This is a genomic window from Paenibacillus dendrobii (genome assembly GCF_009807035.1).
Taxonomy (GTDB): Bacteria; Bacillota; Bacilli; order Paenibacillales; family Paenibacillaceae; genus Paenibacillus_AQ; species Paenibacillus_AQ dendrobii.
Genome location: NZ_WUBI01000007.1, coordinates 1 through 57,047 on the forward strand (window position 1 = coordinate 1; position 57,047 = coordinate 57,047).

The 57,047-nt window shown below is 49.1% G+C and carries 58 protein-coding genes, 1 rRNA gene and 1 riboswitch; of the genes, 12 read left to right on the forward strand and 47 right to left on the reverse strand.

Going from position 1 to position 57,047, the window contains the following annotated elements:
• Together GRF59_RS27265 and GRF59_RS27270 are read right to left on the reverse strand one after the other, a co-directional pair.
• A 16S ribosomal RNA gene (locus GRF59_RS27265) occupies window positions 1–94 on the reverse strand; the annotation flags it as partial.
• 445 nt (window positions 95–539) lie between these two features.
• Window positions 540–1,418, reverse strand: a complete 879-nt coding sequence (locus GRF59_RS27270) for a nucleotidyltransferase-like protein (protein ID WP_160500890.1) — start codon at window positions 1,416–1,418, stop codon at window positions 540–542.
• A 120-nt stretch (window positions 1,419–1,538) separates the two neighbouring features.
• Here GRF59_RS27270 and GRF59_RS27275 point away from each other — a divergent pair, with 120 nt between their 5' ends.
• Window positions 1,539–1,943 (forward strand): YgzB family protein, encoded by a 405-nt coding sequence (locus GRF59_RS27275; protein WP_160500891.1) that lies wholly within the window; start codon window positions 1,539–1,541, stop codon window positions 1,941–1,943.
• A 64-nt stretch (window positions 1,944–2,007) separates the two neighbouring features.
• On the opposite strand, the gene GRF59_RS27280 is transcribed toward GRF59_RS27275, so the two are convergent.
• The 13 genes from GRF59_RS27280 to uptA all read right to left on the reverse strand — a co-directional run bounded on the left by GRF59_RS27280 (window position 2,008) and on the right by uptA (window position 14,150).
• Entirely contained in the window at window positions 2,008–3,705 is a 1,698-nt protein-coding gene (locus GRF59_RS27280; protein ID WP_160500892.1) for a glycosyl hydrolase family 18 protein, read from the reverse strand.
• Between the two features lie 248 nt (window positions 3,706–3,953).
• Window positions 3,954–4,379 carry a Fur family transcriptional regulator gene (locus tag GRF59_RS27285; protein WP_127605139.1) on the reverse strand — a complete coding sequence of 142 codons (426 nt, stop codon included), beginning with the start codon at window positions 4,377–4,379 and terminating at the stop codon, window positions 3,954–3,956.
• 189 nt (window positions 4,380–4,568) lie between these two features.
• Window positions 4,569–5,837, reverse strand: coding sequence for a DUF4097 family beta strand repeat-containing protein (locus tag GRF59_RS27290; protein ID WP_160500893.1), 1,269 nt, complete (start codon window positions 5,835–5,837; stop codon window positions 4,569–4,571).
• A 30-nt stretch (window positions 5,838–5,867) separates the two neighbouring features.
• A complete protein-coding gene (locus tag GRF59_RS27295) occupies window positions 5,868–6,512 on the reverse strand; it encodes a hypothetical protein (protein WP_237392097.1) in 645 nt (214 codons plus the stop codon).
• 267 nt (window positions 6,513–6,779) lie between these two features.
• Window positions 6,780–7,493 carry an MgtC/SapB family protein gene (locus GRF59_RS27300; protein ID WP_160500894.1) on the reverse strand — a complete coding sequence of 238 codons (714 nt, stop codon included), beginning with the start codon at window positions 7,491–7,493 and terminating at the stop codon, window positions 6,780–6,782.
• 55 nt (window positions 7,494–7,548) lie between these two features.
• Window positions 7,549–8,019: a GNAT family N-acetyltransferase gene (locus GRF59_RS27305; RefSeq protein ID WP_160500895.1), complete on the reverse strand. Its 471-nt coding sequence runs from the start codon at window positions 8,017–8,019 to the stop codon at window positions 7,549–7,551.
• A gap of 174 nt (window positions 8,020–8,193) precedes the next feature.
• Window positions 8,194–9,633 carry an Asp-tRNA(Asn)/Glu-tRNA(Gln) amidotransferase subunit GatB gene (gene gatB, locus GRF59_RS27310; RefSeq protein WP_160500896.1) on the reverse strand — a complete coding sequence of 480 codons (1,440 nt, stop codon included), beginning with the start codon at window positions 9,631–9,633 and terminating at the stop codon, window positions 8,194–8,196.
• A gap of 30 nt (window positions 9,634–9,663) precedes the next feature.
• Window positions 9,664–11,121, reverse strand: a complete 1,458-nt coding sequence (gene gatA / locus GRF59_RS27315; RefSeq protein WP_160500897.1) for an Asp-tRNA(Asn)/Glu-tRNA(Gln) amidotransferase subunit GatA — start codon at window positions 11,119–11,121, stop codon at window positions 9,664–9,666.
• 30 nt (window positions 11,122–11,151) lie between these two features.
• On the reverse strand, window positions 11,152–11,439 hold the full coding sequence (gene gatC, locus GRF59_RS27320) for an Asp-tRNA(Asn)/Glu-tRNA(Gln) amidotransferase subunit GatC (protein ID WP_160500898.1): 288 nt from the start codon (window positions 11,437–11,439) through the stop codon (window positions 11,152–11,154).
• Between the two features lie 145 nt (window positions 11,440–11,584).
• Window positions 11,585–11,965, reverse strand: coding sequence for an ATPase (locus GRF59_RS27325; protein ID WP_160500899.1), 381 nt, complete (start codon window positions 11,963–11,965; stop codon window positions 11,585–11,587).
• A gap of 368 nt (window positions 11,966–12,333) precedes the next feature.
• Window positions 12,334–12,960: an MBL fold metallo-hydrolase gene (locus GRF59_RS27330; RefSeq protein WP_160500900.1), complete on the reverse strand. Its 627-nt coding sequence runs from the start codon at window positions 12,958–12,960 to the stop codon at window positions 12,334–12,336.
• Window positions 12,961–12,966: 6 nt separating this feature from the next.
• On the reverse strand, window positions 12,967–13,533 hold the full coding sequence (locus GRF59_RS27335) for a thioredoxin family protein (RefSeq protein WP_160500901.1): 567 nt from the start codon (window positions 13,531–13,533) through the stop codon (window positions 12,967–12,969).
• Between the two features lie 2 nt (window positions 13,534–13,535).
• On the reverse strand, window positions 13,536–14,150 hold the full coding sequence (gene uptA / locus GRF59_RS27340) for an undecaprenyl phosphate transporter UptA (protein ID WP_160500902.1): 615 nt from the start codon (window positions 14,148–14,150) through the stop codon (window positions 13,536–13,538).
• Window positions 14,151–14,304: 154 nt separating this feature from the next.
• On the opposite strand from uptA, the gene GRF59_RS27345 reads away from it, so the two are divergent.
• Complete coding sequence (locus GRF59_RS27345) at window positions 14,305–14,616, forward strand: dehydrogenase (RefSeq protein ID WP_160500903.1); 312 nt, start codon at window positions 14,305–14,307, stop codon at window positions 14,614–14,616.
• Between the two features lie 32 nt (window positions 14,617–14,648).
• Here the strand turns inward: GRF59_RS27345 and GRF59_RS27350 are convergent, their stop codons facing one another.
• The 5 genes from GRF59_RS27350 to yyaC form a co-directional block, all read right to left on the reverse strand.
• Entirely contained in the window at window positions 14,649–16,784 is a 2,136-nt protein-coding gene (locus tag GRF59_RS27350) for an O-antigen ligase family protein (protein ID WP_160500904.1), read from the reverse strand.
• 24 nt (window positions 16,785–16,808) lie between these two features.
• Window positions 16,809–17,987 carry a class I SAM-dependent methyltransferase gene (locus GRF59_RS27355; RefSeq protein WP_160500905.1) on the reverse strand — a complete coding sequence of 393 codons (1,179 nt, stop codon included), beginning with the start codon at window positions 17,985–17,987 and terminating at the stop codon, window positions 16,809–16,811.
• 45 nt (window positions 17,988–18,032) lie between these two features.
• On the reverse strand, window positions 18,033–18,680 hold the full coding sequence (locus tag GRF59_RS27360; protein ID WP_160500906.1) for a DUF6483 family protein: 648 nt from the start codon (window positions 18,678–18,680) through the stop codon (window positions 18,033–18,035).
• 519 nt (window positions 18,681–19,199) lie between these two features.
• A complete protein-coding gene (locus GRF59_RS27365; RefSeq protein ID WP_160500907.1) occupies window positions 19,200–20,003 on the reverse strand; it encodes an alpha/beta fold hydrolase in 804 nt (267 codons plus the stop codon).
• Between the two features lie 78 nt (window positions 20,004–20,081).
• Entirely contained in the window at window positions 20,082–20,681 is a 600-nt protein-coding gene (gene yyaC / locus GRF59_RS27370) for a spore protease YyaC (protein ID WP_202128913.1), read from the reverse strand.
• 160 nt (window positions 20,682–20,841) lie between these two features.
• Here yyaC and GRF59_RS27375 point away from each other — a divergent pair, with 160 nt between their 5' ends.
• A complete protein-coding gene (locus tag GRF59_RS27375; RefSeq protein WP_160500908.1) occupies window positions 20,842–21,066 on the forward strand; it encodes a DUF1128 domain-containing protein in 225 nt (74 codons plus the stop codon).
• Between the two features lie 101 nt (window positions 21,067–21,167).
• On the opposite strand, the gene GRF59_RS27380 is transcribed toward GRF59_RS27375, so the two are convergent.
• On the reverse strand, window positions 21,168–21,902 hold the full coding sequence (locus GRF59_RS27380) for a pirin family protein (RefSeq protein WP_160500909.1): 735 nt from the start codon (window positions 21,900–21,902) through the stop codon (window positions 21,168–21,170).
• A gap of 232 nt (window positions 21,903–22,134) precedes the next feature.
• A complete protein-coding gene (locus tag GRF59_RS27385; protein ID WP_160500910.1) occupies window positions 22,135–23,136 on the reverse strand; it encodes an asparaginase in 1,002 nt (333 codons plus the stop codon).
• 308 nt (window positions 23,137–23,444) lie between these two features.
• On the opposite strand from GRF59_RS27385, the gene GRF59_RS27390 reads away from it, so the two are divergent.
• The 3 genes from GRF59_RS27390 (at window position 23,445) to GRF59_RS27400 (ending at window position 24,628) form a co-directional block, all read left to right on the forward strand.
• On the forward strand, window positions 23,445–23,702 hold the full coding sequence (locus GRF59_RS27390) for a GlsB/YeaQ/YmgE family stress response membrane protein (protein ID WP_160500911.1): 258 nt from the start codon (window positions 23,445–23,447) through the stop codon (window positions 23,700–23,702).
• Window positions 23,703–23,740: 38 nt separating this feature from the next.
• Window positions 23,741–24,148 carry a YtxH domain-containing protein gene (locus GRF59_RS27395; RefSeq protein WP_160500912.1) on the forward strand — a complete coding sequence of 136 codons (408 nt, stop codon included), beginning with the start codon at window positions 23,741–23,743 and terminating at the stop codon, window positions 24,146–24,148.
• Window positions 24,149–24,301: 153 nt separating this feature from the next.
• Window positions 24,302–24,628 (forward strand): DUF5665 domain-containing protein, encoded by a 327-nt coding sequence (locus GRF59_RS27400; protein WP_160501003.1) that lies wholly within the window; start codon window positions 24,302–24,304, stop codon window positions 24,626–24,628.
• 103 nt (window positions 24,629–24,731) lie between these two features.
• Here the strand turns inward: GRF59_RS27400 and GRF59_RS27405 are convergent, their stop codons facing one another.
• From GRF59_RS27405 to GRF59_RS27455, 11 genes are all read right to left on the reverse strand, one after another.
• On the reverse strand, window positions 24,732–25,709 hold the full coding sequence (locus GRF59_RS27405) for a magnesium transporter CorA family protein (protein ID WP_160500913.1): 978 nt from the start codon (window positions 25,707–25,709) through the stop codon (window positions 24,732–24,734).
• A gap of 155 nt (window positions 25,710–25,864) precedes the next feature.
• A complete protein-coding gene (locus GRF59_RS27410; protein ID WP_160500914.1) occupies window positions 25,865–26,635 on the reverse strand; it encodes a sigma-70 family RNA polymerase sigma factor in 771 nt (256 codons plus the stop codon).
• Window positions 26,632–27,084: an anti-sigma B factor RsbW gene (rsbW, locus tag GRF59_RS27415; protein ID WP_160500915.1), complete on the reverse strand. Its 453-nt coding sequence runs from the start codon at window positions 27,082–27,084 to the stop codon at window positions 26,632–26,634. Before rsbW ends, GRF59_RS27410 begins: the two co-directional genes overlap by 4 nt.
• 18 nt (window positions 27,085–27,102) lie before the next feature.
• On the reverse strand, window positions 27,103–27,441 hold the full coding sequence (locus tag GRF59_RS27420) for an STAS domain-containing protein (RefSeq protein ID WP_160500916.1): 339 nt from the start codon (window positions 27,439–27,441) through the stop codon (window positions 27,103–27,105).
• Window positions 27,442–27,630: 189 nt separating this feature from the next.
• The gene (locus GRF59_RS27425; protein WP_160500917.1) at window positions 27,631–29,313 is read right to left on the reverse strand and encodes a response regulator; all 1,683 of its coding nucleotides are present in this window, start codon (window positions 29,311–29,313) and stop codon (window positions 27,631–27,633) included.
• Window positions 29,314–29,330: 17 nt separating this feature from the next.
• On the reverse strand, window positions 29,331–30,200 hold the full coding sequence (locus GRF59_RS27430) for a CheR family methyltransferase (RefSeq protein WP_160500918.1): 870 nt from the start codon (window positions 30,198–30,200) through the stop codon (window positions 29,331–29,333).
• An 87-nt stretch (window positions 30,201–30,287) separates the two neighbouring features.
• On the reverse strand, window positions 30,288–33,950 hold the full coding sequence (locus GRF59_RS27435; protein ID WP_160500919.1) for a response regulator: 3,663 nt from the start codon (window positions 33,948–33,950) through the stop codon (window positions 30,288–30,290).
• Window positions 33,947–35,119: a PP2C family protein-serine/threonine phosphatase gene (locus tag GRF59_RS27440; protein WP_160500920.1), complete on the reverse strand. Its 1,173-nt coding sequence runs from the start codon at window positions 35,117–35,119 to the stop codon at window positions 33,947–33,949. Before GRF59_RS27440 ends, GRF59_RS27435 begins: the two co-directional genes overlap by 4 nt.
• Before the next feature lie 225 nt (window positions 35,120–35,344).
• A complete protein-coding gene (locus GRF59_RS27445; protein ID WP_160500921.1) occupies window positions 35,345–35,689 on the reverse strand; it encodes a YflT domain-containing protein in 345 nt (114 codons plus the stop codon).
• Between the two features lie 92 nt (window positions 35,690–35,781).
• The gene (locus GRF59_RS27450) at window positions 35,782–36,321 is read right to left on the reverse strand and encodes a hypothetical protein (RefSeq protein ID WP_160500922.1); all 540 of its coding nucleotides are present in this window, start codon (window positions 36,319–36,321) and stop codon (window positions 35,782–35,784) included.
• A gap of 51 nt (window positions 36,322–36,372) precedes the next feature.
• Window positions 36,373–36,870, reverse strand: coding sequence for a DUF948 domain-containing protein (locus tag GRF59_RS27455; protein ID WP_160500923.1), 498 nt, complete (start codon window positions 36,868–36,870; stop codon window positions 36,373–36,375).
• Window positions 36,871–37,173: 303 nt separating this feature from the next.
• On the opposite strand from GRF59_RS27455, the gene GRF59_RS27460 reads away from it, so the two are divergent.
• Complete coding sequence (locus GRF59_RS27460; protein ID WP_127605059.1) at window positions 37,174–37,338, forward strand: DUF1328 domain-containing protein; 165 nt, start codon at window positions 37,174–37,176, stop codon at window positions 37,336–37,338.
• A 122-nt stretch (window positions 37,339–37,460) separates the two neighbouring features.
• Here the strand turns inward: GRF59_RS27460 and GRF59_RS27465 are convergent, their stop codons facing one another.
• Window positions 37,461–38,033: a hypothetical protein gene (locus GRF59_RS27465; protein ID WP_160500924.1), complete on the reverse strand. Its 573-nt coding sequence runs from the start codon at window positions 38,031–38,033 to the stop codon at window positions 37,461–37,463.
• Between the two features lie 156 nt (window positions 38,034–38,189).
• Window positions 38,190–38,843, reverse strand: coding sequence for an SGNH/GDSL hydrolase family protein (locus GRF59_RS27470; protein ID WP_160501004.1), 654 nt, complete (start codon window positions 38,841–38,843; stop codon window positions 38,190–38,192).
• 222 nt (window positions 38,844–39,065) lie between these two features.
• Here GRF59_RS27470 and GRF59_RS27475 point away from each other — a divergent pair, with 222 nt between their 5' ends.
• Window positions 39,066–39,452, forward strand: coding sequence for a hypothetical protein (locus GRF59_RS27475; RefSeq protein ID WP_160500925.1), 387 nt, complete (start codon window positions 39,066–39,068; stop codon window positions 39,450–39,452).
• Window positions 39,453–39,640: 188 nt separating this feature from the next.
• Here the strand turns inward: GRF59_RS27475 and GRF59_RS27480 are convergent, their stop codons facing one another.
• Together GRF59_RS27480 and GRF59_RS27485 are read right to left on the reverse strand one after the other, a co-directional pair.
• Complete coding sequence (locus tag GRF59_RS27480; protein WP_160500926.1) at window positions 39,641–40,507, reverse strand: C40 family peptidase; 867 nt, start codon at window positions 40,505–40,507, stop codon at window positions 39,641–39,643.
• Between the two features lie 188 nt (window positions 40,508–40,695).
• Window positions 40,696–41,607, reverse strand: a complete 912-nt coding sequence (locus GRF59_RS27485; RefSeq protein WP_160500927.1) for a cation diffusion facilitator family transporter — start codon at window positions 41,605–41,607, stop codon at window positions 40,696–40,698.
• A gap of 180 nt (window positions 41,608–41,787) precedes the next feature.
• Here GRF59_RS27485 and GRF59_RS27490 point away from each other — a divergent pair, with 180 nt between their 5' ends.
• The gene (locus tag GRF59_RS27490; RefSeq protein WP_160500928.1) at window positions 41,788–41,973 is read left to right on the forward strand and encodes a hypothetical protein; all 186 of its coding nucleotides are present in this window, start codon (window positions 41,788–41,790) and stop codon (window positions 41,971–41,973) included.
• Between the two features lie 83 nt (window positions 41,974–42,056).
• Here GRF59_RS27490 and GRF59_RS27495 read toward each other — a convergent pair whose 3' ends face one another.
• The 5 genes from GRF59_RS27495 to GRF59_RS27510 all read right to left on the reverse strand — a co-directional run bounded on the left by GRF59_RS27495 (window position 42,057) and on the right by GRF59_RS27510 (window position 47,525).
• Window positions 42,057–43,682 (reverse strand): ABC-F family ATP-binding cassette domain-containing protein, encoded by a 1,626-nt coding sequence (locus tag GRF59_RS27495; protein WP_160500929.1) that lies wholly within the window; start codon window positions 43,680–43,682, stop codon window positions 42,057–42,059.
• Window positions 43,683–43,939: 257 nt separating this feature from the next.
• Complete coding sequence (locus GRF59_RS27500) at window positions 43,940–44,935, reverse strand: MBL fold metallo-hydrolase (RefSeq protein ID WP_160500930.1); 996 nt, start codon at window positions 44,933–44,935, stop codon at window positions 43,940–43,942.
• 103 nt (window positions 44,936–45,038) lie between these two features.
• Complete coding sequence (gene cydS, locus GRF59_RS30335; protein WP_423802987.1) at window positions 45,039–45,143, reverse strand: cytochrome bd oxidase small subunit CydS family protein; 105 nt, start codon at window positions 45,141–45,143, stop codon at window positions 45,039–45,041.
• A 6-nt stretch (window positions 45,144–45,149) separates the two neighbouring features.
• Window positions 45,150–46,181, reverse strand: a complete 1,032-nt coding sequence (locus tag GRF59_RS27505; RefSeq protein ID WP_160500931.1) for a cytochrome d ubiquinol oxidase subunit II — start codon at window positions 46,179–46,181, stop codon at window positions 45,150–45,152.
• Window positions 46,182–47,525, reverse strand: a complete 1,344-nt coding sequence (locus tag GRF59_RS27510; RefSeq protein WP_160500932.1) for a cytochrome ubiquinol oxidase subunit I — start codon at window positions 47,523–47,525, stop codon at window positions 46,182–46,184. It lies immediately after the preceding gene.
• Window positions 47,526–47,832: 307 nt separating this feature from the next.
• Here GRF59_RS27510 and GRF59_RS27515 point away from each other — a divergent pair, with 307 nt between their 5' ends.
• Window positions 47,833–48,969 (forward strand): virulence factor, encoded by a 1,137-nt coding sequence (locus tag GRF59_RS27515; RefSeq protein ID WP_160500933.1) that lies wholly within the window; start codon window positions 47,833–47,835, stop codon window positions 48,967–48,969.
• 119 nt (window positions 48,970–49,088) lie between these two features.
• Window positions 49,089–49,289: riboswitch (Lysine riboswitch) on the forward strand.
• A 136-nt stretch (window positions 49,290–49,425) separates the two neighbouring features.
• On the forward strand, window positions 49,426–50,889 hold the full coding sequence (locus GRF59_RS27520) for an amino acid permease (protein ID WP_160500934.1): 1,464 nt from the start codon (window positions 49,426–49,428) through the stop codon (window positions 50,887–50,889).
• 66 nt (window positions 50,890–50,955) lie between these two features.
• On the opposite strand, the gene GRF59_RS27525 is transcribed toward GRF59_RS27520, so the two are convergent.
• Together GRF59_RS27525 and GRF59_RS27530 are read right to left on the reverse strand one after the other, a co-directional pair.
• Complete coding sequence (locus GRF59_RS27525) at window positions 50,956–52,098, reverse strand: transglutaminase domain-containing protein (protein ID WP_160500935.1); 1,143 nt, start codon at window positions 52,096–52,098, stop codon at window positions 50,956–50,958.
• A gap of 127 nt (window positions 52,099–52,225) precedes the next feature.
• Window positions 52,226–52,861, reverse strand: a complete 636-nt coding sequence (locus GRF59_RS27530; RefSeq protein WP_160500936.1) for a bifunctional 4-hydroxy-2-oxoglutarate aldolase/2-dehydro-3-deoxy-phosphogluconate aldolase — start codon at window positions 52,859–52,861, stop codon at window positions 52,226–52,228.
• A 224-nt stretch (window positions 52,862–53,085) separates the two neighbouring features.
• Here GRF59_RS27530 and GRF59_RS27535 point away from each other — a divergent pair, with 224 nt between their 5' ends.
• The gene (locus GRF59_RS27535) at window positions 53,086–53,274 is read left to right on the forward strand and encodes a hypothetical protein (RefSeq protein WP_423802988.1); all 189 of its coding nucleotides are present in this window, start codon (window positions 53,086–53,088) and stop codon (window positions 53,272–53,274) included.
• A gap of 119 nt (window positions 53,275–53,393) precedes the next feature.
• Here the strand turns inward: GRF59_RS27535 and GRF59_RS27540 are convergent, their stop codons facing one another.
• The 3 genes from GRF59_RS27540 to GRF59_RS27550 form a co-directional block, all read right to left on the reverse strand.
• Window positions 53,394–53,630 carry a glutaredoxin family protein gene (locus GRF59_RS27540; RefSeq protein WP_160500938.1) on the reverse strand — a complete coding sequence of 79 codons (237 nt, stop codon included), beginning with the start codon at window positions 53,628–53,630 and terminating at the stop codon, window positions 53,394–53,396.
• A gap of 58 nt (window positions 53,631–53,688) precedes the next feature.
• Window positions 53,689–54,630: a thioredoxin-disulfide reductase gene (trxB, locus tag GRF59_RS27545; protein ID WP_160500939.1), complete on the reverse strand. Its 942-nt coding sequence runs from the start codon at window positions 54,628–54,630 to the stop codon at window positions 53,689–53,691.
• A 315-nt stretch (window positions 54,631–54,945) separates the two neighbouring features.
• On the reverse strand, window positions 54,946–56,913 hold the full coding sequence (locus GRF59_RS27550; protein ID WP_160500940.1) for a heavy metal translocating P-type ATPase: 1,968 nt from the start codon (window positions 56,911–56,913) through the stop codon (window positions 54,946–54,948).
• Window positions 56,914–57,047: the final 134 nt, after the last annotated feature.

Below are 57,047 nucleotides of genomic sequence, written 5' to 3' on the forward strand. Positions count from 1 at the left end.
CAGAGAAGCAAGCTTCTCATCAAGTCCGCTCGACTTGCATGTATTAGGCACGCCGCCAGCGTTCGTCCTGAGCCAGGATCAAACTCTCCAAGAAAGTTTGTAGCTCATTTTGAAACTGACGAGATTAAAAATCTCATTTGCGCTCCACAGTTCGGGGACCGAACTGCTTTGCGTTTCGACTTCATCACTGAAGTCTGTATCTCACTCGTTGTTCAGTTTTCAAAGATCAAATTCTTCTCGTTTTCGCTACCGCCGTTTATCTCAGCAGCAACTCTTATAATATACCATGCTGCCCATCATTTCGTCAAGCACTTTTTTTCGATCTTTTTTTCAGCTCTACTTTCGAGCCTGTCGAATCCTTAGTTTGAAAAGCTTCTAAGGTTTAATGGGGCGAGTTATAATTTAACACAGATTCCATTGCTGAGTCAACCTCTAACTCAAAGATTATGCAACCTCTTTACGATTCCCACAAATACTTCAACTATACATCAAAAGGGGAGTTCTCCTCCCCTTTTGATGCTGTTGCGTATAACATCGCGTTAATTCGCCAAATATCGAATCACTTGACTTCCGTATCCGGAAGACTCCGACCATACAACGGATTCCTTCACTAAAGATCTATTCACCAGTTTGCGCATAACAAGCGGCAGTTCATTTTTGATCATGATCAAGTCCGGATGATGGATCAGTTCCTCTATGCTCCAAGGCTTGGATTCGCTTCTCAAAATTTGAAGCAGCAGAACGGAACATTCGGCCATCTTCGACATCACTGAAAATTCACAAGCCAACAGCACCAGCTCGACGCGCTGCCGAATGGTCTCCGTACTCTGCGTCAATTCCTCATATAGCTTATGAATGGCCGTATTCAGCTCTTTCACTTGTTCCCAGACTGCCTTATCAGGCAGGACTCCTCGTTCAACAAGCTCAATTCTGGCCCAATGCTTCAGCGAATCCAGCACACATTGATAAGCATCAATAACGTATCCGGCCTGCATGTAGCGTTTGGCTTCAACATATATGCATAGGAACCGCGAAAACTCGTAGAGCATTTTACGGTCCCGAAGGGGCTGTTCAAATTCTATATACTCCCGGCGCAGCGTAGCCAGCCTGCCCTCTTGATCCTGGACAAGTTCACCTTCCATAAAACAGCGGACCAAATCCCCCTTCTCGCCGGCAATAAGCCACCGCTGGAGCGATTCAACCGTAACATGCAGCATCTGACATGGCAGATCACCAATAAGCGTATGCTCTACCGATAATTCTGCATCCTGAGCTTCATGGACAATGAGAACGACGAAATCGAAGTCATGAAGCAAAGATCCATCAAATTTATGGGCTTCCTGACGATAAATAATAGTACCTATGGCATCGACATCAACCGACTCTCCATAAAAAAAAGACAAATTGGACAAATCCATGTCTCCCTCCATGCATTCCTTGGCGAAAAGCGGCCAATTCAGTTATAATATACTTCTACATGTCCATGTAAGTTCCTTCTTTTTTGAATACAACTAATTAATGACAGGAGCTAGCGATCCATGATCTTTAAAACAGCAAAAATCGTTGCCTTCCGCACCTGGGGATTGATGCTTACGATAATCGGCATGGGACTTATGGTCCTCGGTACGGCGGGAATTGTCTTCTGGGGACAAGCCGGCAAAGTCGTCGCGGCCATCGGCCTGGTGATCGGCCTCATCGCCATGATGGGCAGTCTCGCTATTTATTTTTGGGCCGGAATGCTTTCCACAAGCGTTAAGGAGATCGAATGCCCGGAATGTCATAAGCCGACGAAAATGCTCGGTAAAACAGACCGCTGCATGTTCTGTCGAACCATTTTAACCACGGATATCCAGCAGGCGAATATTACAGATGATGAACTGGAAGAACGCCAAAAGCACCAAGAAGCTCAGAGCGCTCCTCAATCGGCAACCCCTCATCACTAAAAGCAAAACCGGCCTTCCAGAAGGGAAGGCCGGTTTTTTTATATCCGTATAAGTGCTGTATGCATTAAGAAGTAATATCCTTGAGTACATTCCAAGCTTCTTCAGTACCAAAACTGCGGGTCCACGAGGCAACGCCACCCAAATTGAGCTCTTTAGCCAGCTTTACCCTTTCCTTAAGCGATGTCGCATCCTCGATCCATATCTTCTTCAGAACGCCATCTTCCTTGTACTCAACGTAGTTTTGTTTGACGTCCTCCAGATACTTCGGTTTTAACTTCTTCTCTGTCAGGATATCGTTAACTGTTTTCATACCCACCGCTTTAGAGGAGACCTTCGTTTTGCCGTCTTTGACTTCTTCCGACCAGATCCGGGTATACAGCGGGATGGCCAAAATAAGTTTCTCGGATGGAACCGCATCTTCCTCCAATATCTTACGGACGGCTGCTTCTGACCACGGGAGCGATGAAACGGATCCGGCATTCGGGCTGGATGCCCAGTGCTCATCGTACGCCATCAATACAATAAAGTCCGCCGTTTCTCCCAGTGAGCGCCGGTCCAAAAAGCGCGACCACATTTCACTGCCGGATTTCGGCGTTACATCCACCGATACAATCAGGCCCATAGCCCGGGCGAGCGGCTTCAGTTCGCGAACGAACTGTGATACGTTCTCCCCGTCTTTTGTTTTCACATTTTCAAAATCCAGGTTAATGCCATCCAGGTGATACATTTTCGCAAATTGAAGCGTCTGGTTGATCGTATTCAATCTGGTTTCATACGTAGCCATCGCACTAGTGGTGATATCGGGATCAAAGCTGTTATTGAGCAGCCCCCACACGTCCATTCCGCGGGCATGGGCTTTTGTAACATAGGCCGTATCCGCATTGCTCCGGACATTGCCTTCCCCGTCAATAATACTAAACCAAGTCGGACTCACGACATTGACTCCGGTCAACTGATCCATTACCGAAGGGTCGGGTTTTTTCTGATAAACGGCCTCCCAGGCCAAATTCACCGGTTTCCCTTCCCAACTACGCTGCGCAGGGGTAGGCTCTTCCGGTAATACATCCACTGTTTTCTTTTCCCCAAGGGTCACTTTGGATTTCGGCACATAACCTGCATATCCATTATCCATCTGAACGAAATACCACGATTCCTCTGTATCCCAGACCCTTAAGGATGTTCCTCCAGGCATGTCCGCCAAGATGGGCTCATGCTTGGATGGACCCTTGCGAAGAGATGTTTTCGAATCTGCTGCACCGTTCACTTCAGCCATTTGAATGGTGTCTCCGGCCTTCATCAACAATACGGCTCCCGTTTCCGGATCCTCGTGAACAGCAATGCCGTACATTTCCTTAAGCGGCTGTATCGGCATATAAAGCAATTTATTCTTTTCTTCAGGCGCAAAACGGAGCTGAACCTGCTTGTTGTTCAATTGGGCTTCCGTCTCTCCTGTTTGCAAATGCATGACTTGCGCGGGTGTCGTCAGAATCAACGACTGAGTTCCCTTTTCATATCGGATATTGGGATCTACCGTCTTTTGAAGAACAGGAAGCGGCAGCTTCAACTGCTCACCAGACTCGGCGGCAGACTCCTCCAGCAGTTTTCCTTTTGCAAATATAGGCTTGTCCAGCCCATTCCAATCCGGCTTTTCATGCAAGGGATTCGGAAGAAGCTCAGTTACGGTTACATAGGCTCCGGCTGCGATCAAACATAATCCAAGCACGATGGCAAAACGCCTTTTCGCCGTGGATCGACGGTTCATGCTTCGTCTACTTCTAGTCAAAGGCCAATCCTCCGTTATCATAATGTGTCATTTCCTTGATCAAACCGTCTCTCAACATGCTTATCGCAGAAGGGCAGACCGCTTATGTCTCAAAATACTGCTTAGCGTATAATAGGAGAGCGAAACTGCCCGTTTCATGAATTTGTGCGTCTTAAGCAAAAAAACGTGGGAAACCCTCGACAGGAATCCGCACGTTTTATCAAAACAGACCGCATGAAACGGATGCATTACTTATTTTTGCAACTGCTGCAAATTCCGTATAGTTCCATACGCAGACCCTGAATCTGAAAGCCTGTGCTTTTCTCAGCAGTGTGTTCTACATCCTCAAGGGAAGGATAACTAAAATCCTCAATCTTGCCGCATTTCTGGCAAATGACATGAAAGTGATCCGATACATTCGCATCAAATCGGCTTGAATTATCTCCATAAGTCAGCTCATGAACCATACCGGCTTCAATCAGCATCTTCAAATTATTATATACGGTTGCTACACTCATGCTCGGAAATTTAGGCTCGAGCGCACGATAGATCTCATCCGCAGTTGGATGGCTCATGGAATCCATGAGATAAGCCAGTATCGCATGACGCTGGGGCGTAATCCGAACACCATTCGTTTTCAGTTGTTCCAATGCATGCTCGACTCGCGTTGCCATCTTACCCACCGCCTTATCATTTAAACAAAAATTTCTCGGATCATGGACTGGGCCTCTTGGCTTACATCCCGGGTTCAATCCATAATTTCTAGTTCATTATATATAACTTATTTTACGTTCATCATTTCAACTTTGTCAACGAAAGGCCGCATCTTGATAAAACCTGGAATTCGCAGGTATGACAGATCTTCAATATTTATTCACATTCAAATCACTGTTGCCTTCGATATGAACCTTGTATTCCCCAAGGCCTACCGCGCCCGTGATGTTCTTTTTATCCACCGTAAATTCCGGGAATTGATTGCGGATATCGCCGTAACTGATTATACCGTCCATTTCATAGCTCCCCTCCTCAGGAAGGTTGAGGGTGAGTTCTCCCACTGCACTATATATATCCCAGTTGCCTTCTACCAGGCTGGAACGGGCGGTTATGCCGCCGTTCAGCGACTCCGCCTTGAAGTCAGAGCGGATTTCGTCTACATAAATGTTCCCGTTTTTGGTACGCGCATCTATTTTCCCCATGGCCCGGATGACGGACAGATTCCCCACCTGGGTCGTGAGTGTAGCGGAATCTGAAACATCAACAGCCTGCATATTTCCCTGGTTCGTGCTCAGATCAACCGATCCCGTAACGTTAAAAGCATTCACTTTCCCGTTTAACGTACTCCCTTTAATATCCCCGGAAACATGATCCAGATTCAGTTCCCCGCTCGCTGTCTCCATGGATATCTGCTTAATGGCATCCACATGCTGCAGTTTGATACCGCCGTTCATCGTGCGAAGCGACAGATCAAAGCGACGGTCCTCCGGCAGTGTAATCGTAAGATTCATCCGAGGCTGCCTTTTACCGGATTGTCCATAGGGCTTGCCTTTTGTTTGAATGGTAATATTGCTGTCGCCGCTGACTTCCAAAGAAGATTCGCGTCCAATGACATCCGCTTCAGGACCGGTAATCTGGTCGACCCAAATCTCTGCCTGGACATCGATATTTTCCACCGGGCCGCGCTCCACCAAGATATCTCCGTTAATATTCTCCACGTTGATGCTTTGCGTATCCATTGACACCGGAACCGCAATCACGTCCTTGCCTACGCTGTTTCCCTCCTGCTCACTGTAATCTACGCCGGCGGCAGTCAGGTTCAAACTCACCTTATTCCATAAGTGCAAATAATGCTTCTGTTCCGTTACGATAAATACGGATGCTGACAAGACGACAGCCAACAGGATTCCGCGCAGATCAAGCTGAAACCGTCGGCCTGTTCCTTTGGATTTCCACGAAAAGAGATAAAGCACCAAATACTCCAATCCCCAAAGTACAGCTATGAGCGGCCACCATTTCAACAAGAGCAGCAGATGCTCGGTACCATGCAGCGCATCGTCAAGAAGCAGCACGCCTGTTGTGATCATCAGCAGGACGGCTGTAAATCTCCCAACCCGCATTCTCCGTTTGCGATTCATGATATCCCCCCGTTCACCTTGCAGATACGATCATCCTTCTTCCGGCAGCTTTTTTTCCAATCTGCGCTGTCTCAACAGAATCCATATTTCCCTGGTTCCTGCCCAGAGTCCGGCGGCGATCAGTACACCCGCAACGATCAATTTACCGTAGTGTTCCATGTAAAATTGAAGCCAGCGCGGCTTCTGATAAAAAACAAACATTAAAGCTCCGCCCACAATGAGCATGATTCCGAAAAAAGCGCTGCGCTCCACCGTAAATGGATTTCGGTATGGGGCTTGTTCCTCTGTGCCGCCCTGTCCGGATGTTCTTACCCTGCGATAGATCACATAATCCGACGCTTGAAGTACATCGTACACATTGTAAAAGTAAGCCACCGGAATAACTAGAGCCAGCAGAATCAATAAAGGCACGTTGATCTGCATCCCGATGGAAGAAAAGTAGAGAAGCGCCGAAGCATCCAAAAGAAGTGTAAAAATAAAAGCAATGCCTTTACGGTATAACCCAAGATATATATGCCCGAGGCCTGGAATAATCGCAGCCAGGAAGCCGGCGATGAATTTGCGTTTTCTGGAAAAGAGACGCCGGGTACGGACTTCAGCAACCGTCTTTCTTCGCATTGTATCACCGCTCTTCGCAGCTTTTTCCGATCCGCCGGTCCGTCTGACGCTGTGCATTCTTCCAGCCCCTTTCCCTAAATGATCTATCAAGTGCATTGAAATCGTTTTCTTTATTCCAATCAGATTAATGGTTATTCTGATATATCCTCATAATGCTGTGCAGTACGAGCTGTATCCACCTTTTTCTCACGTAATCATTCCACTTTGTTCAATCTATTCTGATAGTACCCTAAATTGCAGGGACAATAACAGGTAAATATCTGGATGTTCGTCCAGCCGCAACAAAAAAACTCCCGATATTCCGGGAGTTTCTGAAGCGTTACTTCAATCAATGGAGACCATGGAAATCCCCTCGAGCTTACGAATCCGGGAAGCCAAAGCCAGTGGGTCAAAGGCCCTTTTGCTCAGTACATTCAATGAGATTTCCAGCGTAGTTGAAGGCGGCTGAAGCTCTCCATACGCCACATTGCTCCGCTCGTTGACAATCGCCTTTTTCACCGTGATCCCCTCCCCCTCCAGCAATCCTGATATGGATTCCAGAAGCTGAGGCTCCGAAATGGCATAAACTGTAACCAGATGAAGCTTGCTGCCGCGGATATATCGCTGCTCCAACTTGTTAAACACAACCAGCGTTAGAAGGATCAAGAATGTGGCTGCAATGGAAGCGAAATAAAAACCTGCGCCGATGGAGAGTCCGACAGCAGCAATCACCCATACGGATGCGGCTGTTGTCAGTCCCGTAATAGATTTGCCCGTGAAAAGAATCGTGCCGGCGCCCAAAAAGCCGATGCCCGTGATGACCGCAGAAGCCAGCCGCGCTGGATCGATCCGAATGTTAACTTCATGTACAAACTCTGAAAATCCATAAATGGACAGCATGATGATCAACGTCGAGCCCATACACACCAGAATGTGGGTTCGAAGCCCGGCTGCATGGTTGGAACGTTCCCGCTCCAAACCTACAAGTCCCCCAAGCAGAACGGACAACAGCAGCCGCAGTAAAATATGTACATTATCTATATACCATGGATCCGCCAAAAGCATATCTCTCCCTATTATGCAATCCGCAGCCTTAAGGCAGGGTCATTCGTGATCAAGCGGATGGATCCGCCCGTCTGTGAAACGTGGTTAACTCAACACCCGGTGCGACCTCAAAGGTATCGAAAGGTACGAAGCCGAATTTGAGGTAAAGAGCCACCGCAGGTTCGTTCTTCGCTCCAGTTGACACGATAAAGAGCGAAGTGTCGGGATGATCCTCCAGTACATGGCGGATCAAGCTTCCCGCAATCCCCTTGCGGAAATGATCCGGGTGAACCATCATCCGCATCAGAGTCAGCGAACCCTTGGCTTCTTCCTTGGTTGCGACCGCTCCGATCAGGTCCCCTTCTTCATTTAAGCATCCATAAAAAATTTCGCCGCAGTTCTTCAGGGTTTCATGCGTATCAAGCAGTGGCGGTATATCGTAAAAACCGATTTTTTCGGCTTCCAGTCGATATGCGATATGTTGAAGCCGCCAAATTTGATCGATCATGTCCTCGTCCTGCAATGAAAGCTTGGTAATCATAGGCATCCCCCTTTTCAGGCTATACGCCATGTATCCAAAAAAGACCATGGGAACACAAAATCCCCCCACAAAAAAGAACCTTAGCACCGGTGTATCGCAGGGCCTCACCCATCAATTCTGTAATATCAAAAAGGGCCTGTCCGGCGGACAAGCCCCAAGAACCGTTCCTCTTGCTTATTGTGCAAGCACTTCTTCCAGCAATTTGTTAACCATCGCCGGATTGGCTTTGCCTCTGCTCTCTTTCATGACTTGGCCCACCAGGAAACCGATGGCCTTTTGCTTACCAGCTTTGTAATCCTCTACGGATTGCGGATTGGCAGCAACCACCTGTTCGACGATCGTTTTAATCGCACCCTCGTCACTGATTTGAACCAAACCCTTCTCCTCAACAATTTGCTGCGGAAGCTTGCCGCTTTCGAGCATTTCCTTGAAGACGGTCTTGGCAATTTTGGTGCTGATCGTTCCCTTTTCAATAAGGCCGATCATCTCGCCCAGTCCCTGCCCGGTAAGTTTCACTTCCGAGAGCTCGAGGTTGCTGCTGTTCAGATAGCCGAGGAGCTCGCCCATCATCCAGTTGGATACGGTTTTGGCGTCCTTCGTATATTTCAGGCTGTCCTCGAACAGATCCGCAAGTGGTTTGGACGAAGTAATGACCTCCGCATCATAGCTTGGGAGACCGTATTCAGTGGTGTAACGCTCTTTGCGGGCATCCGGCAGCTCGGGTATCGTCTCACGGATGCGGTTCTTCCATTCCTCATCAATGTATACCTTAACCAGATCCGGGTCCGGGAAATACCGGTAATCATGTGCTTCTTCCTTGCCGCGCATTGAAAGAGTTTTCCCCTGCGATTCATCCCAGCGGCGTGTTTCTTGTACGACAACGCCACCGTCATCCAGAATTTCAGCCTGCCGGTATTCTTCATACTCCAGACCCTTCAGCACCCCGCGGAAGGAGTTCATGTTTTTCAGCTCGGCGCGTGTACCCAATTCCTTCTGTTCATAGGGACGAATACTGATATTCGCATCGCAGCGCATGGATCCCTCTTCCATTTTCACATCCGACACTTCGCAGTACTGCATAATGGCGCGCAGTTTCTCCAGGTAAGCACGGGCTTCTTCCGGAGAGGAAATATCAGGCTCCGACACGATTTCCACGAGCGGCGTTCCGACACGGTTAAAGTCCACCAGTGACGCATATCCTCCGTCGATATGCGTCAGCTTGCCCGCATCTTCCTCCAGATGGAGACGGGTAATACCGATCCGTTTGGTTTTGCCGTCGACTTCAATGTCAATCCAGCCGTTCTGCCCGATAGGCTGATCGAATTGGGAGATTTGATAAGCTTTCGGTGAATCGGGATAAAAATAGTTTTTGCGGTCAAATTTGCTGACATCTGCAATTTCACAGTTAATCGCCATCGCTGCCTTGATCGCGTATTCCACGGCCTGCTTGTTCAGAACCGGCAAAACTCCGGGATGCCCCAGGCAAATTGGACAAGTGTGAGTATTGGGCGGAGCTCCGAACTCGGTTGAACAGCCGCAAAAGATTTTGGAATGGGTGCGCAGTTCAACGTGGACTTCGAGTCCAATCACAGTTTCGTATTTTGATGATGACATATTTTACATTCCCTCCTTTTCCAGCCGATTCTACAGGTTTGGCCGCTGTTTATGATATTCGGTGTTTTGTTCGAAGGCCTGAGCCACGCGCAGCACCGTTGCTTCATCAAAGGCTTTGCCGATAATTTGTAATCCGACAGGCAGACCTTCCGCAAAACCACAAGGTACGCTGATCGCTGGAACACCCGCAAGGCTTACCGGAATGGTCAAAATATCGTTCAGATACATGGTCAGCGGATTATCTACTTGCGCTCCCAGCTTAAAGGCTGTTGTTGGCGCCGTAGGTCCGATGATCACATCATATTTTTCAAACACCTGATCGAAATCACGCTTGATCAAGGTACGTGCTTTCTGTGCTTTCAGATAAAAAGCGTCATAATAGCCGGAGCTTAGGGCATACGTGCCAAGCATAATCCGACGTTTCACCTCAGGACCAAAGCCTTGGCTGCGGGATTCGAGATACAGATCCAGCAAGTTGCCGGACTGTCCTGCACGTACGCCATAACGCACACCGTCGAAACGAGCAAGGTTGGAGGATGCCTCAGAAGAAGCCAGCAGATAGTAAGCGGCCACCGCATATTCTGTATTAGGCAGGGATACCTCTTCGATCACAGCGCCCATGCCTTCCAGCACTTTCAGGGCTGCTTGTACTTTCTCTTTGACAGCCGCGTCGACGCCTTCTCCCATATATTCTTTAGGAACCGCGACACGAAGGCCTTTGACCTCACCAGTCAACGCGCTTAAGTAATCCGGGATCTCTACATTAGCGGAAGTCGAGTCCATGTTGTCATAGCCGGCAATAGCCTGCAAAACATAGGCAGCGTCTTCCACGTTTTTCGTCACCGGACCGATTTGATCCAGCGATGAGGCGAAGGCAACAAGGCCAAAACGGGATACCAGACCGTAGGTTGGCTTCAAGCCGACAACCCCGCAGTAGGAAGCCGGCTGGCGGATGGAACCGCCTGTGTCCGAACCAAGGGCAAAATAAGCTTCGCCTGCAGCAACGGAAGCCGCAGAACCGCCGCTCGATCCGCCGGGAACACGTTCTAAATCCCATGGATTATGCACCGGATGAAAGCTCGAGTTCTCATTGGAACCGCCCATGGCGAATTCGTCCATGTTCAACTTACCGATCGTTACTGCATCCGCATCACGAAGCTTTTGCACAACCGTAGCGTCATATACAGGATTGAAGTTGGAGAGAAACTGACTCGCACAGGTTGTGCGAATACCCTCCGTCACGATATTGTCCTTAATGCCGACCGGCAGTCCGAACAGTAATCCACGCTGCTCACCGGAAGACAGTTTGTCATCCAATCGGCGGGCAGTGGTTTTAGCCCCTTCTTCATTCAGGGTCAGATATGCGCCAATCCGGGCGTCACGCTCGGAAATCACGCGCAATGTGTCCTCAACAAGCTCCGTAACTGACAATTCCTTATCATGAAGCTTGCTATGTATCTCTTTCAGGTTTTGATTTAACAGGCTCAATTGCCGCTCCTCCTTTCAAGATGGAACATCCTATTCAAGTACAGCCGGAACCTTAAATTGTCCGTCTTCTTCATCCGGAGCGTTCGCCATAACCTTCTCGATCGGCAGGCTTTCCCGCTCCACATCTTCACGCATTACGTTGCTGACTGGCAGTACATGGGTCGTTGGTTCGACACCGTCGGTATCGAGCTCATTCAATTTTTCGGCATATTGTAAAATAGCGTTCAGCTGCTCGGTGAACATCTGCTCTTCCTCCGTGCTCAAATTGAGCCGGGCAAGCTTGGCCACATGCTGAACGTCTTTATTGGTGATGCTCATAATTCAAATTCCTCCTTATTCCTTCTTATGTTTAAAGGATTAAAGCCTCAGGATAACGTTTCTAATTATATTGTAGAACCTGTGACAATTCAATCCATGGCTGAGTCATATAAGTACAAAAAGAGCCGGCACTAGGCCGACTCTTCTAAATCCAGGCTCGCAAGTTGACTTGCTTAATGAATTCCGCCTGTGAAAGCACCTCAGGTGCTGACTCTTCTTCTTCATCTTGCTCAAGCTCGCCGTTCATCACTTGATGAAACAGCTTCTCGTTATATGTCGCAAGGGCGTAATCGATCAGCGCTTCCCGCGTGGTCATCTCCACTTCATGCTGAATGAGCAGTTCTTCAGGCTGAACATCACCCGATGGCACGAAAAAATTCCGGTTAATCTTAGGCACCCGGATCACATAATCAAACGCATTATCCGGGTTCCGGTCATAGGCAATCAGATAACCGTATTCCCCTATAGGAAGGTTCTGCTCAAAGGCGTCCGCGACGATTACAATCTTTTCCCCTAATTGCAGCATCGTCTACCTCCTAGATGTCTGTCATTGTCTGTATAGTCTACTAAAAAAAAATAGGCCTGTCTACGGAAATACATCGAAAAACAAGCAAAAAGACACAAATCCGCGAAACTGCAACCTAAAATCTGATAGTTTCGGAAAAAACAGAATAGTCCATGTCTCCTACTTCCAATCTTCTTCCTACATATCCACCAAAAACAGTCCTTTTTCCTGAATGAAAAAAGAACGCAAACCGGGATGAATCCACAGCTTGCGTGCTTCGCGAATGTAAATGTAACATTAAATTAACATCATTGTATCAAGGCTGATTCGGCTTGTCCAGCCTTTTTCCTCGATTTCTGTCGAGAAATGCATTCCTCGAAGAAAGGAATCTAGGAAACATAAGGATTATGGAGTCGCTCATATCCGATTGTTGTCTTTGGACCGTGGCCCGGATATACCTTGACCTCATCTTTAAAGGTATACAGCTTATTCTGAATGGAATCGATCAGATCCCGCTCGCGTCCTCCATACAGATCCGTTCTTCCCACGCCAAGTTTGAATAAGACATCCCCGGAGAAGAGATCATCCCCGCAAAGAAAACTCACGCTCCCCGGCGAATGACCCGGAGTGTGGTACACCGTAAAGGTGTGTCCAATGAGTTCCAGCTTCTGTCCTTCACCTAGACTATACTCCGCGGGGGCCGTTACGAGCGGCCGTGATACCTCCGGCCAATTCTGCGATCCGTTCATTTTCGGATTCTCAAGCCACTCCGCCTCCAGATCATGGAGATAGACCGGGCAATTCTTCAGCTTCCGGATTTCGTCCACGCCCCCCATATGATCGAAATGGGCATGCGTCAGCAGAATGGCTTCAATCTCAAGCGGCTGTATCTTCTTGATCAGAGCACCGGGATTCATTCCTGGATCGATAATGACCGCCCGTCCGGAATCCTCTCCTGTCAGCAGGTAAGCATTCGTCTGCAACGGACCAAGACAGAAGGTTTGCACATTCAGCATGTTCGATTAAAACCCCGAAATCAGTTCACGCAGTTCTTTGATAATGACTGCATGATGATCGGTTCCTTCCCCGTATGCTGCGATGAGTTCCTTCCGGCATTCAGTCATTTTCTCCTGGTAATCCGGAGCCTCACGATCAGGATTCTCCTGTTTGAATCGGACCATGACCTGCTGAACATGCTCCGGACGCGGTCCCCATTTACCCAATACATAACCGCCCGTATCAGTAAAAATCACAACCGGCACGCTACGCCCGCCCATCGTTAGAAATTGATCCATCACGTCAAAGTTCTCTTCGAGGATCAATACTTCGGTCGGAATGTCAGCAGTCTCAAGCGCGTGGAATACGACAGGCACATTGCGCACTACATCTCCGCACCAATCTGCTGCCAGAATCAATACGCGCAGGTCATCTCTGAATTTCAAACTTTCGAAAAATTCGCGGTCACTTTCATTTTCCCAAGCGAACTGTTCGTAGCCGGACTTGAACTCTTCCTGATTTTTTGTCATCCCATCGATAAACTGCTGCGGGGAAATCCCCGTATCCAGCTTGTCTGCCAAATGAATAGCCATTTTTATTTCGTCCCCCTTCTGGATTTTGCTTTCACCATCTTGATCACAAAATACACAATTAACAGCGCAAGCGCAATCAGTAAAATTGGTGTTATATAAGGTGCCGCTTTCTCATCAACATGCTCCCACTGGTCTCCAAGAATGTATCCGAGGTATACAAACAATACCGACCAGGGAATGATCGCAAGCGTCGTAAGCATAATAAAACGCCACACATTCATCTTCGAGATGCCCGCAGGAATTGAAATGGCATGGCGTACGACCGGAATGAACCGTGCCGTGAAAATAACGCCCGTGCCGTATTTGGTAAACCATTTTTCCGCATAATCGATATGCTTCTTATGAATAAAAATATATTTTCCGTATTTCTCAAGCACAGGTCTGCCGCCATAGCGGCCAATCCAGTAGACGAACAGCTGCGCGATCACGCCGCCGACGACTCCGAACAGCACGGCTCCTATAAAGTTGATATGCCCGGAGGATACCAAGAAGCCTCCGAAAGCCAGTACAATTTCGCTGGGAATAACCTCAATCATAAGTCCCAGCATGATTCCGAAATAACCCAGACTTTGAATCCAATGAAACAATTGACTGATGATATCCGATATAAAATGCACTCTGGCCCCTCTTTCTATATGTACTTTTTCGTTCCTATCCAAAATCTATTCTAGCACAGGAGCGGACATGACTTCTACTTGCGCCCAATTGCTCCGGGCAGGTGTCTTCACCGAGGCCAGGCGCATATGGTGTGGAATAAAGGAGGTAGGTCAAATGCCGCCGATTTCACAGAAAAAAGATGCTCCGCTGCCTTCGGCCCGCGGTATCCGCAGAGCCTGCAACAAAGAACTATACCGGACGGTCAAGCGCATTAAAGTATACGTTCCCGATGAAGCCATCCGTGAGGGAGAAGCGCTGTATTACCGCAAGGTTATCGGGAATCTGATCTGGATTCATGAAAACCGCAGCAACCGGAAATTGCTGTGTGACTGGTGGGATGAGGCCGTCCGCGCCGAGCTTGCCGAGCTTTGGAAGGTTGACGAGAACCATCTTGGCAAAGCTTTTCGGGAGGCTTTCGGCGGTTAAGCCCGAAAGAAGGCCAAAAGCTCAATATTCCATTATTGGTCTGAGGAGAGCGGCATGGATCGCTCAAGTCGCGCGAGCTGACTGCCCCACTCCTTCGCCTCGCCCGTCAATCGAAAATTCCGGTCATTGCGAATGAACGCACCGCGATGATCCGCAGCCAGGTGCACATATTCATGGTAGAGTGCAAGCCCGGCCCGGACGATTCGGCGGGCTTCCTTTACGTTCCCTGCCGACAGCTTACTCTTCGCAAGTTTGAACAGCCGCTCCAAGCTCTTGGTCTGCTCCTCCGCGTTGTATTTGTCACGGCTAAAGCCTTGCCCCGCCCAGTAAGCGGCTGCGCGGGCATCTCCGCGCTTGACCGCATTGTCCGCAAGAGCAAACGCCAGGCCGGGATGCCCCGGAGAATAAGACAAGCTTCGCAGAAGCAACGCTTCGGCATCGCGGGGCGGCAGTTCCTGCGCCAAATCAAGCGCTGTTCCCACATCCGCGGGATTCCACGTAAGGGAGGAGCGCAGAAGTGCGATGCTTTTCGCCCGATCCGTCTCATGAAGGGCTTCTTGATGCAATCGGTAGCCTGCTTCTCCCCTGCAGGAAAGCAAGATTCCCGTGCCGCATATCACGATCCAAAGTATGAACAACAGATGCGATCCGTGAACAACCCGGCTGAATGAGGCACCAGCCAAAGGAAAAATGGGTCGGGATTTCGCAGCCGCAGCCGCCCCCTCTTGACTATGGAATGTCCGTTCCCTGTCCGCTGAATGAAACGATATTCCCCAAGCGACTAGCAACAACATTAGCAGCCAGACCAACCCAAAGCTCCAATCCATGTCAGCGACGCTGTGCAAGACAAAGACGCCAAACACCGGCAGCAGCTCGCGGCGGCAGCGGTACAGCAGACATCCAGCCGCTCCAAGCAGCAGAAACGTCAGCAGCATTCCGAGTATGCCTATATTCAGCAGTATATCCAGATATCCGCTGTGCACCTGGCTGCCCACATATGGATTGGATTGCACGGCCCGGTAAGAAAGCCGCCAGGTCTCTCCGCCCTGCCCAAACCATGGCGCTTGCCGAATCAACCGCCAGGCATCGCGGTATATGGCACCGCGCGCGGAGACGGTGCTGAAGTTCCTGACGATGCGCTCCTGCGCCGTCAGAAACACTGCGGCCGTACCTGCGGCCGCAAGTACGCCGCCTGCCGTCCAAGCCAGGCGGCGATGGCCCGCCGCCCCGCTGCGCGCGAGGCGGCTTAACCCATGGCCGGCCAGGATGCTGCCGGCCCACACCCCGGCCAGCGCGAGCAGGCCGGGCCAAGGCTGTACCGCCAGCGTGGCAGATGCCAGCTGGCGGTACAGCACGGCCGCGCCGGCCAGGGGCGCGGCCGCGTACAGGAGCGGCGCCAGCATGCGACGCCGCTCGAGGGCAAGGCCGGCGGCCAGAGCTACGCCGGCCGCAAGCCATGCGCCGCGCGACTCGCTGAGGAGAAGCGCGGCGGCGTATGGAAGCAGCTGGAGTGCGCCTCGCAGCAGGCGGGCCCCTCCGGCAGCGGGAAGCTGCCGGAACATGGCACTCAGTGCAAACAGCCGCTCCAGCAGGAAAGCGGCCATCAACATGCCAAATGTATTCGGATACTCCAGAAGTCCAGCGAGCCTCGCGCCTGTCGCACTGATTCCCGGGTTCGATGTATGGGCGATGGCATAAGGCATGGACAGTACGCCATAAACTGCAAGCAGCGCCGAACCGCATAGCAATCCTCCCACCGTATGCCAGGCGGCAGCCAAGATCATTTTCCCTTCCTTACGCCGGGCCATCGTAACCGCAGATACGGTAAAAAGACCGTAAAGCCCCCAGCGCAGCAGCTGGTTCACACTCCCTTGTACGGATAGGGAGCCCAGCAGCCAGTGGGCGGCATAAACGGCCATAAGTAAAAACGGGCTGACAAGCAACACACATTCAGGCAAGGAGCGGCAAGCTTCCAAAGCAATGCTCTTTCCTGCCCGCGAAGTCATGCGGCGCATCAGGACGAAAACTCCCGCAAGGAAGCAAAGCAGTCCATATCCGATCCAGACCGGATATACATCTGCCGTAAAATAAAAGCCGGATTTCAGACAAGAAACCAATAGCACAGCAATCAGCGCGGCCTCTCCCGTTCTCTGAACCCAACGTATCACGCTCTGCCTCCTAACTTCTTTTCATCATTCCGAATCCACCGACGCCGGCAGCAAATCTGCACAAGCCTTTTCCAAATATGGCTTCGCGTTCAGAAAATCGCGAAACGCGGTATACTCGCGCCACAATTGCTCCTTGCGATCGCTTTGTCCTTTGACAGCTCTAATCAGAATATTCTTCGGCGTATGCTCCAGATCGATGAACTCAAGAAGCTGCGTTTTGTAACCGAGAATGTCCAGCAATTTGGCACGAATGCCGTCTGTTGCCAGCGCGGAAAAACGCTCCTTCAAGATCCCATGCGAAAGCAGCGGTTCCATGACCGGACTTTCAACCTGCGCGAACAGCTCATGCTGGCAGCAAGGCACCGAAAGAATGACCGAGGCATTCCAGCGTACTGCTTTTTCCAAAGCGGCATCCGTTGCCGTATCGCAAGCATGGAGGGTAACCACCATATCGACTTGTTCAAGCTCGTTATAATCGGCTATATCCCCGACAAGAAAACGCAGATTGCTGTAATTCAGCCGGCTTGCCAGCTGATTGCAATGTTCTATGACGTCCGCTTTCAGGTCCAATCCCACAACGTTCAGCGTTCTGCGTTCCTGAATGGTTAGATAATGATACAGCGCGAAGGTCAGGTAGGACTTACCGCATCCAAAGTCGACAATCGTGAGCGGACGGCCTTCCGGCAGCGAAGGAAGCACATCCTCCACCATCTCAAGAAACCGGTTGATCTGTCTGAATTTATCGTATTTGCGAGCATGTACTTTGCCCTGTTCATTCATGATCCCCAGCTCAACAAGGAATGAAATCGGATGGCCTTCCTCCAGCACATACTGCTTCTTGCGGTTATGCGCCAGGTCAGCGCTTGTTTTGGAAGGGGATTTGGTAAGGATCGACACCTTATATTTTTTGCTGATCAGAATTTGATAGTCGGCATCCGGCGTACAAATCATCCCCTGGCGGAAAGTCTGCTCGAACAGCTTCACGATCACCTCTTCTGCTTCCTCGGCCGGTATGTTTTGATGCACAACTTTATTCGGATGCACATAGGCAAACTGATAATGTATCTTCTTCTTCAGCTCCACGGGCTTAATCTGTACCTTCGTGTAGGATACACCCTCACGTTTGCGGAGCTGGCTGAGTGTAGCCGTAATTAACGTTGTTTCTTCTGTTATGTCATGGATGAGTTTACGTAAAGATTCCAAGAGAGTACATCTCACTTTCCCATATATTCGAGGGCGAAGCTCCCCCTATACTTTCCGCTGCAGCTCCTCCATGCCCTCTTCCACCTCAGAGCGGGGAAGGCCGCCTGCCTCAAGTTCGTCATCGCTTCGCATCAATATTTTATGATAGAAGGACAGGCCTTCTTCTTCGGTCATTTCACGTTGCTCCAAAAGGCGAAATAGCGCATTCTCCGCTTCGGCATAATGACCGCGGTTCTCTTCGTAGTCCAGCAGCAGCTTGTCCGTTTTGGCAGGAAGTCTGTAAGTTTTAATCTGTTCCTTCAATGCTTCCACGCGTTCCGGCAGCTTCAGTATCGAATGGTCCGCTCCATGCAAATCGGCATAAAGATACAAATGCAGGGATTTCATGAGACGCGTCAATCCCTCATCCTTCCGGTCCATATCCAGGTATATGCCTCCCTCTTCCTCAAGGAGCCTCGCGATGCTCTGCAGTTTATCCGCCTCGACGCCGCCCCCCAACCGAAACATATCTATCATATCTTCAACGGACAGCGAATTCAAAAGCTTCGAGTTCAGCCGGAAATTTTTGCTTAACAGATCATCGATTTCCCATAGAGCCTCAACATATTTCTTTTGCTGCTTGAGGCCAAACACCTTCCCCACCATTTCAACCATGTCTTCTACCATTTGTAATAAATAGTCTTTCCGGAACATAACACTTCTCAACCCTTTCCCGTAAAAATACCTTTGTTGATCCAGGTTCAAATTTTGGTTGGTTTATACTGGACAAACGCATGTTATTCCGGCCTTCCGTCCGTATGGCTGTTTGTGGAGATGGTTATAGACGTACTTTTTTTCAATCCTTTAAAAAGACAGACCGTCTTATGCTCCTTATATCTTAAGATATTCGGCAGGCCAAAGCTAGCGCTCTCCAATACACGCTTTCAAAAAACAACGACTTTAAGCACCATCTGAGACAAAACTGAGGACGGGAAGTTACCACTCCATAACGATTTTGGCGATGAATTGCTTTGGTGATTATGTGGAAGCAACTTTAATTTGGATTATTAAAAGGCTGTCCCCTGGTCAATGGACCCGGGACAGCCTTTTCTCAGCATAGCATTATTCAACTTCGTTTGTTACAGCTCACATTCCATTTCCGCGAAAACAAGTTTCCGGATTTCTTGTTCATCCCATGAAGCTGTAACAGGATGAATGATCTTATTCAGCGCATTAATGATCCTCTTTAATGGAGGACTGCTCCAAAAAATCCCGGATCACTTTAGCCAGTTCATCCGGCGCTTCCATCATGCTCATATGTCCCGCACCGGCAATCGTTGCCTTGGTAATATTGGGATGATCAGCAGTAAATACTTTTTCCGCCGGAATCACCTGATCCTTTTCCCCGGCCACAAGCAATACCGGCAGCGTGGATGCGGAGATAACATCTCGGCGGTCCGGACGCTCACGCATGGCAAGCGCTACGCCGGCAGCTCCCTGAGGAGGCGTCATGTAACCAATCTCCTTGGCCTTCACAATCAGCTCTTCATGAGCTTTGGCATTCTCCGGTGCGAACAGACCCGGAACCAATCCGTCGATAAAAGCGGTAATGCCGTCGGACTGAATGGTGCTTACCGCCTTCAGACGCTTTTCCTTGCCTGCCTCGTCATCAGGATAACCCGTGGAATGAACCAGTCCGAAGCCATTCAGGCGGGAGGCATAACGCTGCGTAAAAGAGAGCGTAACGTATCCGCCCATTGAGTGACCCAGCATGGTAACCTTGGGCAAGTCCAGCTCATCCAACAGCTTGAGGACATCATCTGCCATCTGCTCGATGGAATAAGCTCCAAGCGGAGCATCCGAATGTCCATGTCCGCGCAGATCGGGTACGATGCAGCGGTAGCTGTCGGACAAAAGCGGCACGACTTTCTCCCAGTACTCGGAGTTACCGCAAAAGCCGTGCAAAAGTACGATTGGTTCCCCTTGTCCTTGTTCGGCATAGCAAAGCGTATATCCATCGCAAAGTACTTTTTCCATGATGATATCCTTCTTTCTTTATATCGAATTTATTGGGTCTGCCATTTCTGTTCTGCATTCAGGATTAACCTGAAATCGTCAATTATGTATATTATTAAGCCAAAGGCCAGCCGTTGAAACGGGGCTTCTCTTATCTTCGGAAAGTAGGCCGAACGCATCTGCAGCGGATGTGGCGATTTGCCCGGCCATGGTCATGACATGAAAAAGGGACGTCATCTGCAGTGTGGCATAAGGCTTGGGGCCCTTAACATTGACGACCGCAGCGACACTATAATGGCCAACGGCCGGCAATGCGTGTCCGACAGATTGGGCTGGCAGCAGCGGTTCATCCGAAACCAGAAAGCTTCCCACGGACAGAGCTTGTCCCAGGCAGGCATCTACGGCGACGACGATATGGTTCTCGGGAATAGCCGTAATGCATGCCTCCAGGCTTGCCGCATCACAAGGTGCGGACATCGTCCCGACGACATGAGGAAACCCATAAGAACAAAGTGCACTGCCCGTCAGCGGGCCGAGTGCATCTCCTGTAGAACGGTCTGTCCCAATACATAGAAAGGTAATTCGATCCAAACTGTAGCGGCTCCGGATATCCGCAAAAAAATCGCGGAGTCCATCAGCATGAATTTTTTGGCAGCTTCCGCCTTTCCCGCGAATGAGATGGGGATCTTGAATAGACAAGGCTTACGCCCCTCCCTGCTGCCTGCTGCAGCGTTTTTCTTTTGATTTTACTGCAAAATGGCCGTCAATAAAAATCATTTTCCTGAATTGTGGGAAAAGACGTGCTACAATGGTTACAACTTGTCTTAAGAATAGAATTCGGAAAGGATGAACCGTCCCCATGGACCTGTCCCAAAAAAGCGCTGAAAATATTGAATATATGATTGAACAAATTAAAACCAAGCTGAGAATGGCCAGTGGTGCGGCCATGAACGCCTCCGCTTTTTCGGTCGATCAATATGAAGATATCCGCGATGTTTATGAGCTTGTCATGAACAAATCGAATTTAAGTATCTCCGAAGTCGAAGCTCTGGTTTCCGAACTTGGCCGGCTGCGCAGCAAGTAAGACTGCTTCATCACGATTCAAAAAGCCCCCTGATCTTCTCTTTCGTTCGTGCTTGTACGAAGAGTGAAGCATCAGGGGGCTTTTCATTATGGCAACTCATCCTAGGGGATATCCACAAGCACAAACTCCGCGTCGCCTTCGCTGCTTGTCCCTTTGATATGAAGAAGTTCGCAGTTATTTCGGATGCGGGCAGCATCACCCGGTTCAAGCTGAAACGTACCATCATTACAATCTATTTCCAGGTTGCCGGTAATCAGGAACAGATACGTTCTTCTTTCATCTTTTTGCTCAAATACGATCTCCTGCCCTGTTTCCAGGATAGGGATGTAGAGCGTAATATCCGATTGGATTTCCAGCAACTCTTCTGAACCCTGATTGTTCATTCTCCCCGTAACGATGGGCTCGAGTTTATTCATACGCTCCTCTCTGGAAAAGGAATGGGATTTCCATGACGGCGTTAATCCCGGCTCGGTCGGCAAAAACCACATCTGCATAAAACGGACCGGCGCATCATCGGAAGGATTCGTCTCCGAGTGATTGATCCCCGTACCGGCACTCATGACCTGTACGGTACCCTCCGGAAGCCGCGTCACATTGCCAAGATCATCATTATGCTCAAGGGTACCTGATATGACATAGCTGATAATTTCCAAATCATGATGAGGATGTTTCTTAAAGCCTTGTTTCGGACTTAACTGGTTATCGTTATGTGCGAGCAGACAGCCAAAATGCGCATTGCTTGGATCATCGTAGTCGGCAAAAGAAAAGCTGAATTCGCTGTGGATCCATTCTTTCTCCGATGTATGACGTTCCGCTGAAGTCACTACTTTAATCATTTTACATCCACCTCCATGAACAACTTTTTTGGGTATGCTTAATCTTGAATATGTAATTCTTACCCCCAACTTTTATGGCCTAATCAGTTCTTTGGTGCGAAGATAAAACAAAAGCCTCCCCTTCATGTTCCGGGGAGACTGCATTTCTTCCATATATGGGCCGGTACAAAAACCGGATGATTAGCATGACATATTTACCAGCAGCACGTCATGGAAGGAAGCCTCCTGGCTTTCATGATTTCAGCTGAAATACCGTTTCGGCTAAGCCGACCTTCTTGCCTGCGTCATTATAGATATCATGTGTAAAAGCTTCCCTGATTTGTTCGATTAAGTCGCGGTTGCTGTATCCGATTTGGGACAAAATCGCTTCAACGATCCATCCCCACTCTTCCTCTGAGCCATCCAGCACTTTAAACGCAATACCCAGGCGTTCTTTTTTCAGACCGAAGCAATATACTCCCTTAAATCCGCCCTTGGCTACAATATTGGTATCTTGCAAAATCAGCGAATCGATGCGACCGGTGCCTCCAACCATCTCGGGATAACGGTTCATGGCTTGAGTAATGGTGATTACCGCTTCTTTTGTGGCTTTGTCTTCAATACGTTCCGGGCACGCCAGCTTGGCATACGCAGTAGCCATGGCTGAGAGCGGCAGCGCAAACACGGGAAATCCGCATCCATCCGTTCCCAAGCCGACCTGCTGCGGTTCGAGGCCACACATCATCGACACCGTTTCGATAATTTCCTGCTGCACGGGATGCTCCGGTTCCGCATACCCCTCAAGCGGGTAGCCTTTCATTTTGCAGTAAGCAAGCACGCCAAGATGTTTGCCGGAACAATTATGGTACAAGCGCTGTCTGCTCCCGTTGTGACGAAGAACCTCTTCCTTGCTTTCTTCATTCAGCGGATAACTCGGTGCGCAAACGAGCTCTGATTCCGATAGCCCTGTCTTCTTCATGATGCTCTTCAGCACTTCGACATGGTTCGGCTCAGCCAGATGGGAGGCCGTCATGATCGCGATTTCTTTCTCGCTTAGCCCATAATGGGAAGCAATGCCTCCACGAATCGCACTTATGGCCTGAAGAGGCTTTGCGGCCGAACGAGTAAACGTAACAAAATTCGGATCACCCGCGGAAGCCTTTATTTCCCCCTGATCATTAACGATGCATATATGTCCATGATGCGCGCACTCCATGATGCCCGCTCGATATTCCTTGACTAGCAACGATTCCATTGACCCATCTCTCCTTATAACTTATCGCTTATCCATCATACAACTTATTTTGGGGAGTATAAAGGCTGCCTTATTGAAGAATAAGCAAATGAACCTCCGACGAATGTACATGTTTTCACTTTTGTAAAGTCGATAATATACCGATTTCCCAATGTTTTTAACTGCTATAGTATATTATTCTACTACTTTCATTCATTTACTCCCGATATCACATTTCTTGTTTCAGCAATTCTCCTCCCGTTTAAATACGAAGTAAGCAAGACAAGCAATACATCATCTTCATCCTAACAGAAAGGGAGGCGATCGTAATGTGGGCAATCATTATCACCATTGTCATGGCCATCATCATTGGCATTATCGGTGACGCTCTGGTTGGACATGAAATGCCGGGCGGTATCCTCGGCGCCATGGTCGCTGGTTTTGTAGGCGCCTGGGTCGGAGCTTGGCTGTTCGGAGACTGGGGCCCTCATCTCGGAAACTTCGCTGTGATCCCCGCCATTCTGGGAACTGCGATATTCGTATTCCTTCTCGGCCTCATTAGCAGATTGTTTACACGTTCTACCTAATCATAAATATATTAACTATGAATAAGGAGTGATTTTAGATGAATAAAGCAGAAACGGAATACCCAGTTCAAAGCAGCAGTACGTTCTTCAAAGGTGCACTCATCGGTGGATTGATCGGAGCAGCAGCGGCATTATTGTTCGCTCCGAAACCAGGGCGGGAGCTTCGCGGTGATTTGACTGACAAAATTAGCACGATGACTGATAAAACGAAAGAAGTTGCATGCGTCGTTGGCGAAAAGGCTACTGATTTGGCTAAATCGGTATCTTCCAAAACCACAGAGCTTGCCAAATCGGTCAACGAAGGCAAAAACAGCATCATGGAAAGCGTGAAGCAGGCTTCTGCTGACGTATCGGATGATGTGAAGGACGCTTCCAAGGATCTTAAAGACGCTTCGGAAGACGCTTCCCGAGACGTCCGCAAAGAAATGAATAAGACATCTTACTAAATAGGTTGAACTAAACGAACGTAACACTGGCAAGGCAACTTAGTTCGCTCTATACCGGATGAACTATTCACGAAAACAGCCAGCTTACCAAGCTGGCTGTTTTTGTGCCAAGACTACTATGGCCGGCGCCGCTGCCGGAGAAAGCAGGGATGAATCGTGAGCAAAGCAAACCCGTATAACGTGGATGAACATCCATTCGAGTTAAGACATGAAGTCAAGAGGCTGAATAAACGCTTGGACCAGATTGCCGATTCACTCGAAAAATCACAGGTGAAGGATATTATCGAAAACTATTCCAGCCCCAAAAAAAGAATCATCTCGAATTTCACTTCAGGCTTGGCACGCGGTCTCGGCCTATCCTTGGGTACATTCGTTGTCCTAGGTCTTCTCGGGTATATTCTGAGTCTGTTTGTCAGCATGCCGGTCATTGGCGATTACATAGCCAACCTTCAGCAATATATTGATGCTTACAAAAAATAAGCCGAAATGGTCCCTTCCTCCGACCGTTAGAACCACGTTTAAAAAAGCCTGAAAAGATCTGATTGTTCAGAATCCTCAGGCTTTTTTATGATTAGACGAGCCATCATATCTTTGAATCTTTGGCTTTCACTCTGAGCAGATCCCCCGTCCAGCCCTTTCGGTGCATCCACCAGTACATCCCGCCGGAAAAGAGAAGCGTTCCCAGCATGACGCCGATAAATCCCCAAGGCGTTTTAATGGCTGGCAAGTTGTCAAAATTCATCCCCCAAATGGCTCCCACCACGGTAGCCGGCGTGAAGATCGCCGTCAGGATCGTGAGCGTCTTCATAATTTCATTGCCGCGGAAAGCCGAGACCGCATCGTCGATGGCAATCAGTGTATCAATCTCGTCTTCATAATGTCGAAATGCCCGGTCCATCCGCTCCATCCGGTATACCAGCTGCATAAAAGGGCGGCTATTATTCAGCTTGTCCAGATATCCTTCTTTGGCAGCGGCCAGGAATTCCTCGAATGGAGTGAACATATTGCTCCAATATAACAGGACAAACCGCGAACTCAGGATTTTATCCATCAGGTTCCGTTGATTATCCATCTCCATGGCTCGCTCTATTTCACGCAAATTAGCTTCGAAGAGGTCCAGTCCCAGGTGGAAATAATGAAGAAGGGTCCGAGCCAGCACAAACATGCCATCCACCGCATTTTGGCATTGATGCAGCATCGCGGTCCGTTCTTTGGTGCCCATAATTTCTCTCGTATTCTTGTCCAGATTAATCGTCACCAGCACGTCATTCTGGACAAAAAAGTGAAGCCGGTCCACATGGCTGCTGTCCGTAACCGCATCCTGAACGGAATAGGGAAGCGTTCCGAAGATGACGGCATCGACTCCGTCGGGAAAACGGACCGACATATAGTTTTCACCAACCTTTGGAATCACGCGTATCCACTCTTCCATTAACGGAAATTGTTCCTGCAGATCCCTCAGTTCATGACAAGTCAGGTCCTCAATGAAGATATCGTACCACTTCCATTGACCCTCAAAGGATAATATCTGATTCAAACCTGCCTGCGAAGCTTCGTTCATCGCCCGTTCTCCCTTCCCACTTCAAAGTAAAATGTACATTACCATCCGTATATTCTTCCACCATAAAAGGACACGCAGCATTTTCTCAAAGGAGAAGATGGCGTGTCCTTACGAACTTCCGGTCATGAGCACGAAACAATCAGGAAGCTTGTCCATCATATGGATGAATTAGACATAATTTCTTTCAGCTTTTCGGTTGCTCTCTTCTGAATTCTCGATACGCTCATCTGCGAAACGCCCAGCTTCTGGGCAATGGAACGCTGCGACTCGCCATCTTGAAAAGCTAGCAGAAGCACTTTCTGCTCCTGTTCCTTCAACTGGCTCAATGCCTGCTGCAAATCCATTCTTTTCTCCACAGAATCATAATCGTTAACATCGGAGCTAATCAGCTCACCAAGCGTGGCTCCTGTCTCTTCTTGCGAGAGAGGAGAATCCAGAGAAACGTAGTGGTAGCATTCGCGTCCTGCGAGCACTTCTACCGTTTCTTCAACAGACAGATCAAGGAATTCAGCGATCTCATTCACATTCGGCGAACGTTCCAGCTTGACGGTCAATTCGTCAATCGCATGCTGAACGAGCGCTCCTTTTTCCTTAATCCGCCGCGGAACCTGGATATACCAGGATTTATCACGCAGGAAGTTTTTCATGTGGCCAATCATGCTCTTCATCGCATAGGGTTCAAAAGGAATTCCCAGGCTAATATCGTATTGCTGAAGCAGACGAATGAGAGCCATTTGGCCAACTTGATACAAATCCTCGTATAAATCCGGACGGTTGCGGGCAATTTTGCCGGCAGCCATTTTAACCATAGGTTCATATTTTTTGATTAGAACGGTAGCGATTTCGTTGTCTTTGGTCTGCTGGTATTCCCAGATCAAACCGACAGCCTCGCTCATGGACTCAGGGGGAGTCACGTTATCGTTCATACCTTTTCCTCACTTCTCATGAGGCGTTTCGACATCACAACTTTAGTTCCACGCCCAGTCTGATTCTCAATGCTAACATCGTCCATGAGAGCTTCCATCAGGTAGAAACCAAGTCCGCCAATTTCCACATCATGCAGCTCTTTATCATGAAGAGTCACTCGGTTGCTGTTTGGGGTGACGCGTTCAAAACTTTCCCCTTCATCCGAAACCGTAATAGACAATAAGTCCCGATTCACTTCAAAAACAACTTCCACCATACCGTCCTGCTGGTTATAAGCATAAAGCACCGAGTTATTGCATGCTTCCGATACGGCTACCTTCATGTCCTCGATATCTTCATAGGAAAAACCCATCTTGGAGGCAATTCCATACAAGTTCAGTCTGACAATATCCACATAATCAGCTTGGGCTGGTAGAGTAATAACGACTCTTTGAACTTCAGCATTCATACTTTCTTCGATCCTTTCCTATTGGGAATTCTCATTAGGGGCAAAAAACTTGGCAATACCCGTCATGTCAAACAGTTTTTGAATTTGGGCAGGAACCTCATCCACAACAAAGCGGGCATTCATCCCGTGTCTTGCTTTCAGAATGGACAACAGGATACCGATGCCCGTGCTATCGATGTATTTCAAATCCCTCATGTTAATAATCAAATCAAGATCAGAATCCCCGATGAGCGGTTCCATCACAAGCCTGAAATCGGGAGCAACCGATAAATCAAGTTCTCCACTTAAATACACGGTGCAAGATCCTTCATTTCGTTCTGTCGTTGCATTGAACTTTTCGTTTCTATTTGTATTCATAGACATTCTCTCCCGATAAATAAATTGGACTAAGAACAGATGAACCTTCTCCTGTTGGAAACAACGTGGAGTTCAGGAGATGCAGGATAATCCTTAGTTCATTTTATATAATTGTTTTCTTTATCAAATAACCCTTAAACCATAGGGTTGAATCACAATTAGCGACGATATTTCCGAGGTAATGTTTTCCTAGGCCTGATTCATCTTCACATCCGGTGTTTGCAGGGTTTCACGAGACATAGGAATGGGATAGCGGGTCAACAGCTTCTTAACGCTGCTCATCTTGACCGGCTTACTGATGTAGTCATCCATCCCCGCTTCTTCGCAGCGGTTTTGAATCCCTTCCATCACGTTGGCGGTCATCGCAATGATGATCGGCTGGCGGCCTGAAGCCCTCTGCTGCTTGCGTATGAGCGCTGTAGCCTCCAGTCCGTCCATCACCGGCATTTGCAGATCCATGAAAATAAATGGATAGCCCGCGCCTGCTTGCGCCTTCTCTACGGCCTGTTTACCATCCTCTGCCACGTCCGCTTTCAGACCCAGCTTGCCCAGCATGCTAACCATCAGCTTCTGATTCACCGGATGATCGTCTACTACAAGGACATCCGGTGGGGCATTTTGATCCCGATTCACATGCAAACGAAGTTCATCGCTGCGGCCGCTCAGACTTTCATCCTGTTCCGGCTCCTTCACGACAATATTGAAAATAAAGGTGGCTCCCCTTTCTTCCAAAGAGTCCACGCGGATATCCCCTCCCATCATCTCGACGAGCGATTTGCAAATGGCAAGGCCCAATCCGGTGCCGCCGTATTTTCGAGTCATAGAAGAATCCAGCTGGGAAAAGGGCTTGAACAGGCGATCCAGCTTATCCGCGGAAATGCCGATACCGGTATCTTTGACAGCAAATTCGATGTTAATGGAATCCTCCGACTGTTCGCGGGATGAAACCATGAGATACACGCCGCCCTGATGGGTAAATTTAAGCGCGTTGGCAATCAGATTAATCAATACCTGGCGTAGTCTTGCCATATCTCCAAAGACCACATGAGGAATATGCTCTTCAATGAAATACACCAGCTCCAGGTTCTTTTTGCCAGCCTCAACGGAAAACAGACTGAACACTTCCTGAATGCAATTCTGAAGGTCGAAGGGGTGCTCCTCCAGCTCCATTTTGCCGGATTCCATCTTGGTAAAATCCAGAATATCGTTAATCACCGTCACGAGCGCATCGGCGCTTCTGCGGATGATCTCGGCGTATTCCGTTTGCTCTTCCTTCAAATCCGTCTCCATGAGCAGATCCACCATGCCAATAACCCCATTCATCGGGGTTCGGATTTCATGGCTCATCATCGCCAAAAATTCCGTCTTGGCCTTGGCGGCGATTTCCGCCGCTTCCTTCGCTTGAACCAGCTCGTGATTTATTTTCTCCAGTTCCTGCGTTTTTTGCTGAAGCAGCATCGACTGGGTCTTATGCTTTTTATTGGTCAGGTACATTTCGACGAAGCCTTCGATTTTTGATTTCAGAATTTGCGGAATAAAAGGCTTGACCATATAGTCAATGGCACCCGCGGAGTAACCCGCGAACAAGTGCTCCGCCTCTTTGCTGTTTGCCGAAATAAAGATAATCGGAATGTCCTTCGTCTTGTCCCTTGCCTTTATTAGTTTGGCCGTTTCAATCCCATCCATGCCTGGCATTTGCACATCCAGGACGATCACGGCAAATTCATCTTTCAGGAGGCAGCGCAGCGCTTCTTCACCCGACGTCGCCTTCACCAAATTGTACTGCTCACTCTCCAGCACGGCTTCCAGGGCAAGCAAATTCTCCGGACGGTCATCTACCAACAATATATGAATCGGTTCTTGAACCCCCATGGAATCCTCCCATAACTCTATTTAATCTTCCGGTAAATTTTCTCCACCCGGTCCAGCGGTTCGTAGCAATCACTGTATTCCGTAAATTGAATAGATTCTTTCGATCCGAGAACCAAGATGCCGAATCGGCTTAAGCTTTCATGGAATAGTCCATGCACTTGGTCCCGAAGCGTGTCATTGAAATAGATCATCACATTACGGCAGAATATAACGTTAAATTCATTAAAGGACCGGTCTGTAGCCAAGTTATGCTCCGCAAAAATGATGTTTTTTTGCAAAAACGGCTTGAAAATAACCGAATTGTATTTGGCTGTATAGTATTCTGAAAAGGAGCGGGTTCCTCCCGCTTCAATGTAGTTCTTCGTATACAATTTCATTTTCTCAATTCCGAATATCCCTTGCTTGGCAATCTCCAGCGAACGGTCGTTCATATCTGTCGCATAAATCCTCGACTTCTCATACAACCCCTCTTCATGCAGCAAGATAGCCATGGAATATACCTCTTCTCCTGTCGAGCAGCCCGCATGCCATATCCGGATGTACGGATAGGTGCGAAGCAGAGGCACGATCTTTTTCCGGAATGTCATAAAGAGTCCCGGGTCCCTAAACATTTCCGTCACAGGTATCGACAGATTGTGAACCATGCGTTCAAATACGGGTCTCTGATGAAGCACTTTCTCCTGCAATGCAGATATATTCTTTAAATTTTCCGAATGGATAAAATGCCATATTCGCCTCCGTAAGGAAGGAAGCGCATAGTTTCGGAAATCATAGCCGTATAAACGATGGACGCCTTGCAGCAACAGTTCCAGTTCGATATCCTCACGCTCCCGGTCTCCTGCTTCCGGTAAGCTGTCATCATAATCATCTGATATGCAAAAATCCATTCATGTTCCCCCTGATTTATTTCCTACTTACGAGACTTACATCCAACTTTTGATTCGATATTTCTATCTATTACCCCAAAACCGGGTTTACGAATACAGCCAAACGCGCATTAGTGAAAGAAGCTGCTCCGTTTGGATCGGTTTTTTAACATAATCCGATGCACCGGCTTCAATACACTTCGAACGATCTTCCTTCATGGCCTTGGCGGTCAGGGCGATAATCGGGAGCTTGTGGAATTCTGGATTCTGGCGGATCAGGCGCATGGCCTCATACCCATCCATCTCCGGCATCATCATATCCATCAGGACAAGGTCAAAGTGCTTGCCGCTGTTAAGGATCTCTATCGCTTCCCGGCCGTTCTCCGCAAAGGTTACCTCCATATCATATCCCTCCAGTACGCTGGAGAGCGCAAAAACATTACGGATATCGTCATCCACAAGCAGGATTCGTTTACCTTCAAACAAAACCTCTTTATTATGCAGCTTTTGCAAAATCTTGCGTTTGTCCTCCGGAAGATTCGCCTCAACCCGGTGCAAGAACAGCGTGGTCTCATCCAGCAGCCGTTCAGGGGATTTCACGTCTTTGATAATGATGGATTCGGCATACTTGCGCAGCTGCATTTCCTCTTTGCTGTCGAGATCCTTCCCTGTATAGATAATAATCGGGAGATCCTCGAGCTCTTCATCCTTCTGAATTTGATCCAGCAGCTCAAATCCGGTCATATCGCTCAGCATCAAATCCAGAACCATGCTGTCATACCGCTGGTTGCGCAGCTCGTGCAGAGCCTCTCTTCCCGTCGATACCGCCGTAATGGCCACGTCATCATGGTCGATTAACTCGATAATGGAGTTTCGCTGAATCTCGTCATCCTCCACGATCAGCAGATGCTTCACCGAGTTATCCGTATACGATTCAATATGCGAGAATGCTTTTTCCAGCGCCGATTTGGAAGATGGCTTCTTCAAATAGGCGATGGCCCCCATTTTCAGTCCTTGCTTCACTTCATCCACTACCGAAACAATATGGACCGGAATATGGCGCGTGGCCGATTGGCTCTTCAGCTCGCCCAGAATCGACCAGCCGTCCATGACCGGAAGCTGAATGTCCAGAATAATCGCATCGGGCAGGTATGACTGAGCCATTTTCAGGCCGACATCCCCCTGACTGGCCACAAGCGCTTTGTATCCGCGTCCTCTGGCCATATCCAGCAGGATATTCGCGAAGTTGACATCATCTTCGATAATGAGCAGTACTTTATCCTTATCGGCAATATGATTCCGGTCATCCTCCATTGGGACTGGAGCCGGACCATCGTTTTGTACTGTTTCTTTCTTCTTTTTCGTATTCTCTGTATCTTCATCCAATAAAAGTTCGGAGGAAGCTGCAGCCTCGGCGTGGGCAACCCCGGCATCAGCATTCGATGTTAAAGGCAAGTATAGCGTAAAGCAGCTGCCCTCTCCTTCGGCCGACTGCACCTGAATGCCTCCGCCAAGCAATCTGGACAGTTCGCGGCTAATGGATAAGCCAAGCCCCGTACCGCCGTATTTGCGGCTTGTGGTGCCATCCACCTGCTGGAAGGCTTCAAAAATAAGATCGGTCTTATCCTTCGGAATGCCGATGCCCGTGTCCTTCACGTCTACAGCCAGGTATGGCTTATTAGGGTCCAAATAAGAAGGCAGCTTCGTAGAATCGGCCCGTTTGACGCTGAACGTTACGGAGCCCTTCGTTGTGAATTTAAAAGCGTTGGACAGGAGATTACGAATGATCTGCTTCACCCTGTGGCCATCCGTTTCAATCGATTCAGGAAGTTCCTCTTCAAAATAAACCTTCAGCGCGACTTGTTTTTTGTTCGCCATCGGCATGAAGTTTTGGTGTACAAAGCTCTTCCACTCCTGAATCTGGACATCCTCTTGATTGACTTCCATCTTGCCGGCATCCACCTTGGACAGATCCAGAATTTCATCGATCATCTTCAGCAGATCCGCGCCGGACATGTAGATCGTGTGAGCATATTCGGTTTGCTTGTCACTCAGATTGCCATCCTTGTTCTCAGCCAGCAGCTGCGAAAGGATCAGCAGACTGTTCAGCGGTGTCCGCAGCTCGTGGGACATATTCGCCAAAAATTCCGATTTATACTTGCTGGTAACCGCCAGCTGCATAGCCTGTTGTTCCAGCCTCGATTTGGCATCCTCAACTTCAATATTCTTCTCTTCAAGCTGCTGCATCTGCTCTTCCAGTGCGCGCGTTTTGGCGATCAGTTCGGTATTGAAATGCTCCAATTCCTCCTGCTGCCGCTGCAGCAAATCCTCGGAGTTCTTGAGCGCTTCGGTTTGTTCTTCCAGATTCTCGTTCGAACGTCTCAGTTCCTCCTGCTGCGTCTGAAGCTCCTCGGACTGGCATTGAAGCTCTTCGGTCAGCGCCTGCGATTCGCGCAATAGTTCTTCCACCCGCAGTCTGCGGTTGATATTGTTAATCACAATCCCCAAATTCATGGCTAGCTGGGAGAACAGCTGCTGCTGCAGCTCCGTGAACGGTCCAAATGCAGCCATTTCGATAACACCCAGCAGTTCATCTTCAAATACGACCGGATGAATCATCAGATGAGCAGGTTTGGTTTCACCAAACGCGGAAGAAACGGACAAATAATTCTCTGGAACCTCTGTCGTGATCGGCTTGCGGTCCAGCGCGCTCTGCCCGATCAGCCCTTCCCCAACCTCCAGCTTTTCTCTGGATGATCGTTCTCCTTCACCGGCGTAGGTGCCGTTGAGAACCAGTTTGTTCGGCTCTTTATCTTCATCATGAATATAGATTGCCCCATACGTTCCACCCAATACAGGCGTGAATTCGCTAATAAAAGCTTGCGAAACCTGCTGTCTTGAATTCATGCCGCGGAGCAGATCGGTTATGCGGCTTACGTTGGAATTCAGCCAGTTTTGATCCTTTTGAGCTTGCAAATACGTCAGTTCCAGCTGCTGCTTCTCTTCCAGATCTTCGGCCATTTCTTTGAATACACGAGCGATCTGACCAATCTCGTCCTTGGATTTCACCTTAATGCGGCGGATCGTTTTAATCCGGCCTTTACCAAAGCTGCTAATCATCATGGATACCACGTTCAAGCCTTTGGTGATACTTGGAATCACCCACATAATCACGGCTAGCCCCAGCAGCAAACCGACAATCATAATTACCGTCGTCACCTGAATGGAACGGTTATAGTTTGCTTTAGCATCCTTTATTTCACTATCGATCTGCAGATCCTGATATGAAGCAAGCTCGTTCATGCTGTTCAGGGCTTCGACCTGAAGGGACAATCCGTCCGTATTGCGATATGTGTTGGATTGTTCCCATAAGCCTTGGGATGCTAACAAAATTTGCTTTTCCTCGTACTGCTTGTATCCGTTCCAGGCACTTTGAACCCGACTCAGCATCTGCTTCTCGTCGGGAGAATCGCTGCTGGCAATCAGCTTGTTCAAGTTCTGTTCCCCGTTATCGATCATATCTTGTATTTGCTGTTTGCTGTCCGTCAAAGATTGTTCTTTGTTCAGCATAATGTTCACCAGTATCCGGGACACGTTATTCACTTCCGCCCGCACACCGCTTGAATATCTAACTTTCAGATATCTCTCCTGATAAATTTGGTCCAGCTGCTTGTTCATGTAATTTAAACGGTCATAGCCAACCATCGTGAGTGCGATGAGAATAACCATCATAGCGCCGAAACCGATGACGAGCTTGGATTTTAATTTCATTCAGCAGCCTCCCCCTCTTTTAAAGATATCCATACCAGGCACTTGTCGTCTTCCCGCTCCTGAGTGCCGTTATCCTCAAAAAATGCCTTGAACATTTTATCTTCATCCCAGCGGTGGGAATCTTTTAAATGACTGATCAGAAAGTTAACCTGATCCTCATGATCTCCTTGAACGATTTCAAGCAGTCCATCCGTATACAATGCAATGTGCCCTTCCCCTTCGTAATAAAGCGTCTGGGGTTCAATATCCATCTTGTCAAATAGACCTACCGGACAGCAGGCCTTGTCAAGCATCAGCACTTGTTCGTTTTGTTGGAAAAACAAAGCCGGCGGGTGCCCGGCATTCACATAGTCGATTCTCTTCACGACGGTATCCACGACCAAATAAATAGCCGTAAAATAATACTGGACAAGTTGATTTTCGATATACAGCTGATTAAATCTGCGGTTTAATTCCTGAATGACTTTCTCGGGCTCCACATACGTCGTGACCGTATCCTTCAACACGGATGCAATGAACATGGTGAACAACGAGGAAGATATGCCGTGGCCCATCATATCCAGCAAAATCACGCCGTACCTTCCGCCCCCGAGCGGATACCAGGCATACAAATCACCTGCAAGCTCGGCGGATGGCTGGTAGATGGCGTGAACTTCGAACGTTTCATCTTCGATCGCCGGGCTGAGCACCGCATTCTGAACAAGCGCAGCCAGCTTCAGCTCATCCTGGATTCGCTGATCGCGCTCCTTATGCCAATCATTTTCCTTTTTTAAGCGGAGTGCAAGCCGGATTCTCGCCATTAGTTCCACTTTATTGATAGGTTTCGTGACGTAATCGACGGCACCGGCATCCAGCGCCTCCGCCAGCTTCTTGGAGTCTCCTACTGCCGTAACCATGATGATCGGAATATCCTTCAAATGCTCGAGCCGCTGAATCAATCGGCAGGCTTCGATCCCGTCCATTTCCGGCATCATCATGTCGAGCAGAATCAAATCAATATTTACATGCTTGGCCTGTTTCGGTTCACTGGCATAGCCTTCTACGCCCAAAAGTTCAAACATTCCCCTGGCAGACGAAGCGGTTTCTATATCGCGGTAGTTTTCCTTTTTCAGAATTTCCCGAATAATAATGACATTCGTCGGATTGTCGTCAACGATTAATATTCTCATAACACTCTCCTTACGATTCTATGAATTTGAGTTTTATGAAATCTCTCTCTATATACTATATAACATATACCGTAGATTTTTCAGCCACAAACTCCATTTAGTAGTTGGAACGAGGGGCAGTAAAACCCACCTGTTCCAAAAACATAGATAAGGAATGGGACAGACGGGTCCCATTCCTTATCTATATTTTTGCATCATATCCAACCTATAGCACGCATTGGAATCTTATGCTTTTTTCGCAATGACAAGAACTTTACCGAGGTCCAGTTCCTTCTCGTAAAACTGGGCTTCCGCTTCTGTAAAGCCCATGGAAGTAATTTTGGCGCGAAGCTCGTCGCCACGTGAACGGAACAAATTAGCCAGAGCATCAAACATGCCTTCTTCTTTCAAGCCAATCTGATCCGCATCGGCCGTTTCGGCAATCCGTTCCGAACGGTCACCGTCATGGGCCAGAACAAATATATCGTCATAAACATATCCGTTGCTGCGGAGCTGGTTCACTTCCTCGACAGCCTGAACTCCGTTCTCCACGACTTTCGCATACGATTTTGCATTGGTTGATGAATTCATGGTTCTCACTCTCCTCATATATTTGTAATCTCGCTCATGTACTTTTTAACCTAGGGAGCCGGCTCTGAAACGCGGTTCCATGAACTTCCACGTCACTCCGTGGTACTGTCGAAAAAGTCGACGCCTTCAAGCGCCCCCGTGTCCGAATTGGTATATACCTTAATGGCATGATAGCCTCTGATAAAGACATTCCCATCTTCGGCCACAAACTGCGGCTTGCCAAACGTACGCTCAAGATCCGCCTTTTTCAGAGGTACCCAGGCTCCATTCACCTGCATTTTACCGGAATCCGCGGCAATATGAACGTAATCCACGACGTCTTCGCATACGCCGATCACGGCATCTTTATAATGATACTCATGACAGCCCGTCAAGCGGTCTTGCGTAACCTGAAGCGGTTTCCCTTTTTTGGCGAGCACGTCTTTCTTCGTATCATTCAGGGAGATGCCGTTCATTGTATCAAACCTGCTCATGGATACTTGAGCCCGTGAAGCACTCTTCTGAGCGAAATGGACGACCGCCTGCCGAACCGCAGGCTCCGCTGAGTGAAGCTGGGCGGTATCAGGCTGAACGGCGGACATGGAGGACAAGGGAGAAAGCACACCTAACAGTAACGCAAAGATTTCAAACATTTTTTCTCACCCTTTCTGCAGTCTTTCAATCAGCCTTGTTACCTGCTCAGCTTAGTGGCGGAATTTCTGCCAAATGGTAGCAGCGACATCCGCATACTTCATCCAGTTGGAGCCGGATTTCCCTTTGCTTTCATACGTAGAAGCGTAGGATTGAAGCGTACGCTCTTCAGCGGTTGAAGTAGACGGAAGGGCAGCATGCTGATTGGCGTTTACTCTGGGACTTGTCTGCTTGAATTTTTGAATCATGGTTGTGGATGCCTGTTTGGCGGCAAGTGTCACTTCGCTCAGGACCTCGCCCAAATTTTTAACCGAGTTCATCACCGGATCGATTTGTTTCATCTTGTGCTGGACGTCCACGGTAATATCGCTGGCATGTCTAACGATTTGCTTGACTTCATATCCGAGTTCATCAATCGTTTGCTGAACCTCCTGCAGTGTCTGCGTCGTTTTCTCCAGAGAATCTTTTGCAGCCAGAAGGGTCTTGATCAAATAAACGACCAGTACGGCAAAAGCAACAGCGATGATGGCAATACTTATTCCTACGAGCATTGCAAAACCTCTCTTTCTATATAGATTGAACGGCCGATTCTCCTTCAATAGGAAAGCTGCACGCTCAGTCCATATGTATCGTTTTTGATGTCCTGATATGCCTTAGTTACCCTATCCTCCAAAACCCGAAACAAGGCTTATTTTACCGCTAGCAGGAGTTGTTTCATTTCATTTTGGCAAGGTTAAAGAAACATACAGGACGGGGCGGACAAGACTTCCGCCGGGTATCCTCTTCTCATGACAGACTGGAAGCTAAGGGATACCGTGAACCATCCAAATTATATGAAAGCATGGTGATTCAAGATGTTGAAATGGTCAATTATCTTTCTGATCGTTGCAATTGTCGCAGGTATATTTGGATTCTTTAATATCGTAGCAGCGGCAGCAACCATCGCCAAAGTATTGTTCTTTATCTTCCTGGTGCTCTTTATTATTTCCCTCTTCACCGGCCGCAGCCGAACGCTTTAACGAGGTTAAGAAACCGATACCCCTAAAAAAAGAGATATTCAAAAGGTTAGAATTATAAAAAAACCAAGCGCTACTTCCTGTAGCGCTTGGTTTTTTTATGTTCTTTGAAGCTTGCTGCCCGTCTATTTCAACAACAGGGACGGCAGCGATAGCCAGTCGAGCTTAAAGGTCAGCCGAACCCCGTCCTGCAGAAACTCCATATGATCTACCGTCAGCATATCCGGCAAATGGTCTTTCAGAGGTACGGTGATGGTCCCCAGTCCAAAGCGTTCCGCCGGCACTTGGATGGCTTTGACCCGCGTGGACTGATGATGCAGCTCCAGTATGCTGCCGTTTGCTTCCATATTAAATTTCAGTTCGGCGCCAAATGGAATCAATCCTTCCCACTTGCCGTTGATATCTGCCGTGACCTCTTGGCCGTTAAAATGAAAATCCGAACCGGTGACGGTAATCTGCTGCGGAATATCTCCCATATGCTTAAGCAGTTCCTTTTTCGCAAGCTCGTTTAATTCACTTCCGCTCAGCGTAATTTCCGGCTTGCGGGTCTTCAGCATTTGCAGCGCCTTAGCCTTCACGTCGATTTCCTTATAATTCATATCCAGCTTTTGATCAGGAGAAATATACCAGATCCCGATGCCACATCCAATGACGACAAGCACCACCAGTGTGATCACGAACCGAAGCAGTACTTTCATATTCCGCCTCCTCTCACCCTCATATTCTCCTATTATACTGAAATCGGCAGCGAATAACGAATAGGCAGGCAAAATGGCGGACTTCAGCGAACGAACATGAAAAAGGCCCCTTCTCTACCGAGAAGCAGGCCGTTGGATCAACCATTTATTCGAATTTTAGACGAAACCGTGTTTCTGGACGACTTCAAGCCAGCGTCTTGCAATCACATCATGCCCAGCGCCTGTCGGATGCACGCCATCATAGAGCCAATATATAGGCTCCGCTCTTTGTGCCGCTTCATCAAAAGCATCCTGCAGCGGGACGAAAATGGCTCCGAACTCATCGGCGAGTTTGCGGACAATCCCTTGGTATCTCCCCACCAGTTCTTTCCATCCACTCCATTTCTCTTCCGTTGCCGATCCCTTAAGCACGAAAGGTTCGCACAGAATCAGACGGGTATCAGGAAGAACTTCCCTTGTCTCCTCCAGCAAATGCCTGTAAGCTCTTTCAAAACGGTCCGTGGCGCCGCTCGGTTCCCCCGACATCGTTCTCCAGGCATCGTTTACACCAATCAGGATGCTGATGACGTCCGGATTCAGACTGAATGCATCTTCATTCCATCGAGCGTATAGATCGGAAACCCGGTTGCCGCTGATTCCACGGTTAATGAACAACGGATTCTTTTCCGCGTTGTCGTTCGATAGCCTGGCGGAAATGAGATATACATAGCTTTGCCCGATAAAATGTTTTTGATGTAGCCCTCTATCCCGGTTTGCATCCGTAATGGAATCACCCTGGAACAAAATTACCGCATTCTCTTTCGCGATCATCTGCATCACTCGACTTTCAGATAGGATTATGAAGAATTTTACTATTCATTATACTCGAATATACGACGAATTTTGATAATCTTCCAAAATCTTTATACTTATGCTGCATGGCTTCATGGGAGAATTATCCTATAATTTGCAGAATGTGTTGGTTCAATTTACCAAGCAAAGGTTATTTGTAGTGTAGAAACAACAGAACATAAACCAAGGAGGAACACTCATATGAAAAAAATAGTTACCTTTGCAGCAGCTTTCGGAATCATGGCTTCCATGGGAACCGCGGTATTTGCCGATGCAGATACGACCACGACAACAGAAACTCCAGCTTCAACCGTTTCAGGAACATCCGTAACTGTTGCTGATCCTGTTAAACTGGTGGATGAACCCATCATCAAGGCGGATCAAACGGAAACGCTGAGCAATGTACCGCTCATTCTTACCGAGAATACGATGTTCTATTTCGAGCCGGGCGGTAAAATTGCTAATATGCTAGCTCCCCAGGTCGTGTACGCTACCGGCAACCGTGTCACGGACATCCTTGGCAACGGCGAATGGGTTGAAATCTACACCTGGATCGGAACATCTTGGATACATGTAGGGGCAATGTAAGACCTTTAGCTTTAGAAATAGAATGAACTAAAGAATTTCGTTGCTCAAGCTGATGACTTTAGTTCCTTCTATACATAACAGCATGAGCCGACATCATGTAAAACCGATCTAACGATCGTAAACAAAATGAGATTCTACTTATTGCCAGAACAAAGGGACCGGAATTCCTCCGGTCCCTTTTCTGATGACTATTTAAGCACGCTGCCGCCATACAAAAAGCGAAGCTTCCAAGCGTTGCTAAAGTCGGTCACCACGACACCGCCCGCTTTCTCGGAATACGTGTGAAGCAATTTGCCGTCCCCGAGGTACACCGCTACATGAGTAATCCGTTCCTGATCCGGGTTAATCCCTTGGTATGACGAAACATTGGACCCTTCATAATTCTTGAAAAATACGAGGTCTCCCCTTTTGAGGTTATCGACATTATACACCGCATCGCCGTGTTCCTTGATCCATGTTCCTTGCTGACGGGAATCCGCGGGAAGAACGATCTTTGCCGCTTCCTTGAAGATTTGACGGGTGAATGCCGAGCAATCAAACGTGTTGGTCTGATTCCGGTCCGAGCCATATTCGTATGGAGTGCCCAAATACTTCATGCCTGTCTGAATAACCTGTTCGATGATGGCATTCGCATTGGAGCCTGCCGGCGGTGTTACCGGAGCAGGATTTACGGCATTAGAACCGGAACCGTTATCCGGCCTAGAAGGTGAACTGGAACCTGTTCCCGAACCGGATTTCACGGTTATGTATTGATCGGCGGTACTGGTATAGCCCACCTTTCCTGTCGATGTTTTTATTTTATAGAAATAAGTCGTGCTCTTTTCGAGTATTGTAACTTCTTCTCCGTTCTTTAAATATCCCAGCACTTCACTCGACATGGATGGCTTGTCCCTTAATTTGACGCTCCCCTGGATCACTCCGGTTTGGGAAGCTACACTCTTTTGCGTAATCACCGAAGCAGCTTCAGCTTTGGGCCCTGCAGGCAGTATGATAGCAGCCGAGACCGCCGCCGAAACGAGCAGGCATCCAAGCAAGCTTCTCTTGATGTTAATCATGTAATTCCTCCTTGTGATGACTGATATTGAGTTATCTGTCCCCATTATAGTCAGAAGGCCGGATCTTCCATATGATCCTTTTCTCACAAAAAAACTTCGGATTTAGCGAAATGCAGGTCTAAAGTCTCAATACCCCCTTTATTTACGCTTTCTGGAACAAAAAAAGAGGGCATGCCTGGGCACACTCTCTACTTCTTAACGCTATGATGATGCCTTTCCGGTTCCAATATATCCAAATCCTTGGGCTCCACATGAACATGAACGTTCATAATATTCTGTATGTCCGTCAGACGTTCCTCGATTTCGTCACTGATCCGGTGGCCTTCAATAATACTTAGATGGGGATCAACCTCAATCACCACATCGACCAGGACATGATTGCCGTGAACCCTTGCTTTAACATCCTTGATGCCTTCCACGCCTGGAGTGCGGCCGATGGCGCTGCGCAAATCCTTCAGCTCCGCCTGATCGAATCCGTCCGTCAGACGATAGGTGGAGTCTCTGAAGATATCCCACGCTGTCTTACAAATCAGCAGGCCGACAACAAAAGCTGCAGCCACATCAAGCCATGGCAGTCCAAACTGCGCACCAACGATGCCAACCGCGGCTCCGATACTGACCAAGGCATCGGAGAAATTATCCTTGGCAGCAGCCATAAGCGCCTGATTGTTGATTTGTTGTGCCAGCCTCTTATTGTACCGGTATACGCCGTACATACAAACCGCACATACGACTGCGACCCCGGCCGCCCATAAGTTCGGTTCAGCTTCCTTGCCGGCAAACAATGAACGTACCGCCTCAACCAGGACCTGAATACCGACCATAGCCATAATGAATGAAGCAATCAGAGCGGCAACCGTTTCTGCCCGGAAGTGCCCGTAAGCATGGTCAGAATCCGGTGGTTTTCGGGATATGCGCAGTCCAATCAGCACTGCCAGCGACGCCACAATGTCCGTCACATTATTAAACCCGTCCGCAAGCAGCGCACTCGATGCGAACAGATACCCACTGACCAGTTTAAAGGCGGAGAGGATCAGATAGGCCGTAATGCTGACCCAGGCTCCTCGCTCCCCTTTTCGTATATCATCATATATATCCACGTTCCGAAGCCACCTTTTCAGCAGGGTTCCTAAAAGTACTTACCCATCCTAGCAAATGCGACCCGTGTAGGTCTAGAGAAACATAGTTGCCAGCGGCAAAGAGGTTTTGTCCCTTCCATCTCTTGTGGGGAACCACAAAAAAAGATAGAATAAGGACACAACCTAAAGGGAGGGCTACCCATGTCCGAAAATAACAATTCCAAAAAGGTCAACCTTGCTGATGCTATCCGTGCGAAGCTGGATCAAAAGAAACAGCAATCCGGTTCGCAAAAGCCCGGCGGATTCCAAAGCAATTCACCGCATGCAATGAAAAGCCAAAACAATAAAAAACCAAACAATCAACGCCGCCGTACCGGAGGATCATAGATCACTATCGGTTCCAAGGCACGAAAAAGCTGCTCCCCTCACTCGGGAAGCAGCTTTTTTCATTAAATGTGATATCGATCGGCTTACAAGCCGTTCGGATACATTTTTTCACGGAGGCCTTTGACTTCATCACTCTCAAGATACTCGTCATAGGTCATGGATTTGTCGATGATGCCGGTTGGCGTAATCTCGATAATGCGGTTCGCGATCGTCTGAATGAACTGATGGTCATGCGATGTGAACAGAATAGTTCCGTCGAAATCGATGAGTCCGTTATTCAGCGCCGTGATCGACTCCAGATCCAAGTGGTTGGTTGGCTCGTCAAGCAGCAGCACGTTGGCGCCGTTCAGCATCATCTTGGCGAGCATGCAGCGTACTTTCTCTCCCCCGGAGAGAACGCTGGCTTTCTTCAAGGCTTCTTCCCCAGAGAAGAGCATCCGGCCGAGGAATCCGCGCAGGAAGGTTTCGTCTTGATCCTTGGAGTACTGGCGCAGCCACTCAACCAGGTTCAGATCCACCCCATCGAAATATTCGGAGTTATCTTTCGGGAAATAAGCTTGAGTCGTGGTTACGCCCCAAGAGAATTCACCCGCTTCAGGTTCTGTACGACCCATCAACACTTCGAACAGCAAGGACTTCGGCAGACCGTTCGGACCTACCAAAGCGATCTTGTCACCCTTGTTGACGATGAAACTCAATTCATCCAGAACTTTTTCTCCTTCGATAGACTTGCTAAGACGATCAACGGTCAACAGCTGCTTGCCCGCCTCACGCTCCGGCTTGAAGTGCAGGAACGGATATTTCCGGTTTGAAGGACGAAGATCGTCCAACGTAATTTTGTCGAGCTGCTTCTTACGGGAAGTAGCCTGCTTCGATTTGGAAGCGTTCGCCGAGAAGCGCTGGATAAATGCCTGCAGCTCCTTGATCTTCTCTTCCTTTTTCTTGTTGGCATCACGCTGGAGCTCAAGCGCCAGTTTACTGGATTCATACCAGAAGTCGTAGTTGCCGACATACATCTGAATTTTGCCGAAATCGATATCCGCAATATGCGTACATACCTTATTTAGGAAGTGACGGTCATGGGATACAACAATAACGGTGCCTTCATAATCCATCAAGAAGTTCTCAAGCCACTGAATCGATTCGAGGTCCAAGTGGTTGGTAGGCTCGTCAAGCAGCAGGTTATTCGGACGGCCGAACAGTGCCTGAGCCAGGAGCACGCGGACCTTCTCGTTGCCGCTTAGCTCTTCCATTTTCTTGTCGTGCATCTCGCGCGAAATACCAAGTCCGATCAAGAGTGCAGCCGCATCCGGCTCAGCGTCCCAGCCGTTCAGCTCAGCAAATTCACCTTCAAGCTCGCCTGCACGAAGGCCATCCTCTTCAGAGAAGTCGGATTTGGCATACAAAGCGTCCTTCTCTTTCATGATGTCATACAGACGGCTGTGTCCCATAATAACGGTTTCGAGAACCGGATATTCGTCATATTCAAAATGGTTCTGCTTCAGGACGGCCATCCGTTCGCCCGGTGTCATGTGAACTTCGCCCATGTTGGCTTCGATTTCACCGGATAGAATTTTGAGGAAGGTCGATTTACCGGCGCCGTTGGCACCGATCAGACCGTAGCAGTTGCCCGGTGTAAATTTTATATTTACATCTTCAAAAAGTGCGCGCTTTCCATAACGGAGCGTCACGCCGCTTGTACTGATCATTAAGCATTACCATCCCTTTCACAATAGGCTTCAGCACATTATAGCACAAAAAAAACGTCTTATCGACGTATCTTCACAGATGACAGACCGCTTTTAGCTGTTGTTTTTCTTGCGATATGAGGATGCCGTCTCGTTCCGAAGCGATTTCTTTCTGATGCCATCAGAAAACGTCCTATCAATCCATTGCCGCAGATGCAACCGGATAGGACGTTTTACGTTCATGCATAACATTCCTGATGGAAAAAATAGAGCAAGAGCTACTCTCCGGCCTTCCGCCGCTCGGGATGAATCCGCAGGGTTTCCCCGTACTTCAGCACTTTCAAGCGATCTTCCTCGATGCCTAGCCGCACCCGCTCAGCCTCCATCCGGTCCAGCGCCTCGCGCGCCGTATCATCCGCCAGCCGAAATGTTCCATAATGCATCGGAATCATAGTCTCTGCCCGGACGTCCAGAAAGGCCTGCATGGCTTCTTCCGGATTCACATGCTGTGAGGTCATGAACCACTCCGGCTCATACGCTCCGATGGGCATCATCGCGACATGGATGTGATACCTTTTGCCGATATCCTTAAAGCCGGGGAAATAACCGCTATCGCCAGCAAAATATAGGTTCGGCGGCAGCAGTTCCATCTCCGCCCCTTCCTCCTTCGCATCCAACTGTACGGCATTCGCGGGCTCCAGAATATACCCTCCCCAGTGCGAGGTATTCGTATCGAAAGGAGTCCTGCGCGTCCAATGCTGCGTAGGCACAAAGGATATTCTCACGTTGCGGATGACCGTATGGTCCCACCACTTGAGCTCAAGGCAGTTATGGAAGCCTTTGCGGACCATCTTCTTTTTCAGCCCCACCGGTACGATCAGCGTCGTTCCCGCATTGTATAACCTGCGTATGGAAGCCAGATGCATATGGTCATAGTGGGAGTGCGAGATCAGAATGACGTCGACGGGAGGCACTTCCCCGATTTCGATCCCCGGCTCTCCCAACCTGCGCTCAAATCCCATCCGTTTAGCCCATACCGGGTCGGTCAGGATGTTGAGCCCTTCATATTGAATAAAAAAAGTCGAATGTCCGATCCATGTAATGGAGGTATCCAGACGGTTCGCATGCAGATAGTCAAGCTCAGGTGGTACATTGGGCACTTGAAAGGAATAGTCTTTTTTCTTCTGTTTGCGTTCCTGGCGCCACTGCTTGAATTGCTTTAATGTGTGGTCCGTGTTGACGTTGTCCATATTGTCGTAGCGAATTTTGGGCAAGAGCTCCCCCTCCTTCTCATACAATCCGTTATTTCATTTTACCCTGAATGAAACCCGGTGTACCAGCAGGAGAATCGGCGCATTCCCAAGTACTGCCCGCCCGTCACTCATCACTCGGATCCTTGTATTTTACTATATAGATGGCCAAAAACAGGATCGAAGCGATCACAATCCCCATCGGCGCAATGAATATCGAGAAGTCCTCCACGATCCGTCACCCTTTCTTGGCAGAGCTGCCGCGGATGTATTTGGCATCAAACAGAAAGAGACGCATGATCAAAACCAGCGAAGGGACAAGCACAATCAGTCCCAGTACAAAAGCCGTGATCAGCGCGATTGCCATCGTGTCATTCGTGAAATTTTCATAGATGCTGATCTGCTTGTACAGCACATAAGGCAGATGGGATCGACCATACCCAAACCAAGCAAAAGCAAACTGCAGCATGACCATAATGAAGGACCATCCCAGATGCTTCTTGCGCCATACGAGATACACAGCGATCAGGAAGCAGAGGAACGATATCACAAACATCCATGCATGATCCAGCATCCGTTGAAAGTGTTCCGGGTTCTGCCGGTTGATCTCGAAAAATGCCAGCAACGAAGCAGCTATTGTCGGACCGCTCCAGACTAGGGCATACCTGCGCAAAATCTCAAACGCTCCCTCATCCCTGCTCTTGTTCGCGTAAAAGCTTAAGAACATCGCGGATATGTACAGCACGCTGACAAGCGCCAGCAGAATCACGGACCAGGTATACGGATTGGTAAAAAAGTCGACCCAGCCAATCACAACCTTGCCCTCCCGGACCGTAATGATGCCTCCCTCCGAAATCGCCAGTATAGTCGATAGCGCAGCCGGAATCAGGATACCTGTTGCCCCGTACAAAGCCATGTAGATTTTATTGTTCTCCTTGCTGCTGCCGTATGTATTAAACGCATAGTAGACCCCTCGGAGAGCGAGCAGCACGATCACCAGGCTCCCGGGAACAAGCAGAGCCGTACCGTAGTAATAAGCCGCATCCGGAAAAAATCCGATCAAACCGATATAAAAAAACACCAGAAAAACGTTGGTAACCTCCCACACCGGTGAAAGATAACGCTGAATGATATTGTGCACCTTGTTCTCGTGCCCGAGTACCACGCTGTAGAAGCTGAAAAAGCCCGCCCCGAAATCAATCGAGGCCACGATCATGTATCCGAACAAAAAAACCCACAGTACGGTGATGCCTACAATTTCGTAGCTCACTTAAGGCTCAGCTCCTTCCATTCCCAGTGCTCTCATCTCTTCAACGGCATCCTTATTGCGAAAAAGCTTGCTCAGCACCTTGACGCAGGAAAAGCATAATACCAGATACAATAGAATGAAGAGCACCAGCATCCAGCCTACGTAATCCGCTGTCGTTGCAGCTTCGGTCACCTTCATGTATCCGCGCATGATCCATGGCTGACGCCCCACCTCCGCATACATCCAGCCAACTTCTATCGCTGCAAAAGAGAGCGGGCCAAGCGCCATAATGCCGATCAGCAGCCACTTTGGATAACCCTTCCTGCCCGGCAGCCATTTTCGCAGCATATAGAGCAGCGGAATCACGACCAGCAATCCCCCGAGCGTCACCATCGTGTCAAAATAATAATGGATCGAAAGCGGCGGACGCTCATCCTCAGGGAATTCATTCAGGCCAATGACCTCCGTGTTGGGGGCATTGCCGGCAAGGATACTGAGTGCATAAGGGATTCTCAGCCCGTAGCGAACTTCATTGTTATCGTCCAGTACGCCGCCGTACACCAAGGTCGCATAAGGCCGGGTTTCAAAATGCCACTCTCCCGCGGCAAGCTTCTCCGGTTGGTACTTGGCCAAATATTTGCCGGAAAAATCCCCGATAATCGCGGTGGCCACCGCAAACACAAACGTGGAAACCACGGTCAGCTTTAATGCTTTTTTGAAATAAACATGCTTCTGGCCCCGAAGGATACTGAATGCGGCAATCCCGCCAAGAACCCCCGCGCACAAGGTGTAGGAAGATACCAGTACATGCGCCACTTTGGTCGGTGCGGCTGTATTCAGCATGGCGGCAATGGGATTAATATCCGTTAAAACCCCATTCGCCAACGTAAACCCCTGCGGCGCATTCATAAAGGAGTTGACCATGGTGATAAACATAGCCGACGCCGATGAACCGAGGGCTACAGGTATGAGCAGCAGCAGATGCGTCCCTTTGTTCTTGAACCGGTCCCACGTGTATAAATAAATGCCCAGAAAAATAGCCTCCACGAAAAAAGCAAAGGTTTCCATAAACAACGGCAGTGCAATCGCCTGCCCCGCAACGCGTATAAAGGTTGGCCATAGGAGGCTGAGCTGGAGTCCGATCGATGTACCTGTCACCACGCCCACTGCCACTGTAATTACGAACCCTCTGGCCCAACGCCTGGCAAGCAGCGTATAATGCGGATCATTGGTGCGTATGCCCCGCCACTCGGCCAGCGCGATCATGACCGGAATTCCGACGCCAAGAGAGGCAAAAATAATATGAACGAACAATGTAAGACCGGTTAAAATCCGGCTCAGCAGAACGGGATCGAGTGAAGACATTCATTCATCAGCTCCTTCAGCATGTTCGGAATACCTAACCGAAATAGTCCATATATCGCATGAAGCCTTTGACTGCGCCGTAAAGGCAGACCGCGGCAACAATGACGCAGATGATAACCAGAACCCTCTCCTGCTTCTTGAACAATCGTGGATTCCCTCCCGGCTTCGGGTAATGATTTGCAGTACTGGCACGTTCGTAAACAGTTTGGCTTAAAAATCCTGTTCATATCCAACTCGTTTTTTTTGTTTAGGTGCAAAGTAATGTACACTATAATGAGGTAAGAAATTGATAAGGAGGTTTCTTTTCATGAAAATTAAATTCATAGAACCAACGCCGAGCCCGAACTCCATGAAGCTTCATCTCGATGAAAGCCTGGAGAGCGGAATTCGCAAAACATATACGCTCGACAATGAGCGGTCCGCTCCATCATGGATTCGGGAAATGCTTCATATTGAAGGGGTGAAAAGCGTATTCCATACGCTCGATTTCGTCGCTCTTGAGCGCAAGGGCAACGCCGATTGGTCCGTAATTCTAGGTGAAGTCCAAGAACGCTTCGGTCAGGAAGGCATGCAAAATGCCATGTTGGAAGATGACGCGGATGCAGCCGAGCATTTTGGCGAAGCTGAAGTCCTCGTCCAGTTCTTTCGTGGTATCCCGATGCAGATCCGCGTCAAATCCGGCTCGCAGGAAGAGCGGATGGCGCTTTCCCAGCGCTTCACGGAGGCCGTTATGGAGGTAGCAGCGGCAACCATGATCAAAGAGCGCAAGCTGAAGGATTATGGCGTCCGTTACGGTGAACTTCAGGAGATCGCCAAGGAGGTAGAACAGGAGCTCGAAGCCGCATTTCCGGAGGAACGCCTGAAGCAGGTCATCTCCCAAGCGATAGCCCATGGGGCAAGCAGCGAAGAATTCGAGGAAGAACGCCGTGAATTGAGTCTGGGTGAACTCAAGGAGGCCATGGACAGTGCCGACTGGCGCGTACGTTATGCTGCCATGGACAACATGACGCCTACGGAAGAGCATCTTCCGATTCTCAGCAGAGCGCTCCATGACGAAAAAATGCAAACACGTCGGCTCGCCGTTGTCTATCTTGGAGATCTGCGCACACCTGAAGCCATGGAACTGCTGTACGAAGCACTGAAGGACAGCTCCCCTACCGTACGCCGCACCGCCGGAGACACACTCTCGGATATCGGTGATCCTGCAGCTACGCCTGCGATGCAGGCTTTGCTCAAGGACAGCAGCAAAATTGTTCGCTGGCGTGCTGCCCGGTTCCTCTACGAAGTCGGAACAGAGGATGCCAGAGATGCACTGGAAGAAGCCGTTCAGGATCCGGAATTCGAAGTCAGTCTTCAGGCGCGGATGGCGCTTGAGCGGATCGAATCCGGCGAGCAAGCGGCAGGCACCGTGTGGCAGCAGATGGCTAAGCGCAACGAATCCTGATTTCGACTATCGAGGACGTCCCGGTTGCCTGATATATCCATTGTCAGGTGTCCGCCGTTGCATTACTATATAGAAACGATACAACCGAATATATACTCAAAGATAACCTCATCCTGCAAAGGTGAGGTAGAGGTTGCGAAAGCGATGAGTAGCTGCAAGGAGGCGTAAGAGCCGCCTGTGACTTGCGGTGAAGGGCGCTTTCGCCGAAGCGTGCGCATCCGCCCTTATGAAGTGCATGCTGGGGCTGTACCCGAAAGGGACAGAACTGTCGCGGCCCATGGCTTCTTATAGCCTGCCGGCCGTGGTGAGCTATCTTTCATGGATGCACGGATGCGGAAACCAGAGGTTAAATATCAAGCCCGCAGGTCATTCTATACCTGCGGGCTTTTTCACTGGTAATCCCCTTCCATGATATGCAATATATTGAAATTATTCTTGAAGGGAAGTTTTACTGTTATGCGTACCAAAACACCTGCGACCTCGCTGAAGCAGAGCCTGAAAGCCCGCCACATGACGATGATCGCCCTTGGGGGCTCCATCGGAACCGGGCTTTTTCTTGCGAGCGGGAGCGCGATATCCTCATCGGGTCCCGGCGGAGCCATTCTGGCTTATGCCGCCATCGGACTCATGGTATATTTCCTCATGACCAGCCTCGGAGAAATGGCAACCTACATGCCTGACTCCGGTTCTTTCAGTACCTACGGCAGCCGTTTTGTCAGTCCGGCCTTCGGCTTTGCAGTCGGCTGGAATTTCTGGTACAACTGGGCGGTCACGATCGCGGCCGAGCTCTCCGCCGCCACCGTCATTATTAAATACTGGCTGCCAAACTCTCCTTCCATCCTCTGGAGCGTCTTGTTCCTGGCGTTGATGTTCGCACTTAACATTCTCTCGGCCAAGGGATACGGGGAATCCGAATACTGGTTTGCGATTATCAAAATCGTAACGGTCATTATATTCCTGGTGCTGGGTGTCATGATGATCTTCGGTATCCTCGGCGGCAAGCCCGTTGGATTCAGCAACTTCAATCTCGGCGGCAGTCCATTCCATGGCGGTTTCTTCGCTATCATAGGCGTGTTCATGGCTGCCGGATTCTCGTTCCAGGGAACCGAGCTGATCGGCGTAGCCGCAGGTGAAAGCGAAAACCCGCGCAAAAATGTGCCGCGCGCGATCCGGCAGGTCTTTTGGCGGATTCTGATTTTTTATATTTTTGCCATTATCGTCATTGGGTTTCTGATTCCCTATACCAATCCGAACCTGCTCAAAACGGATCTGAACAATATCGGCGTCAGCCCCTTTACGCTTGTATTTGAAAAGGCCGGGCTTGCCTTCGCCGCTTCCGTCATGAATGCCGTCATTCTGAGCTCTGTTCTGTCTGCAGGTAATTCCGGCATGTATTCTTCCACCCGGGTTCTCTACGCGATGGCCAAGGATGGGCTTGCACCGAAAATTCTCGGAAAGCTGAACAGCCGCGGTGTTCCGGTCAACGCGCTGATCATGACGACGCTGGTCGGCATGCTGGCCTTTCTCGCCTCTTTGTTCGGAGACGGGATCGTATATAACTGGCTGCTGAATGCCTCAGGAATGTGCGGCTTTATCAACTGGCTTGGCATTGCGGTCTGCCATTACCGGTTCCGCCGAGCCTTCATTGCCCAGGGTCATTCGCTCGACGAGCTTTCTTACCGCGCCAAATGGTTTCCGTTAGGTCCAATATTCGCCTTTATCTTGTGTATGATCGCCATCGGTGGACAGAACACCGGAGCCTTCACGGGCTCAAGCATCGACTGGTATGGCATCTTGGTATCCTACGTCAGTGTCCCACTCTTTATCATCATTTGGTTCGGATACAAATGGATCAAAGGAAGCAAGCTGATTCCGTTGAAGCAATGTGACCTGACTACACATGAACGGCCAACCCGTTAACTCATAAGAAGAAAAAAGAAAGGTCCCTCGGCCGCTTCCGCGCCCCGGGGACCTTTCTTATATTTCTTATTTCCAAGTAACGTACACTCGCAGATCATCCGTCTCATCCAGTTCGCTTTCCACATAAGAGATGGAGTTGACACCAAGCCGGTACAGATCCTGCAGATCATCCATCAAATTCTCGTGATTGCCTGAATATCGGAATAACAAGGAATGTCCCCCTTGCTTGATCACCGTGCGTACTTTGGTTCTCAGCTTAGAGCTTGTATTTACAATCTCGTCCGGATCATACAACTGGTATTCCAGATCCTGAACCAGTTTTTTATAGTAGCTCTGACGGCTGTCATTTTGTTTAATGAACGTGGTCAGCGTATCCCGGTAAAGCGTGTTTGCCGCCGGGTAGCTTTTCGTCCAGCTGTGATCCTTCCTCATCTGCTTATCCGTGCGGAGATAATATCCAATGCCGATTTCCCCCGCCTTGTCAGGAGCCGGGTCGTCCCAAGTCGTATCGAGATGATACCACTTGCCATCGAGCAGCACCAGATTCCAGGCGTGAAGCTGGCTGATTCCCGTATCCCGCGGGGCAGCCGTTCCTTCTACAATTCTGTTGGTGATGCCGGCTTCCTTTAACATTTTATAGGTCAGGAGCGAATAACCCTGGCATACGGTACTGCCGGAATTCAGACCGTCATAGGCCGTATACTTTTGCAGCGTCTCGTCATATTTCAAGTGAAGGACAATCCAGTCATGAATCGCTTTGACCTTTTCATGGTCATTCATTCCCGGCTTGATGATGCTGCCCAGTATGCTCTGAACACGCTTGGAGACGTAAGCCGTCTGCTCTGCCGTTTCCCGGTAGCTCAGCTGAACGCTTACAGTCGCCGATTTCGAACTTCCGCTGTAAGAATAACCATAGCTCTCAATGGTGTAGTTCATGTATGGATCGCTTTCCAGCGCCTGCTCCAGTGCATCCTTCAGCTGCCCCTTCAGCTGATTGGTCTTTCCTTGATATACAAACTGGACCTGACTCAAACGCTTGTTCATGGCACTCAGCAGTGTTTTCTGAAGCTCCTGGTCGGTTCGGACTACATTTGCGCTGGATGACGTGGAAGCATACACCATTTCCCAATCAATACTAGGGGGTAACACCGCTGCGATGAGCGAACCGGTCAGCACGACCTTGGCAACCGATCTGCGCTTCCATCTCATACAGCACCCTCCCTTCTCTACGTATAGGCATTGTTTGCTTGAGATTCCATGCAGCCGCATCTTTAGCCCTTCGAAATGACTCTATTCCCGTCTCGGGACTTATATGACTTTATACGCAAATTCTATCTTAAAGATTCGGTTTGGCTGCCGCCTGCACAAAACGCGAGGTACATTCGGCAACGCCACCAATATTTCCAGCCTTCAAGGCATCCTTAGGCAATAGCGAGCTGCCAATCCCGACGGCACTGGCCCCTGCTTCAAAGTATTCCGCAATATTTTCCAAGGTCACGCCACCCGTTGCAATGAGCGGAATATGGTTCAGCGGTCCCCGGATCTCCCGTAAATACCCCAGTCCGAGACTGGCCATCGGGAAAAGCTTTACGACCTCTGCTCCCGCATAAAATGCTGCTGCAATCTCGGTGGGAGTCATGGCCCCCGGCCAAATGTCAATTCCCTGTTCGAGCGCAAACGCTATGACGTTCAAATCCACATTGGGGGATATCAAAAACTGGGCCCCCGCTGAGACCGCTTCTTTGGCCATCTTCACATTCAGCACCGTGCCTGCTCCGACATAGGCCTTCCCTTCGTAAGCCGAACGCCAATCCTGTATGATATCGAGTGCTCCCGTGGTATTCATGGTTACTTCCATCAATTTGACTCCACCGGCTGTGAGCCCCGCACCGGCAATCCGTGCCTCTTCCCGTGTAATTCCTCTGACGATCGCGACCAGCCGGGATGACATCAGCTCATTCGTAAGGTTCATATCTTGAATCCTCCTATCATTCTCTCTATTAGATTAATTCGCAGGTGCGCATCCTTTTCCCTTCTGTGCTGCATGAAAAACTAGGAAGTGCCTCGACGTAAAATCGCAACATTTTTTCGGCATTTTGTACGGAAATTTCTGAAATATTTCGGTATAATAGGTATATTGCTCGTGATTTTAGTGTTATCCATCCCCATGAAATGGAGCGAATGTCCGTGACTTACGTGGATACTACCAATATATCGGCGGAAATGTTCATTACGGTTCTGTTATTTCTGATTGTTATCGCCCCGCTCTTCAGTCTGGCGATTCTCCGGTTTTTCCAAGGCAAAAAAAAGGCAGGGCTGCTGCTGATCGTCTCAGGTGTAGCCGTTTACCTCATATTCCAGGTGATCATGAAACTGTTTTTTTAATTAGCCTCCTGGTTGATCCGGCTTCTCATATATAACCGAACGAAAAAAAGGCAGCGTCCAATGGACCCTGCCTTTCCACTATGATAGCCGGGCTGCTGCCCGGCTTTTTAATGCTGAGCTTACGCCTCTTCGTTCAAGTACTTCTCGAATTGAAGCTTGTTCATACCCAGAACGCGGTTCTCGCCGATGACCGTTACCGGAACGGCTCGCATCCCCATATCCCATACTTGTTGTGCGAATTCATCGCTTTGTTCAATGTTGCGCTCTTCGTACTCTACGCCTTTCTCGGCCAGGTAACCTTTAACCTGGCGGCAATGCGGACAGTTGGTGCTTGTATATACGATCACTTTTTCCATGTGTTATTTCACCTCATTGTTAAATATGGTGTGAATCAATCAATTTAAAACAGAATCCTTACAGAACGGCTGCGTGATGTTCCAGGCTTTCAATGTATTTCTCGCAATCCATCGCAGCCATACATCCGCTGCCTGCTGCGGTAATTGCCTGTCTGTATCGTGTATCCTGTACGTCGCCGCAAGCGAATACTCCTGGAATGTTCGTTTCCGAAGTGCCCGGCTGTACCATGATGTAACCGTTCGAATCGGTTGTAATCTGTCCGCCGAGAAAGCCTGTGTTCGGATGATGCCCGATTGCCACGAATACGCCACTTGCTTCGATCAATTCTTCTTCGCCGGTTTCGTTATTCAGTACTTTCAAGCCTTTCACGCCGCGGTCGTCAGCAATGACCTCAACCGGTGTGCGGTTAAGCTCCCATTCGACTTTTTCATTACTGCGTACGCGATCTTGCATGATTTTCGATCCGCGAAGCTCGGTACGGCGGTGAACCAACGTCACCTTCGAAGCAAAACGGGTCAAGAAACTTGCTTCCTCAAGCGCCGAATCGCCTCCGCCGATAACCACGATTTCCTTGCCGCGGAAAAAGAAACCGTCGCAGGTTGCACAGGTGCTGACGCCGCGTCCGATATTATCTTGTTCGCCCGGAATGCCCAGATACTTGGCTGTTGCGCCGGTTGAAATAATCAGGGTTTCGGTCTCAAACTGACCCATACCTTCGACATCCAGCTTGAACGGACGGCCGCTAAGTTCCACGCTATTCACCCAGCCCGTACGGAATTCGGCGCCAAAACGTTCAGCTTGCTTGCGCATATTATCCATCAATTCCGGTCCCATAATACCTTCGGGAAAACCCGGGAAATTCTCCACTTCAGTTGTCGTGGTCAGCTGTCCGCCAGGCTGAGGTCCCTCAATAATGAGCGGCTTCAGGTTGGCACGAGCCAGATAGATGGCTGCGGTCAATCCCGCAGGTCCAGTACCAATAATTACGGATTTATACATAAGATTTCCCTCCAAGCTCCCAGTGCCCGGAAAGTAGCCCTGCATATGATGCCGGACGTAACCAGGTTCACTTATTTTTTATTTAAAATAATTATTATCTGATAATTATTATCATATAAATAGACACTTATGTCAATAGAACAAGTATACATGGGTTCATGTCGATTGTTAACAATTAAATTTATACAAATCCGGGTGCAAGGAACCGCCCATTGAAGAGGATATATCCCTTCCGATCTAACATTTTTATGCAAAATAGAAAAAGAACTTTCGGGCACTCGGCCTGAAAGTCCTCTTCAAATGAAATATATTTCGTTATCTTAATAAACGTAGGGCATTCAGGATGACGAGAATCGTACTTCCCTCATGGCCCACCACCCCGAACGGAAGAGCTATTCCCGCTACGAAGTTGCTTGTCATCAGCAGAACAATAACGGTAATCGCGAACACCATATTCTGTTTAACAATGCGACGTGCCCGGCGGGCAAGCTTGATCGTACCGGCAATTTCTTCAATATTATCATTCATGAGCACGACATCCGCTACTTCCAGCGCCGTCCCGCTTCCATTCATGCCCATTCCCATGCCCACGGTTGCCGTAGCGAGCGCTGGTGCATCATTCACGCCGTCACCCACCATGACTACATGCCCGTATTCATCGCGCAATCTTTTCACATACTGTACCTTCTCTTCCGGAAGCAGATCCGAGTATATCAGATCCACGCCGATTTGCCGGCCGATAACCTGTGCTGTTTCGCTGCGGTCGCCTGTCAGCATCGCAACCTTCACTCCAATCGCTTGAAGTTTCTGTACCGCTGCCATAGCGTTCTGACGCACCACATCCTGCAAGGCAACAAGTCCTGCCACCCTCTTCCCATCCATAATGACAGAGACGGTTTTCCCTTCTGCTCCGAGAAGGCTACGCTGCTGCTTCCAATATACGGATTGTTCATTTTCTTCCATCCGGTCCAATACATCCGTCTTGCCGATCCGCCACTGTTTAGCATTGACCCTTCCTTCCATCCCCCAACCGGTAACCGAAGTCACCGATTCGACCGGCAGCAATTCAAGCTCTTCTTCCTCCGCCAATCTGACGATGGCTTTTGCCAGAGGGTGCTCCGACAGCTGTTCCACCGAAGCGATGATGGCAAGCAGCTCCGTGCGATCGTACCCCTCTCCGGCCATCAGGTCTGTAACCTGCGGTTCACCGGCGGTCAATGTACCTGTTTTATCAAAAGCAACGACAGAGGTCAAAGCCATATTCTCCATATGAGCCCCGCCCTTAAACAGGATGCCGCGGCGTGCCCGGTTGGATATCGCCGACAGCAGAGCTGGCATAATCGAAGCCACAAGCGCACAAGGAGAGGCAACAACCAGAAACACCATCGCTTTATAGAAGGAAGCGCTGAAGCTCCATCCAAGCACGAACGGAACTGCAAAGATAATGACCAAAGTAACCGCGACAACGATTCGGGCATATATCCCTTCAAAACGCTTCATGAACCGTTCCGATTGCGGAACCTCATTCTCGGCTTCTTCCACTAAACGGATGATTTTCGAGAATACCGTCGCATCCGATGTTTGCGTTACTTCGATATAGAGCACGCCTTCTCCGTTCAGCGTTCCGGTAAACACCTCATCGCCCTGGGCTTTATCAACCGGAATCGATTCACCGGTGATCGACGACTGGTTCACAGCCGAATATCCCTTTTGTATCACACCGTCAGCCGGGATCAATTCACCGGGTTTAACCAGGATCAGATCACCGAGCTTCAGCTCATCGATCGAAACCATCGCCATCTTACCGTCTTCGATCCGAAGCGCCAGCTCAGGCTTCAAGGCCATCAAGGACGAGATGTCCTTTTTGCTCCGCTCCATTGTATAGCTTTCCAATGCGCCGCTTAGTGCAAAGATAAAGATCAGCATCGCCCCTTCGTTCCAATACCCGATGCTGGCAGCTCCCAGCGCGGCGGCCACCATGAGCAAGTTCACATCCAGTTCCCGCTCTTTGACGAGGGTCTCTACCCCCTCCTTGGCCTTAAGCCATCCTCCAGCCGTATATGAGAGAATGTATAATATGACCGATACCGTAGTCGATAGATTGCCTGCGGCCCACCCGCCAAGCATGAGCACCCCGCTCAGAATGGCAGCCTGCATCTCCTGGTTGCGCAGCATACCGCGAAGATCCATCCGTCTTTTACGGTGAGGATTCGGCTTTTTGACCCCACCGGAAAGAGCAGTCTCACGTAAGATTTTAGCCGTGATTTTTTGTACATTTTCCATCTTATTCACCTTCCCCAATTGAGAATGAAAAGCATTATTAATACCCTTAAAACAGCACATGCTGCTCCGGACCAGCCGGAGCAGCATGTTTTAATGAAGGACGAAGATACGTCCAATTGAGAATGATAATCATT

What these genes read in the sequence shown, in the direction of transcription:
- GRF59_RS27275 (WP_160500891.1), top strand. Translation starts at nt 1,539, where the DNA reads ATGATCTTTAAAACAGCAAAAATCGTTGCCTTCCGCACCTGGGGATTG.
- GRF59_RS27345 (WP_160500903.1), top strand. Translation starts at nt 14,305, where the DNA reads ATGCCGCCGATTTCACAGAAAAAAGATGCTCCGCTGCCTTCGGCCCGC.
- GRF59_RS27295 (WP_237392097.1), bottom strand. Translation starts at nt 6,512, where the DNA reads ATGCACAGCGTCAGACGGACCGGCGGATCGGAAAAAGCTGCGAAGAGC.
- GRF59_RS27490 (WP_160500928.1), top strand. Translation starts at nt 41,788, where the DNA reads ATGTCCGAAAATAACAATTCCAAAAAGGTCAACCTTGCTGATGCTATC.
- GRF59_RS27455 (WP_160500923.1), bottom strand. Translation starts at nt 36,870, where the DNA reads ATGCTCGTAGGAATAAGTATTGCCATCATCGCTGTTGCTTTTGCCGTA.
- GRF59_RS27435 (WP_160500919.1), bottom strand. Translation starts at nt 33,950, where the DNA reads ATGAAATTAAAATCCAAGCTCGTCATCGGTTTCGGCGCTATGATGGTT.
- GRF59_RS27450 (WP_160500922.1), bottom strand. Translation starts at nt 36,321, where the DNA reads ATGTTTGAAATCTTTGCGTTACTGTTAGGTGTGCTTTCTCCCTTGTCC.
- GRF59_RS27495 (WP_160500929.1), bottom strand. Translation starts at nt 43,682, where the DNA reads ATGATCAGTACAAGCGGCGTGACGCTCCGTTATGGAAAGCGCGCACTT.
- GRF59_RS27290 (WP_160500893.1), bottom strand. Translation starts at nt 5,837, where the DNA reads ATGAATCGCAAACGGAGAATGCGGGTTGGGAGATTTACAGCCGTCCTG.
- GRF59_RS27305 (WP_160500895.1), bottom strand. Translation starts at nt 8,019, where the DNA reads ATGATTACCAAGCTTTCATTGCAGGACGAGGACATGATCGATCAAATT.
- GRF59_RS27510 (WP_160500932.1), bottom strand. Translation starts at nt 47,525, where the DNA reads ATGTCTTCACTCGATCCCGTTCTGCTGAGCCGGATTTTAACCGGTCTT.
- GRF59_RS27475 (WP_160500925.1), top strand. Translation starts at nt 39,066, where the DNA reads ATGAAAAAAATAGTTACCTTTGCAGCAGCTTTCGGAATCATGGCTTCC.
- gatC (WP_160500898.1), bottom strand. Translation starts at nt 11,439, where the DNA reads ATGAGCATCACCAATAAAGACGTTCAGCATGTGGCCAAGCTTGCCCGG.
- GRF59_RS27525 (WP_160500935.1), bottom strand. Translation starts at nt 52,098, where the DNA reads ATGAGATGGAAGCGCAGATCGGTTGCCAAGGTCGTGCTGACCGGTTCG.
- GRF59_RS27550 (WP_160500940.1), bottom strand. Translation starts at nt 56,913, where the DNA reads ATGGAAAATGTACAAAAAATCACGGCTAAAATCTTACGTGAGACTGCT.
- GRF59_RS27480 (WP_160500926.1), bottom strand. Translation starts at nt 40,507, where the DNA reads ATGATTAACATCAAGAGAAGCTTGCTTGGATGCCTGCTCGTTTCGGCG.
- GRF59_RS27460 (WP_127605059.1), top strand. Translation starts at nt 37,174, where the DNA reads ATGTTGAAATGGTCAATTATCTTTCTGATCGTTGCAATTGTCGCAGGT.
- GRF59_RS27530 (WP_160500936.1), bottom strand. Translation starts at nt 52,861, where the DNA reads ATGAACCTTACGAATGAGCTGATGTCATCCCGGCTGGTCGCGATCGTC.
- GRF59_RS27385 (WP_160500910.1), bottom strand. Translation starts at nt 23,136, where the DNA reads ATGGAATCGTTGCTAGTCAAGGAATATCGAGCGGGCATCATGGAGTGC.
- GRF59_RS27410 (WP_160500914.1), bottom strand. Translation starts at nt 26,635, where the DNA reads ATGAACGATAACGTGACTCCCCCTGAGTCCATGAGCGAGGCTGTCGGT.
- GRF59_RS27430 (WP_160500918.1), bottom strand. Translation starts at nt 30,200, where the DNA reads ATGGATTTTTGCATATCAGATGATTATGATGACAGCTTACCGGAAGCA.
- gatB (WP_160500896.1), bottom strand. Translation starts at nt 9,633, where the DNA reads ATGTCATCATCAAAATACGAAACTGTGATTGGACTCGAAGTCCACGTT.
- GRF59_RS27440 (WP_160500920.1), bottom strand. Translation starts at nt 35,119, where the DNA reads ATGAGAATATTAATCGTTGACGACAATCCGACGAATGTCATTATTATT.
- GRF59_RS27445 (WP_160500921.1), bottom strand. Translation starts at nt 35,689, where the DNA reads ATGAATTCATCAACCAATGCAAAATCGTATGCGAAAGTCGTGGAGAAC.
- GRF59_RS27540 (WP_160500938.1), bottom strand. Translation starts at nt 53,630, where the DNA reads ATGGAAAAAGTGATCGTATATACAAGCACCAACTGTCCGCATTGCCGC.
- GRF59_RS27425 (WP_160500917.1), bottom strand. Translation starts at nt 29,313, where the DNA reads ATGGGGGTTCAAGAACCGATTCATATATTGTTGGTAGATGACCGTCCG.
- GRF59_RS27420 (WP_160500916.1), bottom strand. Translation starts at nt 27,441, where the DNA reads ATGAATACAAATAGAAACGAAAAGTTCAATGCAACGACAGAACGAAAT.
- GRF59_RS27285 (WP_127605139.1), bottom strand. Translation starts at nt 4,379, where the DNA reads ATGGCAACGCGAGTCGAGCATGCATTGGAACAACTGAAAACGAATGGT.
- GRF59_RS27390 (WP_160500911.1), top strand. Translation starts at nt 23,445, where the DNA reads ATGTGGGCAATCATTATCACCATTGTCATGGCCATCATCATTGGCATT.
- GRF59_RS27365 (WP_160500907.1), bottom strand. Translation starts at nt 20,003, where the DNA reads ATGGAAAAAGTACTTTGCGATGGATATACGCTTTGCTATGCCGAACAA.
- GRF59_RS27405 (WP_160500913.1), bottom strand. Translation starts at nt 25,709, where the DNA reads ATGAACGAAGCTTCGCAGGCAGGTTTGAATCAGATATTATCCTTTGAG.
- GRF59_RS27515 (WP_160500933.1), top strand. Translation starts at nt 47,833, where the DNA reads ATGAAAATTAAATTCATAGAACCAACGCCGAGCCCGAACTCCATGAAG.
- GRF59_RS27335 (WP_160500901.1), bottom strand. Translation starts at nt 13,533, where the DNA reads ATGGCTATTCATTTGGCAGACAAGCTGGATACGGGGATTTCCCCGCAG.
- GRF59_RS27395 (WP_160500912.1), top strand. Translation starts at nt 23,741, where the DNA reads ATGAATAAAGCAGAAACGGAATACCCAGTTCAAAGCAGCAGTACGTTC.
- GRF59_RS27360 (WP_160500906.1), bottom strand. Translation starts at nt 18,680, where the DNA reads ATGTTCCGGAAAGACTATTTATTACAAATGGTAGAAGACATGGTTGAA.
- GRF59_RS27380 (WP_160500909.1), bottom strand. Translation starts at nt 21,902, where the DNA reads ATGATTAAAGTAGTGACTTCAGCGGAACGTCATACATCGGAGAAAGAA.
- GRF59_RS27465 (WP_160500924.1), bottom strand. Translation starts at nt 38,033, where the DNA reads ATGAAAGTACTGCTTCGGTTCGTGATCACACTGGTGGTGCTTGTCGTC.
- rsbW (WP_160500915.1), bottom strand. Translation starts at nt 27,084, where the DNA reads ATGAATGCTGAAGTTCAAAGAGTCGTTATTACTCTACCAGCCCAAGCT.
- GRF59_RS27280 (WP_160500892.1), bottom strand. Translation starts at nt 3,705, where the DNA reads ATGAACCGTCGATCCACGGCGAAAAGGCGTTTTGCCATCGTGCTTGGA.
- GRF59_RS27325 (WP_160500899.1), bottom strand. Translation starts at nt 11,965, where the DNA reads ATGCTGCAATTAGGGGAAAAGATTGTAATCGTCGCGGACGCCTTTGAG.
- GRF59_RS27330 (WP_160500900.1), bottom strand. Translation starts at nt 12,960, where the DNA reads ATGCTGAATGTGCAAACCTTCTGTCTTGGTCCGTTGCAGACGAATGCT.
- trxB (WP_160500939.1), bottom strand. Translation starts at nt 54,630, where the DNA reads ATGTATAAATCCGTAATTATTGGTACTGGACCTGCGGGATTGACCGCA.
- GRF59_RS27375 (WP_160500908.1), top strand. Translation starts at nt 20,842, where the DNA reads ATGGACCTGTCCCAAAAAAGCGCTGAAAATATTGAATATATGATTGAA.
- GRF59_RS27520 (WP_160500934.1), top strand. Translation starts at nt 49,426, where the DNA reads ATGCGTACCAAAACACCTGCGACCTCGCTGAAGCAGAGCCTGAAAGCC.
- GRF59_RS27270 (WP_160500890.1), bottom strand. Translation starts at nt 1,418, where the DNA reads ATGGATTTGTCCAATTTGTCTTTTTTTTATGGAGAGTCGGTTGATGTC.
- GRF59_RS27470 (WP_160501004.1), bottom strand. Translation starts at nt 38,843, where the DNA reads ATGATCGCGAAAGAGAATGCGGTAATTTTGTTCCAGGGTGATTCCATT.